Source organism: Nocardia sp. NPDC024068, assembly GCF_040638875.1.
In the GTDB taxonomy this organism is placed as follows: domain Bacteria; phylum Actinomycetota; class Actinomycetes; order Mycobacteriales; family Mycobacteriaceae; genus Nocardia.
On record NZ_JBEZYU010000012.1, the window covers coordinates 56,019 to 113,000 of the forward strand.

General features: G+C 68.5%; 51 protein-coding genes, 2 tRNA genes and 1 riboswitch (1 of these 54 cut by a window edge). Of the genes, 31 read left to right on the top strand and 22 right to left on the bottom strand.

Annotation, left to right across the window (positions count from 1 at the left end; genetic code table 11):
• The 8 genes in view from atzF to urtA are tightly spaced (at most 50 nt apart) and all read right to left on the bottom strand, a layout consistent with a single transcriptional unit that may run on beyond the window.
• A protein-coding gene (atzF, locus tag AB0F41_RS13430; RefSeq protein WP_357423357.1) for an allophanate hydrolase crosses the window boundary here: on the bottom strand, nt 1-1,244 show its 5' portion. 499 nt of this gene lie to the left of the window's left edge; the window shows 1,244 of its 1,743 coding nt (coding positions 1-1,244); its start codon is at nt 1,242-1,244; its stop codon lies beyond the left edge, outside the window.
• Nucleotides 1,241-4,900 (bottom strand): urea carboxylase, encoded by a 3,660-nt coding sequence (gene uca / locus AB0F41_RS13435; RefSeq protein WP_357423359.1) that lies wholly within the window; start codon nt 4,898-4,900, stop codon nt 1,241-1,243. The genes atzF and uca overlap by 4 nt, the downstream gene beginning before the upstream one ends.
• Before the next feature lie 50 nt (nt 4,901-4,950).
• Nucleotides 4,951-5,652 (bottom strand): GntR family transcriptional regulator, encoded by a 702-nt coding sequence (locus tag AB0F41_RS13440; protein ID WP_357423361.1) that lies wholly within the window; start codon nt 5,650-5,652, stop codon nt 4,951-4,953.
• Nucleotides 5,653-5,662: 10 nt separating this feature from the next.
• Complete coding sequence (urtE, locus tag AB0F41_RS13445) at nt 5,663-6,355, bottom strand: urea ABC transporter ATP-binding subunit UrtE (protein WP_357423363.1); 693 nt, start codon at nt 6,353-6,355, stop codon at nt 5,663-5,665.
• A gap of 3 nt (nt 6,356-6,358) precedes the next feature.
• Nucleotides 6,359-7,231 carry an urea ABC transporter ATP-binding protein UrtD gene (urtD, locus tag AB0F41_RS13450; protein WP_357423365.1) on the bottom strand — a complete coding sequence of 291 codons (873 nt, stop codon included), beginning with the start codon at nt 7,229-7,231 and terminating at the stop codon, nt 6,359-6,361.
• Complete coding sequence (gene urtC / locus AB0F41_RS13455; protein ID WP_357423367.1) at nt 7,228-8,343, bottom strand: urea ABC transporter permease subunit UrtC; 1,116 nt, start codon at nt 8,341-8,343, stop codon at nt 7,228-7,230. Before urtC ends, urtD begins: the two co-directional genes overlap by 4 nt.
• Nucleotides 8,340-9,227, bottom strand: coding sequence for an urea ABC transporter permease subunit UrtB (gene urtB, locus AB0F41_RS13460; protein WP_357423369.1), 888 nt, complete (start codon nt 9,225-9,227; stop codon nt 8,340-8,342). The genes urtC and urtB overlap by 4 nt, the downstream gene beginning before the upstream one ends.
• Before the next feature lie 4 nt (nt 9,228-9,231).
• Nucleotides 9,232-10,533: an urea ABC transporter substrate-binding protein gene (gene urtA, locus AB0F41_RS13465; RefSeq protein ID WP_357423371.1), complete on the bottom strand. Its 1,302-nt coding sequence runs from the start codon at nt 10,531-10,533 to the stop codon at nt 9,232-9,234.
• 233 nt (nt 10,534-10,766) lie between these two features.
• On the opposite strand from urtA, the gene AB0F41_RS13470 reads away from it, so the two are divergent.
• Both AB0F41_RS13470 and AB0F41_RS13475 read left to right on the top strand, forming a co-directional pair.
• On the top strand, nt 10,767-11,372 hold the full coding sequence (locus tag AB0F41_RS13470) for an ATP-dependent Clp protease proteolytic subunit (RefSeq protein WP_357423373.1): 606 nt from the start codon (nt 10,767-10,769) through the stop codon (nt 11,370-11,372).
• Nucleotides 11,373-11,480: 108 nt separating this feature from the next.
• Nucleotides 11,481-12,071, top strand: a complete 591-nt coding sequence (locus AB0F41_RS13475; RefSeq protein ID WP_357423375.1) for an ATP-dependent Clp protease proteolytic subunit — start codon at nt 11,481-11,483, stop codon at nt 12,069-12,071.
• A gap of 116 nt (nt 12,072-12,187) precedes the next feature.
• Here the strand turns inward: AB0F41_RS13475 and AB0F41_RS13480 are convergent, their stop codons facing one another.
• Together AB0F41_RS13480 and AB0F41_RS13485 are read right to left on the bottom strand one after the other, a co-directional pair.
• Nucleotides 12,188-12,565, bottom strand: coding sequence for a helix-turn-helix transcriptional regulator (locus AB0F41_RS13480; protein ID WP_357423377.1), 378 nt, complete (start codon nt 12,563-12,565; stop codon nt 12,188-12,190).
• Nucleotides 12,566-12,772: 207 nt separating this feature from the next.
• Nucleotides 12,773-13,084 (bottom strand): hypothetical protein, encoded by a 312-nt coding sequence (locus AB0F41_RS13485; protein ID WP_357423379.1) that lies wholly within the window; start codon nt 13,082-13,084, stop codon nt 12,773-12,775.
• Nucleotides 13,085-13,446: 362 nt separating this feature from the next.
• Between AB0F41_RS13485 and AB0F41_RS13490 the strand changes: the two genes are divergently transcribed.
• From AB0F41_RS13490 to AB0F41_RS13505, 4 genes are all read left to right on the top strand, one after another.
• Nucleotides 13,447-13,650, top strand: a complete 204-nt coding sequence (locus AB0F41_RS13490; RefSeq protein ID WP_030521844.1) for a cold-shock protein — start codon at nt 13,447-13,449, stop codon at nt 13,648-13,650.
• A 710-nt stretch (nt 13,651-14,360) separates the two neighbouring features.
• The gene (serA, locus tag AB0F41_RS13495) at nt 14,361-15,959 is read left to right on the top strand and encodes a phosphoglycerate dehydrogenase (protein WP_357423381.1); all 1,599 of its coding nucleotides are present in this window, start codon (nt 14,361-14,363) and stop codon (nt 15,957-15,959) included.
• 193 nt (nt 15,960-16,152) lie between these two features.
• A complete protein-coding gene (locus AB0F41_RS13500) occupies nt 16,153-17,160 on the top strand; it encodes a 3-isopropylmalate dehydrogenase (RefSeq protein ID WP_357423465.1) in 1,008 nt (335 codons plus the stop codon).
• Nucleotides 17,161-17,268: 108 nt separating this feature from the next.
• Nucleotides 17,269-17,871, top strand: a complete 603-nt coding sequence (locus AB0F41_RS13505) for a Uma2 family endonuclease (RefSeq protein WP_357423383.1) — start codon at nt 17,269-17,271, stop codon at nt 17,869-17,871.
• Nucleotides 17,872-18,003: 132 nt separating this feature from the next.
• On the opposite strand, the gene AB0F41_RS13510 is transcribed toward AB0F41_RS13505, so the two are convergent.
• Entirely contained in the window at nt 18,004-19,212 is a 1,209-nt protein-coding gene (locus AB0F41_RS13510) for an MFS transporter (protein WP_357423385.1), read from the bottom strand.
• A gap of 183 nt (nt 19,213-19,395) precedes the next feature.
• On the opposite strand from AB0F41_RS13510, the gene AB0F41_RS13515 reads away from it, so the two are divergent.
• The 4 genes from AB0F41_RS13515 (at nt 19,396) to AB0F41_RS13530 (ending at nt 22,171) form a co-directional block, all read left to right on the top strand.
• Nucleotides 19,396-20,157 carry a fumarylacetoacetate hydrolase family protein gene (locus AB0F41_RS13515; protein WP_357423387.1) on the top strand — a complete coding sequence of 254 codons (762 nt, stop codon included), beginning with the start codon at nt 19,396-19,398 and terminating at the stop codon, nt 20,155-20,157.
• 13 nt (nt 20,158-20,170) lie between these two features.
• Entirely contained in the window at nt 20,171-21,658 is a 1,488-nt protein-coding gene (gene gltX, locus AB0F41_RS13520) for a glutamate--tRNA ligase (RefSeq protein WP_357423389.1), read from the top strand.
• 220 nt (nt 21,659-21,878) lie between these two features.
• Nucleotides 21,879-21,950 (top strand) — tRNA-Gln (locus AB0F41_RS13525).
• Between the two features lie 148 nt (nt 21,951-22,098).
• Nucleotides 22,099-22,171, top strand: a tRNA-Glu gene (locus AB0F41_RS13530).
• 606 nt (nt 22,172-22,777) lie between these two features.
• On the opposite strand, the gene AB0F41_RS13535 is transcribed toward AB0F41_RS13530, so the two are convergent.
• Both AB0F41_RS13535 and AB0F41_RS13540 read right to left on the bottom strand, forming a co-directional pair.
• Nucleotides 22,778-23,305 (bottom strand): PPOX class F420-dependent oxidoreductase, encoded by a 528-nt coding sequence (locus AB0F41_RS13535; protein ID WP_357423391.1) that lies wholly within the window; start codon nt 23,303-23,305, stop codon nt 22,778-22,780.
• A 202-nt stretch (nt 23,306-23,507) separates the two neighbouring features.
• Nucleotides 23,508-24,209, bottom strand: a complete 702-nt coding sequence (locus AB0F41_RS13540; RefSeq protein WP_357423393.1) for an IclR family transcriptional regulator — start codon at nt 24,207-24,209, stop codon at nt 23,508-23,510.
• A 146-nt stretch (nt 24,210-24,355) separates the two neighbouring features.
• Between AB0F41_RS13540 and leuC the strand changes: the two genes are divergently transcribed.
• The 3 genes from leuC to AB0F41_RS13555 all read left to right on the top strand — a co-directional run bounded on the left by leuC (nt 24,356) and on the right by AB0F41_RS13555 (nt 27,226).
• The gene (leuC, locus tag AB0F41_RS13545) at nt 24,356-25,771 is read left to right on the top strand and encodes a 3-isopropylmalate dehydratase large subunit (protein ID WP_357423395.1); all 1,416 of its coding nucleotides are present in this window, start codon (nt 24,356-24,358) and stop codon (nt 25,769-25,771) included.
• Nucleotides 25,772-25,822: 51 nt separating this feature from the next.
• Nucleotides 25,823-26,431 (top strand): 3-isopropylmalate dehydratase small subunit, encoded by a 609-nt coding sequence (gene leuD, locus AB0F41_RS13550; RefSeq protein WP_357423397.1) that lies wholly within the window; start codon nt 25,823-25,825, stop codon nt 26,429-26,431.
• 156 nt (nt 26,432-26,587) lie between these two features.
• Entirely contained in the window at nt 26,588-27,226 is a 639-nt protein-coding gene (locus AB0F41_RS13555) for an HU family DNA-binding protein (RefSeq protein ID WP_357423399.1), read from the top strand.
• A 205-nt stretch (nt 27,227-27,431) separates the two neighbouring features.
• Here AB0F41_RS13555 and AB0F41_RS13560 read toward each other — a convergent pair whose 3' ends face one another.
• The 3 genes from AB0F41_RS13560 to cofC form a co-directional block, all read right to left on the bottom strand.
• Nucleotides 27,432-28,400 carry a bifunctional NUDIX hydrolase/histidine phosphatase family protein gene (locus tag AB0F41_RS13560; protein WP_357423401.1) on the bottom strand — a complete coding sequence of 323 codons (969 nt, stop codon included), beginning with the start codon at nt 28,398-28,400 and terminating at the stop codon, nt 27,432-27,434.
• Nucleotides 28,397-30,589, bottom strand: a complete 2,193-nt coding sequence (locus AB0F41_RS13565) for an RNA degradosome polyphosphate kinase (protein ID WP_357423403.1) — start codon at nt 30,587-30,589, stop codon at nt 28,397-28,399. The genes AB0F41_RS13560 and AB0F41_RS13565 overlap by 4 nt, the downstream gene beginning before the upstream one ends.
• A 70-nt stretch (nt 30,590-30,659) precedes the next feature.
• The gene (cofC, locus tag AB0F41_RS13570; RefSeq protein ID WP_357423405.1) at nt 30,660-31,340 is read right to left on the bottom strand and encodes a 2-phospho-L-lactate guanylyltransferase; all 681 of its coding nucleotides are present in this window, start codon (nt 31,338-31,340) and stop codon (nt 30,660-30,662) included.
• A 30-nt stretch (nt 31,341-31,370) separates the two neighbouring features.
• Between cofC and AB0F41_RS13575 the strand changes: the two genes are divergently transcribed.
• Together AB0F41_RS13575 and AB0F41_RS13580 are read left to right on the top strand one after the other, a co-directional pair.
• The gene (locus AB0F41_RS13575; protein WP_357423407.1) at nt 31,371-32,366 is read left to right on the top strand and encodes an NAD(P)H-dependent glycerol-3-phosphate dehydrogenase; all 996 of its coding nucleotides are present in this window, start codon (nt 31,371-31,373) and stop codon (nt 32,364-32,366) included.
• Between the two features lie 56 nt (nt 32,367-32,422).
• Nucleotides 32,423-33,538 (top strand): D-alanine--D-alanine ligase family protein, encoded by a 1,116-nt coding sequence (locus tag AB0F41_RS13580; RefSeq protein WP_357423409.1) that lies wholly within the window; start codon nt 32,423-32,425, stop codon nt 33,536-33,538.
• Between the two features lie 61 nt (nt 33,539-33,599).
• On the opposite strand, the gene AB0F41_RS13585 is transcribed toward AB0F41_RS13580, so the two are convergent.
• Nucleotides 33,600-34,418, bottom strand: a complete 819-nt coding sequence (locus tag AB0F41_RS13585) for a DUF3515 family protein (RefSeq protein WP_357423411.1) — start codon at nt 34,416-34,418, stop codon at nt 33,600-33,602.
• Between the two features lie 152 nt (nt 34,419-34,570).
• Here AB0F41_RS13585 and AB0F41_RS13590 point away from each other — a divergent pair, with 152 nt between their 5' ends.
• Genes AB0F41_RS13590 through AB0F41_RS13605 form a run of 4 tightly spaced genes read left to right on the top strand, consistent with a single transcriptional unit; the run spans nt 34,571 to nt 37,448 of the window.
• The gene (locus AB0F41_RS13590; protein ID WP_357423467.1) at nt 34,571-35,569 is read left to right on the top strand and encodes a thiamine-phosphate kinase; all 999 of its coding nucleotides are present in this window, start codon (nt 34,571-34,573) and stop codon (nt 35,567-35,569) included.
• Nucleotides 35,570-35,580: 11 nt separating this feature from the next.
• Complete coding sequence (locus tag AB0F41_RS13595; RefSeq protein ID WP_357423413.1) at nt 35,581-36,264, top strand: uracil-DNA glycosylase; 684 nt, start codon at nt 35,581-35,583, stop codon at nt 36,262-36,264.
• A gap of 36 nt (nt 36,265-36,300) precedes the next feature.
• Entirely contained in the window at nt 36,301-36,534 is a 234-nt protein-coding gene (locus tag AB0F41_RS13600) for a hypothetical protein (protein ID WP_357423415.1), read from the top strand.
• A gap of 50 nt (nt 36,535-36,584) precedes the next feature.
• Nucleotides 36,585-37,448, top strand: a complete 864-nt coding sequence (locus tag AB0F41_RS13605) for an alpha/beta hydrolase (RefSeq protein ID WP_357423417.1) — start codon at nt 36,585-36,587, stop codon at nt 37,446-37,448.
• Nucleotides 37,449-37,455: 7 nt separating this feature from the next.
• On the opposite strand, the gene AB0F41_RS13610 is transcribed toward AB0F41_RS13605, so the two are convergent.
• From AB0F41_RS13610 to rpmB, 3 genes are all read right to left on the bottom strand, one after another.
• Nucleotides 37,456-38,241, bottom strand: coding sequence for an enoyl-CoA hydratase-related protein (locus AB0F41_RS13610; protein ID WP_357423419.1), 786 nt, complete (start codon nt 38,239-38,241; stop codon nt 37,456-37,458).
• On the bottom strand, nt 38,238-38,798 hold the full coding sequence (locus AB0F41_RS13615; RefSeq protein ID WP_357423421.1) for a GNAT family N-acetyltransferase: 561 nt from the start codon (nt 38,796-38,798) through the stop codon (nt 38,238-38,240). Before AB0F41_RS13615 ends, AB0F41_RS13610 begins: the two co-directional genes overlap by 4 nt.
• Nucleotides 38,799-38,888: 90 nt before the next feature.
• Nucleotides 38,889-39,080: a 50S ribosomal protein L28 gene (rpmB, locus tag AB0F41_RS13620; RefSeq protein ID WP_357423423.1), complete on the bottom strand. Its 192-nt coding sequence runs from the start codon at nt 39,078-39,080 to the stop codon at nt 38,889-38,891.
• Nucleotides 39,081-39,455: 375 nt separating this feature from the next.
• Here rpmB and AB0F41_RS13625 point away from each other — a divergent pair, with 375 nt between their 5' ends.
• The gene (locus AB0F41_RS13625; protein WP_357423469.1) at nt 39,456-41,120 is read left to right on the top strand and encodes a DAK2 domain-containing protein; all 1,665 of its coding nucleotides are present in this window, start codon (nt 39,456-39,458) and stop codon (nt 41,118-41,120) included.
• Nucleotides 41,121-41,163: 43 nt separating this feature from the next.
• Nucleotides 41,164-43,437 carry an ATP-dependent DNA helicase RecG gene (gene recG / locus AB0F41_RS13630; RefSeq protein ID WP_357423425.1) on the top strand — a complete coding sequence of 758 codons (2,274 nt, stop codon included), beginning with the start codon at nt 41,164-41,166 and terminating at the stop codon, nt 43,435-43,437.
• A 307-nt stretch (nt 43,438-43,744) separates the two neighbouring features.
• Here recG and metE read toward each other — a convergent pair whose 3' ends face one another.
• Complete coding sequence (metE, locus tag AB0F41_RS13635) at nt 43,745-46,045, bottom strand: 5-methyltetrahydropteroyltriglutamate--homocysteine S-methyltransferase (protein ID WP_357423427.1); 2,301 nt, start codon at nt 46,043-46,045, stop codon at nt 43,745-43,747.
• A gap of 117 nt (nt 46,046-46,162) precedes the next feature.
• A riboswitch (cobalamin riboswitch) is annotated at nt 46,163-46,369 on the bottom strand.
• Nucleotides 46,370-46,647: 278 nt separating this feature from the next.
• Between metE and AB0F41_RS13640 the strand changes: the two genes are divergently transcribed.
• Genes AB0F41_RS13640 through coaD form a run of 3 tightly spaced genes read left to right on the top strand, consistent with a single transcriptional unit; the run spans nt 46,648 to nt 51,125 of the window.
• Entirely contained in the window at nt 46,648-50,046 is a 3,399-nt protein-coding gene (locus AB0F41_RS13640) for a pyruvate carboxylase (RefSeq protein WP_357423429.1), read from the top strand.
• On the top strand, nt 50,043-50,636 hold the full coding sequence (rsmD, locus tag AB0F41_RS13645; RefSeq protein WP_357423431.1) for a 16S rRNA (guanine(966)-N(2))-methyltransferase RsmD: 594 nt from the start codon (nt 50,043-50,045) through the stop codon (nt 50,634-50,636). The genes AB0F41_RS13640 and rsmD overlap by 4 nt, the downstream gene beginning before the upstream one ends.
• Nucleotides 50,637-50,639: 3 nt before the next feature.
• On the top strand, nt 50,640-51,125 hold the full coding sequence (gene coaD, locus AB0F41_RS13650) for a pantetheine-phosphate adenylyltransferase (protein WP_357423433.1): 486 nt from the start codon (nt 50,640-50,642) through the stop codon (nt 51,123-51,125).
• On the opposite strand, the gene AB0F41_RS13655 is transcribed toward coaD, so the two are convergent.
• Nucleotides 51,093-51,572 (bottom strand): GtrA family protein, encoded by a 480-nt coding sequence (locus AB0F41_RS13655; RefSeq protein ID WP_357423471.1) that lies wholly within the window; start codon nt 51,570-51,572, stop codon nt 51,093-51,095. The genes coaD and AB0F41_RS13655 overlap by 33 nt on opposite strands.
• 325 nt (nt 51,573-51,897) lie before the next feature.
• Between AB0F41_RS13655 and AB0F41_RS13660 the strand changes: the two genes are divergently transcribed.
• From AB0F41_RS13660 to AB0F41_RS13690, 7 genes are all read left to right on the top strand, one after another.
• The gene (locus AB0F41_RS13660) at nt 51,898-52,644 is read left to right on the top strand and encodes a DivIVA domain-containing protein (protein ID WP_357423473.1); all 747 of its coding nucleotides are present in this window, start codon (nt 51,898-51,900) and stop codon (nt 52,642-52,644) included.
• 108 nt (nt 52,645-52,752) lie between these two features.
• Nucleotides 52,753-53,412, top strand: a complete 660-nt coding sequence (locus tag AB0F41_RS13665; protein ID WP_357423435.1) for a DUF177 domain-containing protein — start codon at nt 52,753-52,755, stop codon at nt 53,410-53,412.
• A 2-nt stretch (nt 53,413-53,414) separates the two neighbouring features.
• A complete protein-coding gene (gene rpmF / locus AB0F41_RS13670) occupies nt 53,415-53,597 on the top strand; it encodes a 50S ribosomal protein L32 (RefSeq protein ID WP_039825884.1) in 183 nt (60 codons plus the stop codon).
• A 14-nt stretch (nt 53,598-53,611) separates the two neighbouring features.
• On the top strand, nt 53,612-54,334 hold the full coding sequence (gene rnc, locus AB0F41_RS13675; RefSeq protein ID WP_357423437.1) for a ribonuclease III: 723 nt from the start codon (nt 53,612-53,614) through the stop codon (nt 54,332-54,334).
• Nucleotides 54,335-55,210 carry a bifunctional DNA-formamidopyrimidine glycosylase/DNA-(apurinic or apyrimidinic site) lyase gene (gene mutM, locus AB0F41_RS13680; RefSeq protein ID WP_357423439.1) on the top strand — a complete coding sequence of 292 codons (876 nt, stop codon included), beginning with the start codon at nt 54,335-54,337 and terminating at the stop codon, nt 55,208-55,210.
• A gap of 100 nt (nt 55,211-55,310) precedes the next feature.
• Nucleotides 55,311-55,892 carry a dihydrofolate reductase family protein gene (locus tag AB0F41_RS13685; RefSeq protein ID WP_357423441.1) on the top strand — a complete coding sequence of 194 codons (582 nt, stop codon included), beginning with the start codon at nt 55,311-55,313 and terminating at the stop codon, nt 55,890-55,892.
• A 3-nt stretch (nt 55,893-55,895) separates the two neighbouring features.
• Complete coding sequence (locus tag AB0F41_RS13690; RefSeq protein WP_357423443.1) at nt 55,896-56,954, top strand: PHP domain-containing protein; 1,059 nt, start codon at nt 55,896-55,898, stop codon at nt 56,952-56,954.
• The last annotated feature ends 28 nt before the right edge of the window (nt 56,955-56,982 follow it).

The window sequence follows — 56,982 nt, forward strand, 5'->3', positions numbered from 1 at the left end:
GCGGTCTCCGCGCCGGGGACGGCGATCCCGGCCAGATCGAGGAGATTGCAGAAGTTGGTGAAGGTGCCCATCCGGCTGTTGATCGCCACCGGCTCCGCCGCCACCGCGTCGAGGGTGGGGTGCTCGGTGGTGGTGGGGAGCAGCAGGGCGGGATGGTCGGCGAACAGTTCGCGGGCCGCGGCCGCCGCGTGGGCGAGGCGGCCGAGGTCGGCGACGTAGGAATGGGCGGCCGGGACCTCGCCGCCGCCGATGATCGCCGCGACGACGGGGTCGGCGCCCTCGGGTGCGCCGCTGAGGAATTCGCCCACCGCGGCATACCGCTGGGCCACGATGGCACCGTCGTAGAGGAGCCGGGCGGCGTCGAGGAGTTCGGTGATATCGACGGTCGCCACCGCACCGCCGCTCGCCCGCCAGCGGTCGACGGTGGCGTCGAAGGCGGCCCGGTAGGCGGGGGTGAGGGAGGTCAGGTTGTGGTCGGCGGGAACGGCGAGGGTCGCCCGGGCCGGGGCGCCGAGCGGCGTGTCGGCGGGCCAGGCGCGGGAACGGGAGTCCTCGGAGTCGGGGCCGATCATGGCCCGGGTGACCTCGGTGGCGAGGGTGAGGTCGCGGGCGAACACGGTGACCGCGTCGTAATCCGGGCAGGCCGGGACCACACCGGTGGTGGGCACCAGGCCGAGGGTGGGTTTGATGCCCACGAGGCCGTTGAGGGCGGCGGGCACCCGTCCGGAGCCGGCGGTATCGGTGCCGAGCGAGGCGTCGGCGATACCGAGGGCCACCGCGACCGCGGAACCGGAGCTGCTGCCGCCCGAGACGCGATCGGGGAACAGGGCATTGCGGACCGGACCGTAGGGGCTGCGGGTGCCGACGAGACCGGTGGCGAACTGGTCCAGATTGGTTTTGCCGAGCACGAGGGCGCCCTGCTCTACCAGGCGTGCCACAGCGGGGGCCGTGCGCTCTGGTGTGGTGGCGAAACCGGGGCAGGCACAGGTGGTGGGGATACCGGCGATATCGATATTGTCCTTGACGGCCAGCAGCACGCCGGCCAGCGGCAACCGCTCGCCCCGGGCGAGCCGGGCTTCGAGGGCGGCGGCCTCGGCCAGTAGGTCGGCCTCGGCGCGCAGGGTGATCCAGATCTCGGGCCGGTCGGTCTCCCGGATACGGCGGTAGGCCCGCGCGACCTTCTCGGTCGGGCCGGCCGGCGCATCCGCCGCCGGGTCCGCTAGCGGTAGTTGCTCCATGGTCATGCCGCTCCTTCGGTTTCGATGGCCACCAGGGGTGCGCCGGTTGTGACTTGATCGCCTGCCGCGACGGTGATCGTGCGGACGGTGCCGGAGACCTCCGCGACCACCGGCAGCTCCATTTTCATCGCCTCGAGGACGAGCAGCGTGGCGCCGGCCTCGACCCGGTCGCCCTCGGCGACCTCCACCCGCCAGACGTTGGCCATCATGGGGGCGGCGGCGAGGTGGGCGCCTTCGGGCAGGTCGAGATCGTCGGCGGCGTCGGGTTCGACCAGGTGGTCGTCCTGGGTGTCGAATTCGCCGTCGGCCTCCCAGCGCTGCCGTTCGGCGGTGAACGCGGCCTGCCGGTGTTCGTCGGTGGCGGCGATATCGGCGGCGTGGGAGTTCAGGAATTCGAGGTGTTCGGCGAAAGCGAACTCACCGGTGGTACTCCGCATCTCGAAACGACCGGCCGACATATCGGCGCGCAGGTCCAGCAGTTCCTCGGCCGATACCGGATACCAGCTGATCTGGTCGAAGAACCGGAACAGCCACGGTTTACCGGATTCGAAGGGGGCACGCTGGCGGTAGCCCGACCAGATGGGGATCGTCCGGCCCACCAGCTGGTAGCCGCCGGGGGATTCCATCCCGTAGACGCACAGGTATTTGCCGCCGATCCCGACCGCGTCGGACGGGGTCCAGGTGCGGGCGGGGTTGTATTTGGTGGTCACCAGGCGGTGGCGGGGGTCGAGCGGGACGGCCAGGGGTGCGCCCAGGTAGACGTCGCCCAGGCCGAGCACCATGTACGTGGCGTCGAAGACGATGCGGCGCACATCCTCGATACTCTCCAGGCCGTTGATGCGGCGGATGAACTCGATATTCGACGGCAGCCAGGGGGCCTTCGGGCGGACACCGTGGCCGTAGCGTTCGATGGCCGCCACGATGGTGGGGTCGTCGAAGGAGAGCGGCAGTTCGATATGGCGGCTGGGGACCCGCAGGTCGGCGGTATCGGGGATATCGTCCTCGAGTTCGCCCAGCAGGCGGACGACCGAGCGCTGGTCGATCACGGCGGGGTCGAAATGCAGATGCAGGGACCGCACACCGGGGGTGATATCGATCAGGCCGGGGATGGAGGCCTGTTCGAGGCGTTCGCTCAGCGCGTGCACCCGCATCCGCAGACCCAGATCGAGTTCCATCGGGCCGTATTCGATGAGCACGTTGTCGTCGGCGCCGCGCAGATATTTGACCTCGGGGGTGCCGGTTCCGGCGTCGCGCCTACCTAGGACACCGTCGTCGTCTTCGCGGGCGCCGAGGAGTTCGGGGCTGCCGGTATTGCGGCCGCGGGCGGCGGGGGAGGAGCGCAGTCCGCCGGTGCGTTCGTCGGCGACCGGCACGAAGCGGACCTGGTCGCCGGGCCGCATCTGACCGAGTTTCCAGCGGTGCGCGGACACCACGGTCAACGGGCAGGCGAAACCGCCGAGGCTGGGACCGTCGGGGCCGAGCAGGATGGGGGTGTCGCCGGAGAGGTTGAGCGCGCCCACGCTGTAGGGGCAGTCGTGCAGATTGGACGGGTGCAGTCCGGCATCGCCGCCGTCGGTGCGCGACCAGGTCGGTTTCGGGCCCGCGAGCCGCAGGCCGGTGCGGTTGGCGTGGGCCTGCACCTGCCAGGTGGACTCGTAGAACTGCGCGATATCGGCGGGAGTGAAGTAGTCGGGGGCGGGCTGCGGGCCCTCACCGACGCCGACGTACCAGGTGTGGCCGAATTCGGGACGCTCGTCGGCGGGAATCGGTGCGGGGGCGAGCAGACCGCCGGCGTCGGGTTTGATGCCGAGGATATCGCCGGTGGCGACGGCGCGGCCGGTGATACCGCCGAACCCGCCGAGGGTGAACGTCGAGGCGCTGCCGTGGTAGTCGGGGGCGAGGATGCCGCCACGCACGGCGAGGTAGGTGCGCAGACCGGTATCGGTGGGGGCGCCGATATCCAGTACCGACCCGGCGGGCACGGTGACCGGCTCCCACATCGGGACCGGCTCGTCGTCCACGGTGACCGGGGCCTCGGCGCCGGTCACGCAGATGACGGTGGTATCGGTGCAGCGCAACCGCGGACCCAGCAGGGTCGCCTCGAGGCCGTTCTCACCCAGCGAATTCCCGACGGCATGGTTGGCCAGCTGGAAGGACAGATCGTCGAACGCGCCCGACGGCGGGATGCCGACACTCCACAATCCGAGCCGCCCCGGGAAATCCTGGATGGTGGTGGACACTCCGGCGCGCAGCACCTCGAGGCGGGGCCGGATGGTGGCCAGACTGCCGAGGGTCGCGGTGGTGTGGCGGGCGTCGAGCATGGGGGAGCTGGTCGCGGCGGCCCGCAGCTGCGGGAGGTTGGTGGTGATACCGAACATGCGGGTCTCGTCGAGCGCCGCGCGCAGCCGGTGCAGGGCTTCGGGGCGGCTCTCGCCGGAGGTGATGATCTTGGCGATCAGCGGGTCGTAGTAGGGGCTGATCTCGGTGCCGGTCTCGACCCAGGTCTCTACCCGGGCGGTGGTGTCCGGGATCACCACCCCGGTGAGCGTGCCGGCGCCGGGACGGTAGTCGTTACCGGGATCCTCGGCGTAGACGCGGGCCTCTACCGCGAAACCGCTGATCGGCGGGCCCGCGTCGGGAATCGCGTCGAGGAACGCCGTTTCGCCGCCGGCCAGCCGCAGCATCCATTCGACCAGGTCGACGCCGGTGACGGCTTCGGTGACCGGGTGTTCCACCTGCAAACGGGTGTTCACCTCGAGGAACGACGCCTCACCGCGGTCCACGTCGTAGATGAACTCGACCGTGCCCGCCGACCGGTAACCGACCTCGCCGAGCAGCCGCCGGCTCGATTCGAGCAGCCGTTCGCTCACCGCGTAGGGCAGACCGGGCGCGGGCGCCTCCTCGATGACCTTCTGGTTGCGGCGTTGCAGACTGCAATCGCGGGTGCCGAGTGAGACCGCACGCCCCCGGCCGTCGCCGAAGATCTGCACCTCCACATGGCGGGCGCGGGCCACGAAACGCTCCAGATACACCGCCGAGGATCCGAAGTTGTTCTGCGCCAGCCGGATCACCCGCTGATAGGCCTCGGTGAGTTCGGCCGCGCTGTCGCATGCGGCCATCCCGATCCCGCCGCCGCCTCCGGCGGCCTTGAGCATCACCGGGTAGCCGATACGCTCGGCCTCGGCCAGGGCCTCGTCGAGCCCGGTGAGCAGCCCGCTGCCCGCGACCAGCGGCACACCGGCCTGCGCGGCGGCCTTGCGGGCGCTGTGTTTATCGCCGAAAAGCCGCAGATGTTCGGCGGCCGGGCCGACGAACGCGATCCCGGCGGCCTCCACCTCCGCCGCGAAATCGGCGTTCTCGGAGAGGAATCCGTATCCCGGATGGATCGCGGTGGCGCCGGTGGACAGCGCCGCCTCGATCACCGCCTCGGCCCGCAGATACGACTCCGCGGCGGGCGCCGGGCCGAGCCGGACCGCGCGATCGGCCATCCGCACATGCCGCGAGCCCTCGTCGGCGTCGGAGAACACCGCGACCGTTTCGATCCCCAGCCGCCGGGCGGTCCCCAGGATGCGGCAGGCGATCTCACCGCGGTTGGCGATCAGCAGGCTTTCGGGCAAGGGTGTATGCAGTGGCGTATACAGCTGCGGGGCGGTCTCGGTCACGGTCGGTCCTCTCGGCGTGGACAGTGCGGCTACCGGAGTAGCCGGGGGTTTCAGGTCTTGGTCGCGCGGGCCATACGGGTCAGCTGGAGTACCTGACCGGCGCGGTCGGCCACCACGCGGCGGGATTGGTCGATATGGGCCAGGAGCTGCTCACGGGCGCCGGTGAGGTCGCGGTCGAGGACGGCCTCGCCGATGGCGATATGTTCCTCGACGGTCGCGAGCATGCGGTCGGGGGTGAGGTAGTCGAACATCCGGACCGGGCGGATCCGGGCGTTCACGGTTTTCAGGGCGTCGGTGAGGGCGTGGTTGCCGGAGGAGTCCAGCAGGACGGAATGGAACTGTTCGTCGGCGATGACGAAACCGGCGTCCGGGTCGGGAGGCGCGGTACGGAAGGCGCGCCAGCGGTCGATCTCCGGACCCAGGACCGCGCGGTCGTGGCCCAGGTCCGGATCGTCGAGCACCCGGGCGATGCCCTGGACTTCCAGCGTGATCCGCAACTCGTAGTAATCGCCCAGGGTGTCCAGGCGCGGCCGATAGGGAAACAGTCCGGTGTCGTGGCGGTCGACCAGGCCGTCGGCCTGCAACCGGGCCAGCGCCTCGCGCACCGGAGTGCGCGAGACACCGTAGCGTTCGGCCAGCCGCTCTTCGCCGAGCCGCTCATCCGGTGCCAGGGCACCGGCCATGAGTTCGTCGCGCAACGCCTTGTACACGGTGTCGCTGCGTGATTCGCGTTTGCTTCGGGGTTCGGTCACGACGCGCAGCCTAGAGAGTCATGGCGGCGCGAACCGTGTCGACGGCAGCGGCACCGCCTTCCCCGGTCGAGGTCACGCGGCCGCTTTCCAGGACGTAGTAGCGGCTCGCCGCCCGCAGTGCGAAACCGATGTGCTGTTCCACCAGCAGCACCCCGAGCCCGCCGCGTTTCACGAGTTCGGTGATGGTGTTCTCGATTTCGGCGACCACCGACGGCTGGATGCCCTCGGTGGGTTCGTCGAGGATGAGCATCCGCGGTTCGGTGATGAGGGCCCGGGCGATGGCCAGCTGCTGGCGCTGGCCGCCCGACAGCAGGCCGGCTCGGCGATTCAGCAGTTCCTTCAACGCGGGAAACAGATCCAGCTGTTCGTCGACGAGCGCCGCGCCGCGTTTACGGCCGTCGGCCACGACCCGCAGATTCTCGGCGGTGGTGAGGTGTCCGAAGCATTGCTGCCCCTGCGGAACATATGCCAGCCCGCGTTTGACCCGCGCGCTCGGCCGCAGCGAGGTGATATCGGCGCCGTCGAACCGGATCCGGCCGCGGCCGGTTTTCACCAGCCCTACCGCCGCCCGCAGCAGAGTGGTCTTCCCGGCGCCGTTATGGCCCATTATCGCGGCGACCCCGTCGGCCGGGACCTCGATACCGACCCCGTGCACCACCTCGGTGCGGCCGTAGCCGGCGTGGACGTCGATGAGTTCCAGCATCGCCTACCCTCCCTGTCCGTTGGTCTGCGCGCGCTGCGCCGCCGTGTCCGGCCCCGGCTCACCCGCGGTGTCGGGTTCGGCGGCGGTACCCAGATACGCCTCCTGCACGGCCGGATCGGCCTGGACCTCGGCCACCGACCCGTCGGCCAGTACCGCGCCGCGCGCCAGCACCGTCACCGAGGTGGCGAAGTTGCGCATGAAGTCCATATCGTGTTCGACGACCACGACGGTGCGTTCGCCGCCGATACGCCGCAGCAGGTTTCCGGTCTCCTCGCGCTCCTCCTGGCTCATCCCGGCGACCGGTTCGTCCAGCAGCAGCACCGAGGCGTTCTGCACGAGCAGCATGCCGATCTCCAGCCACTGCTTCTGACCGTGCGCCAGCGTGCCGGCGGGTTTGTCCCGCAACTTCGTGAGCCCGATGGTTTCCAGCGCCTGCTCGATCGATTCGGAGACCTCGGCCGGGCGGCGGCGCAGCATGGTCCACACCGACCGGCCCGCCCCCGCGGCGATATCGAGGTTCTGCAGTACCGAGAGTTCCTCGAACACACTCGCGGTCTGGAAGGTGCGGCCCACGCCGAGGCGGGCGATCTGGTGCACCTTCTTGCCGAGCAACTCCACCCCCGATTTGGTGACCGACCCGGTGGCCGGCACCAGACCGGTAATGGCGTCGATCATGGTGGTCTTACCCGCGCCGTTGGGGCCGATGAGGAACCGCAGATCGCCCTGGAACAGGGTCAGGTCCACATTCGACACCGCCTTGAAGCCGTCGAATTCGACGCTCAGCCCGCGGACTTCGAGGTAGTCGCTGTGCATTCCGGCGTTCCCGCCGGCGACCGGTCCGGTCACCGTGGGCGCGCTGCTCGCCTGCTCGGTCATGACACTCCTACCGGGGTAGCGGGTGCGGGTTCCTTCGCCGGATCGGCCGGTGGTGCGGGGTCGTTGTCCGGCCGTCGTTTCCGGCGCACCAGCGAGACCAGACCGGCCAGACCCGCCGGGAAGAAACCGACCACGACGATGAAGAGCACGCCCTGGGCGTAGACCCAGCCGGAGGGGAAATTCTCGGAGAGGCCGGTCTGTGCCCAGGCCACCGCGATCGCGCCGAGTACCGGGCCCAGCAAGGTGGTGCGGCCGCCGATGGCGACACCGGTCAGGAAGGCGATGGACGGCACGATCCCGATATCGGCGGGAGAGATGATCCCGACGATCGGTACGAACAGCGCCCCGGCGATCCCGGCGAACAGCGCCGCCACCGCATAGGCGACCACCTTCACATTGGCCGGGTCGTAGCCGAGGAACCGGACCCGCTCCTCCTGATCACGCACCGCGACCAGCAGTTCGCCGTACCGGCTGTACATCAGCTGGCGGGTCAGCGCGACGATCACCAGCAGGGTGGCGGCCGCGATGAAGAACAGCAGCCGCCGGTTGACCGGATCGTTGAGAGCCAGCCCGAAGAAACTGCGGAACCTGTTGAGCCCGTTGCTACCGCCGGTGGACTGCTGACCCACCAGCAGGATCGCGAACGCCGCGGCCAGCGCCTGCGACAGGATCGCGAAATAGGCGCCCTTGACCTTGCGTTTGAAGACGCCGAGCCCCAGCAGCACCGCCACCAGCGGCGGGATGATCAGGATGCCCAGAATCGTCACCAGCGGTGAGGCGAACGGCGCCCAATATCCGGGCAGTTCGCGAATACCCGCGATCTGCATGAAATCCGGGACATCGTCACCGCGCAGCTCGGCGTCGGAGATCTTCAGATGCATGGCCATGATGTAGGCGCCGAGCCCGAAGAACACGCCCTGCCCCAGGGTGAGCATGCCGCCCCGGCCCCACGCCAGCCCGATACCGACGGCGACGATTCCGAAGCACAGGAACTTACCGAGCAGATTGAGCCGGAAATCCGAGAGCACGGCGGGCGCCACCGCGAACAGCAGGACAGCGGCGATCGCGAAACCCGAATAGGCCTTCCAGCGGGTCGTCAAGAATCCCCTCATACCAGACTCCTCGACCGGATCATGAACAGTCCCTGCGGGCGAACCTGCAGGAAGATCACGATGATGACGAATACGATCACCTTCGCCACCGAGGCGGTGGTGCTGTATTCGATGAACGAGTTCAACAGGCCCAGCGCCACCGCGGCGATCACCGCGCCCCGGATCTGGCCGAGCCCGCCGATGACCACCACCAGGAAGGCATCGACCAGGTAGGCGGCGCCGGTATTGGAACTGGTGGAGCCGATCAGCGTCAGCGCCACCCCGGCCACCCCGGCCAGGCCGGACCCGATGAAGAACGTGGTGATATCCGTGCCGCGGCTGGAGATCCCGCTGGTCTCCGCCAGATCGCGATGCTGGACCACGGCCCGGATACGCCGGCCCATCGCGGTGTACTTCATGGTCACCGCGATGGCCGTGACGCACAGCACCGCGAGCAGCATGATGAAGATCCGGGTCTTGGGGACCACGGCCCCCAGGATCTCCACCCCGCCACCGAGCCATTCCGGAGTCACCACGCGAACCGCGGGTGCGCCGAAGATGTCCCGGGCCGCCTGCTGCAGGATCAAGCCGACGCCGAAGGTCACCAGCAGGGTGTCCAGCGGTCTGTCGTACATCCGCTTGATCAGCGTCACCTCGAGGGCCACACCCATGAGACCGCCGACCAGGAATCCGATGAGCAACGAGACGATCAGCGAGACCTCGGCGTTGGAGACCAGGTATTCCTGCACCGTGTACGCGGTGTAGGAGCCGGCCATGATGAACGCGCCGTGGGCCATGTTGATGACGCCCATCTGACCGAAGGTCAGCGACAGCCCCAGGGCCGCCAGCAGCAGGATGGAGCCCAGGCTCAGGCCGGTGAACAACTGCCCGATCAGTGCTTCCACGGAATCAGCCCCCGAGTCCCTCGGCCCACGAGTAGCCCGCCAGGTACGGATCGGGTTCGATGGCCTCGCCGGAATCCCACACGCTGTAGATCAGGCCGTCGGGACGGATCTCGCCGATACGGGCGGTTTTGGTGATGTGGTTGTTCTCGCCGTTGATGGTCACCAGGCCCTCGGGACCCTCGAACGTGACTCCGCCCGCGGCCTTCTGCACATCCGGCACCGTGAACGACTGCGCCTTCTCGACGGAGTTCTTCCACAGGTAGACCGAGACGTAGGCGGCTTCCATCGGATCCGAGGTCGGCTTGTTCGCGCCGTACTTCGCCTTGTACGCCTTCACGAAAGCGTCATTGGCCGGGCTCTTCACGGTCTGGTAGTAGTTCCAGGCGGTGAGCTGGCCGGCGATGTTCTGCACGCCGATACCGCCGACCTCTTCTTCGGCGATCGACACCGAGACAACGGGCATGTCCTGCGGGGTCAGTCCGACGTTCTTGTACTCGCGGAAGAACGCGACATTGGAATCGCCGTTGAGAGTGTTGAACACGGCGTCGGCGTCGGCCGAACGCACCTTGTTGACGATGGTGGAGAAATCGGTGGACCCGAGCGGGGTGTAGTCCTCGCCCTTGATCTCCATCCCGTTCGCCTCGGCGTAGGCCTTGATGATGCGGTTGGCGGTCTGCGGGAACACGTAGTCGCTGCCGACCAGGTACAGCGATTTCACGCCGCGACCTTTGAGGTAGTCGAGGGCGGGCACGATCTGCTGGTTGGTGGTGGCGCCGGTATAGAAGATGTTCTTCGACGATTCCAGGCCCTCGTACTGGACCGGGTAGTAGAGCAGCGCGTTGCGGTCCTCGAACACCGGCAGCATGGCTTTACGGCTGGAGGAGGTCCAGCCACCGAATACCGCGGCGACACAGTCGCTGCTGATCAGCTTCTCCGCCTTCTCGGCGAACACCGTGGGCTCGGAGGCCCCGTCCTCGCCGACCAGTTGAATCTGCTTACCCAGGACGCCGCCCGCGGCGTTGATCTCGTCGACCGCGAGTTTGATCGAATCGCGGACGGTGACCTCGGAGATCGCCATCGTGCCCGAGAGGGAGTTCAGGGAGCCGACCTTGATCGCGGGGCCCGCGGTGTCGACACAGGACGTGGCATTGGAGCCGGCCTGGTCGGTGGCGGAACTGCCGCACGCGGTGACCGCCAGCGCGGTCGCGCATACGGCGGCCGGCAGGGCGAGCAGGGTGCGTGCCCGCCTGCGCGGCCGGCGGTTCGCCGCAGCTGTTGTAGGTGCTTCTGATCTGGCTGCATTCATGACCGTAAGGCCTCCACTCAGGAAAGGTCAGCCCGCTGACTGCACTGCATTCGTCGTTGTATACAGCGGCGTATACGAGGAATTACGGTAAAGACGCCGTGTTTCGCCCACGTATCGCAGCGTGAATGCCGGGTATCGATCGGCCGAGCGGTCGCGGGGGCGCTGCTGAGAGCAGATCCGCTCACAGCAGCGCGGTCTCCCGTTCACCCGTCCGGTCCGGCAGCGTGGGAAACATGGCTCACGACGACAAATCCCCGCTGTTCGGCTGGCGCGCCCGCGAACAACTGCTCGCCCGTCGCATCCTGGTGCTCGACGGTCCGCTCGACGACGACAACGGCACCCTGCTGGCCACCCAGCTGCTCACGCTCGCCGCCGAGGACGGCGAGGCCGGCGTCTCACTGTGGATTCATTCCCCCGGCGGATCGGTGCCGGCGATGCTCGCCATCCGCGATGTGATGCGGCTGGTGCCGTGCCCGGTTTCCACGCTGGCCCTCGGGCTGGCCTGTAGCGCCGGGCAATTCCTGCTCTCCTCGGGCACGCGCGGCAGACGTTTCGCGCTACCGCACGCCCGGATCCTCATGCATCAGGGTTCGGCGGGGATCGGTGGTTCCACGGTCGATGTCGAGGTGCAGGCCGATGATCTGCGGTACACGGTGGAAACGGTTCTCGGACTGATCGCCGAGGACACCGGGCAGCCCTACGACCGGGTCTACGAGGACTCCCTGCACGACCGCTGGTTCAGCGCCACCCAGGCGAAGGACTACGGCTTCATCGACCATATCGTCGGCGAATTCGGCCAGGTGGTGCCGCAACGGCAGCGCGTGGGGATCTCGGCATGAGCGGGGGCCGGTCATGCCCGGGAGGCACGGCATGAGCGGGCGGCGCCCGGAGGCGGCAGCCTGCGTAACCACGGAGGGCGGGGCCCGGTCATGCCCAGGAGGTACAGCATGAGCAGCTACACGATTCCCAATGTGATCGCCCAGCATCCGCGTGGTGAGCGGATCACCGATATCTACTCGCATCTGCTCGCCGAGCGGATCGTGTACCTGGGCACACCCATCGACTCCGGGGTGGCCAACGCGCTCATCGCCCAGCTGCTGCATCTGGAATCGGAGAGCCCGGGCCAGCAGATCGAGTTCTATATCAACTGCGAGGGCGGCGATCTGTCGTCGATGCTCGCGGTCTACGACACCATCCAGCACATCGGCGCGCCGGTGCACACCACGTGCGTGGGGCAGGCGATCGCGGTGGGGGCGGTGCTGCTGGCCGGGGGCGCGTCCGGGCATCGCGCGATGCTCCCGCATGCCCGCGTGGTGCTGCACCAGCCGGCGGCGCGCGGGCAGGGTGCGATTCCGGATCTGATCCTGCAGGCCGACGAGCTGGTGCGGATGCGGGCGGAGATCGAAACCATCCTGTCCCGGCATACCGGCCGGACCCCGCAGCAGCTACGCCACGACACCGATCGCGACCGGGTGTTCACCGCCGCGGCGGCCGTCGAGTACGGGCTCGCGGACACCGTGCTGGCACCGCGGACCTGAACCCACCTCCGGCTGCGCGACGAGCGCGGCCCGGCCGGGTGCCGCGTGTTCCGGGAATGCCCGAACCCGGGGCACGCGGTCCGGGTGGATACCCGGGCCGCGCGGCGTGGGGTGGCTCAGGCCGCGCGCAGCATCGGCGACCGCGCGCCGGTGGGTCGTGGGGCAGGGGCCACCACGGGCCGCCGGCGGGTACGGAGTTCGTCGGCGACCTGCCGGGTGAGTTCGAACAGGGAGGTGCCGAGAGCCCCGGCCAGCGCGGCGATCATCTCGCTGGACGGTTCCTTGCGGCCGCGTTCGACCTCCGACAGGTACTGCGGTGAGATTCCGGCGCGCTCGGCGGTCTCGGCCAGGGTTTCGCGCTGGTCGCCGCGCAGGGCGCGTAGTCGTTCGCCGAGGAGTTCCCGCCAGAGCGGCTCGGGCGGTGTCACCGGCTGCCGGTGCGGACCGTCGGTCTTGCCGCCCGGGATCGCCTGGAGTCTGCGGGACTCGGTCATGGATAGAGCTTAGATTCCGTCCCGCCGGGGGGATACGAATTACGCTACGGGCGGACAACCGCGTGGGCCGGTATTCGCGAAGGGGAAGCGATGGGGGACAGGCGGTTCGCGCGATTCCGGGCCCATCGCGTCTCTGGACGGACACGGCGCCCGCGCCTCTGGACGGACACGGGGCCCGCGCCTCTCGAGGGACGCGGGCCCCGGCCGTCAGCTGCTGCCGAACAGGCCGCGCAGCATATGCCGGTACCACTTCGCCGGATCGTCCCGGCCGTGGTCCCGGTGCCGGTCGTGGTTCCAGTGGTCGTCCCGGTCCCAGTGCCGGTCGCGATCACGATGCCGGTCCCTGTCGCGGTCGTGGTGCCGGTCCCGGTCGGCCTGGGTGTAGCCGGGAGCCGGAGCCTCCGGTCCGGCGGCGGCGGGTGCGGCGAGCGCTGCCAACGGCAGCAGGGTGATCGCACCCGCGACCGCCGTGCGGGCCGCGGCCCGGCGGATCGCGGGTACTGATGTCGTGCGGAACACGTCGAATCCTCTCGTACTGCCCCGGCGCGGCGGCGAAATCCGCGTCGGGGGCGATAGGAATTCACCATCGCGCATTCGAGTGTGAAATGTCACCGTCACGGAAGGATCTCGTGTGGAATCATCCTCGAGTACTAAGGGATCGCCCCGGGATGCCCCCCGTGTGGGCGGGGAGCCGCCCGGACCGGCGGTGGCGGTCACACCCGGTACGGGGTCATATCCCGTGGTCGGCGGGGGCGTTCTGTCTCACAATCGAGACTTCCCGAGGTGGAGGAACTTTCTGGAACGTGGCATCGTTGTCAGAGAGATCAGGTGGATCGACCGAGATCCGTCTGGCTCGCAACAGAAAGTATGAAGTAAGTATCATGGCTCAAGGCAGCGTGAAGTGGTTCAACAGCGAGAAGGGCTTCGGCTTCATCGCGCAAGACGGGGGCGGACCTGACGTCTTCGTGCATTACTCGGCAGTATCCGGCAGCGGTTTCCGTACCCTCGAAGAGGGTCAGCGGGTGGAGTTCGAGATCGGGCAGGGCCAGAAGGGTCCTCAGGCTCAGGACGTCCGCGCCATCTGAGTGGTGTGACGAAGTAGCGGGGCCCTGTACCGGAAGGTACGGGGCCCCGCCTCGTATCCGGGGGATTTTCCGAAAAACGCGTGGGAAGTTGTTCTCGATCAGCGCATATCCATATGTGTCATGTCCCCTCGAATATGCCGTCGGTGGGTCGATCATAGAATTTCCTGATAATCGGGTGCGGGATCATGTGATCCCGTTCCGGGCACTTCGTGGCCTGCCGAAACTGCTCTGCACCGGACAGGTTCCGGTCATATTTACGGTGTATGCCCTGGTGGAGCCGGTGTCGATTACTGAATCAGGCATATCTCGATACTATTACGTGTGACTCGAGGCACTTATCCGGCGAATTTGCTAATGCCTGATCCGCGGGGGTCGATGTATCGCGTGACAGTCGATTTCGGCTGGTACGTATCGGAAAGGAAAAACCATGATCCCCGTTATCATCGACACCGGTTCCGCCGCCGTCAGCGGTCTTTTCGAGACCCTGTGGACCCTGCTCTTCGGCTGAGCCACGGTATGAATGCCCCGGTCTCCGACTGCGCTGGAGACCGGGGCATTCGTGATTCCGGCCACCCGGCGCCGCGGTCGGCGCAGGTGGCGGGATATGTGACGGCGGCCGACCACGAGGGGGAGGGTCAACGCCGGGATCGGGCCGAACTAAGCTTGGCCGCGTCAACCGGCTGTCCCCCGTCACCCAGGAGTAACCCACTGTGAGCCAAGCAGGCCGTCCTGTAGTTCTGATCGCCGACAAGCTCGCCCAGTCGACCGTCGATGCGCTCGGTGACGGTGTCGAGGTCCGCTGGGTCGACGGCCCGGATCGGCCGGCCCTGCTGGCCGCGGTACCGGAGGCCGACGCGATCCTGGTGCGCTCGGCGACCACCGTCGATGCCGAAGTACTCGAGGCCGGCAAGAACCTGAAGATCGTGGCCCGGGCCGGGGTCGGCCTGGACAACGTCGATGTCCCCGCCGCCACCGAACGTGGCGTCATGGTGGTGAACGCGCCCACCTCCAATATCCACACCGCCGCCGAGCACGCCGTCACTCTCATGCTCAGTGCGGCCCGCCAGATCCCCGCCGCCGACGCGACCCTGCGTGAGCGCACCTGGAAGCGCAGCAGCTTCAACGGCGTGGAGATCTTCGGCAAAACCGTCGGCGTGATCGGCCTCGGCCGGATCGGGCAGCTGTTCGCGGCCCGCCTGGCGGCCTTCGAAACCAAGATCGTCGCCTACGACCCCTACGTCTCGCCGGCGCGCGCCGCCCAGCTCGGTATCGAACTGCTGAGCCTGGACGAGGTGCTCGAACGCGCCGACCTCATCTCGATCCACCTGCCGAAGACCCCGGAGACCAAGGGCCTGCTCGGCACGGAAGCGATCGCCAAGACCAAGCCGGGCGTCATCATCGTCAACGCCGCGCGCGGCGGTCTGGTGGACGAGGCCGCGCTGGCCGACGCCATCCGGTCCGGGCATGTGCGGGCCGCCGGTATCGACGTCTACGCGACCGAGCCGTGCACCGACAGCCCGCTGTTCGAGCTGCCGCAGGTCGTGGTGACCCCGCATCTGGGCGCTTCCACCACCGAGGCGCAGGACCGGGCCGGTACCGATGTCGCCAAATCCGTCCTGCTGGCGCTGGCCGGTGAGTTCGTGCCGGGCGCGGTCAACGTGACCGGCGGCGTGGTCGGTGACGAGGTCGCCCCCTGGCTGGATCTGGTCCGCAAACAGGGCGCGCTGCTGGGGGCGCTGGCCGACGAACTGCCGGTGAGCCTCGAGGTGCAGGTGCGTGGCGAACTGGCCTCCTCCCAGGTCGAGGTGCTGCAGCTGGCCGCGTTGCGCGGTGTCTTCTCCGCTCATGTCGACGACCAGGTCACCTTCGTCAACGCCCCCGCGCTGGCCCAGGACCGGGGTATCAGTGCCGAGGTCACCACGGTGACCGAGAGCCCGAGCCACCGCAGCCTGGTGGATCTGCGGGCGGTGTTCGGCGACGGCCGCACCCTCAATGTCGCCGGTACCCTGACCGAACCGCGGCAGGTCGAGAAGATCGTCAACATCAACGGCCGCAACTACGATATGCGCGCCGAGGGCATCAACCTGGCCGTTCTCAACTACGACGACCGGCCGGGCGCGCTGGGCAAGGTCGGCACCGCGCTGGGCGCCGCCGAGATCGATATCCTCGCCGCGCAGCTCACCCAGGACGCCAACAAGGAAGGCGCCACCGTGGTGCTGCGCGTCAACAAGGAGGTGCCCGAAGCGGTGCGCTCCGAGATCGCCGATGCGGTGGGCGCCGCCAAGGTCGCGCTGGTCGACCTGTTCTGAGGTAGCCGAGCGCGGTGCCTGCCCAGGGCCGGGGCACCGCCGAGGCAGCCGCGGGTGGGTCCGGGCGCGGCCCGGCCCACCCGGCATCGAACCGTCCGCGCGGGCCGGTCCGGCCCGATGCCGTGTCCGGCCCTGGCCCGATGGCCGCGTTCGCCCTGTTCGCGGCCGGTCGTACAGAGAAAGCGTGGTTGTCATGAAGCTCGCCGTGATCCCCGGTGACGGTATCGGCCCCGAGGTCATCGCCGAAGCCCTCAAGGTGCTCGACGTGGTGCTGCCGGGTGTCGAACGGACCGAATACGACCTCGGCGCCAAGCGCTACCACGCCACCGGCGAGGTCCTGCCGGATTCGGTGCTGCCCGAACTGAAACAGCACGACGCCATCCTGCTCGGCGCGATCGGCGACCCGTCGGTACCCAGCGGTCTACTCGAACGCGGACTGCTGCTGCGCACCCGGTTCGCCCTGGACCACCATGTGAACCTGCGGCCGTCCAAGCTGTACCCGGGCGTCGGCAGCCCGCTGGCCGGCACCCCCGAAATCGACTTCGTCGTGGTGCGCGAAGGTACCGAGGGCCCGTACACGGGCACCGGCGGCGCGATCCGCGTGGATACCCCGCACGAGGTCGCCACCGAGGTCAGTACCAACACCAGGTTCGGTGTGGAGCGGGTGGTCCGGTACGCCTTCGCCAAGGCGCAGACCCGCCGCAAGCACCTCACCCTGGTGCACAAGACCAATGTGCTGGCCTTCGCCGGTTCGCTGTGGCAGCGGACGGTGGACGTGGTCGGCGCCGAATTCCCGGAGGTCGAGGTCGCCTACCAGCACATCGACGCCGCCACCATCCATATGGTCAACGATCCGGGCCGGTTCGATGTGATCGTCACCGACAACCTGTTCGGCGATATCATCACCGACCTCGCCGCCGCCGTCAGCGGCGGTATCGGCCTGGCGGCCTCCGGCAATATCGATGCCACCGGCACCAACCCCAGCATGTTCGAGCCGGTCCACGGTAGTGCTCCGGATATCGCCGGCCAGTCGAAGGCGGACCCGACCGCGGCGATCCTCTCGGTCTCGCTGCTGCTCGAGCACAAGGGCGAAGCCGAGGCCGCCACCCGCATCCAGGACGCGGTCGCCAAGGACCTGTCCGCCCGCACCGGCACGTCCTCGACCACCCAGGTCGGCGATCGGATCGCCGCCGCCGTCTGACCGCGCGGCAGTCGGGTTCGGCGGCGATGATCTGGCGCCGAACCCGATATCATCGGGACTATCCGAGCGGTATCCCCCGAGGGGCGGGTCCGAGTACTGGGAGGCAGCATGACCGCGTGGCACGCCACCGGTGATACCGGTTTCGGCCCGTATACGGTTCTGGATCTGTATGACCTGCCGGACGACGGCAAGGGCTTCGAACTCGAGGACGGGTGGCTGGTCGAGGTGGCAGCGGGGGCTCGGCACAACTGGATCGCACGGACACTGGCCCGGAAAATAGAAGCGGCGCTCGACGGTGCGGGAGTGATCGTCTGCGACGGCGGGGAGTGGGAGGTCAGTACACCGGCAGGCGTACGCAAGCCGGATATCGCACTGGTGCCGTACTCCGTAGCGCGATCTGTCATCGCCGAGGGATCCCCGAAGCTGATTCCCGGGATCGACCTGCTACTGGTGGTGGAAGTCGTATCACCGGGCAGCGGAAGTGAGCGAACCGACAGGGTCCGAAAAGTGCGAGAGTACGCCGGGTTGGGTGTTCCGCAGTACTGGATCGTCGAGCATCAACCGGGTCTCCGAATCCGCCGCGGGATCCTCGACGGGGGCACTTACCGATGGGAACCCGAAGTCGCTGCAGGGCAGCAGTTCACCGCTGAGATCGAGGCGGACAGCACGATCTCGGTGGCGTTCGATCCCGCAGTACTCATCGATATCTGACGATCACCGGTTCCGGGCAGTCGCTGCAGCGCACTGCCGAAAGCACTCCATCCGCCCCGTGCGGTCGGCTCACACCGGCCATCGGCGGCGGGTTGGCACGGGGTCCGGGCGGCATCGCCCGGACCCCGTCGCTCACTCCAGGGGTTTTTCCGAATCCACCGGGACCAGGGGGATCGCCGCGGCCGCCAGGGCCGCCGCGGCGAGGTAGGCGGCGGGGAAGCCGGTCGCGGTGATCAGCGCGCCGAACACCGGAGGAACCGCCGCGATCGCCAGATTCTGGCCGGTGTTCTGGATGCCCAGGCCGCGACCGCTCCAGAACGGCCCGGCCCGCTCGGCGATGGCGGTGAACGCCAGCCCGTTGTCGGAGACCGTCACCACCGACGCGATCACCAGGAGTGGGACGGCCGCCCACCACCAGTGCGTCCAGGCGGTCAGGGCCAGCAGGAACATGGTGGTCACCGCAGCGATGGCGACCTGGCGCAGCGGGCCCATCCGGCTCCCGACCCGGTCCGACCAGGCGCCTGCGCCGATCCGGCCCAGCGCGCCCAGGATCTGGGTGCCGGTCACCAGCGCGCCGGAGGCCGCCAGCGACCAGCCCAGGTCGCGGTGCAGCCAGAGCAGAGCGAAGGTCCACACGGTGCCCTGCGGAACCACCAGCAGGATGGATACGCCGTGGATCCGCCACAGCGTCCCACTGCCGCGATAGGGATTGGCGCCGACCGCTTCGGCACGCGGCGGCCGAGGCGGGTCGATGATGCCGATCAGGCAGCCGATGGCGGCGACTCCCGCGAGCACCGCGGGTACCGCGATCGCCGGCGCGACGCCGAAACCGTCGGCCACCAGCGGAATGGTCATGGCACCGATACCGACACCCAGTGGCTGCCCGGTCTGTCGGATACCCATGGCCAGCCCGCGGCGGTCGGGCGGGAACCAGCCGACGATCACCCGCCCGCTGGCGCCGTTGGTACTGGCCGCGCCCATCCCGCCGAGGAACAGCAGCACTCCGAGCAGGGGGTAGCTGGTGGTGAAGGCCGCCGCGCCGCCCGCGACGCACATGATCGCCGGGCCCGCGACCAGCGCCAGGCGTTCACCGAGCCGGTCGACGAGGTAACCCCAGGCGATGAGGGTGCAGCACAGTCCGACGGTGGGCATGGCCACCAGCAGCCCGGCCGTGGGTAGCGGCATACCGCCCGCGGTGAGCGCGGGCAACAGGAACGGGACGCCGTGCACGAAGATCGCGCTCGAGGTCTGCGCGAATACGCCGAGGCCCAGCATGAGCCAGCGATGAATCGGGGACACCGTGGGTTTTCCGGGCGCTGTGGCCGGTGAGCTGTACGCCATCGTTCCTCGTCTCAGCCTGATATCTCAATATATGAGAAGCAAGTCTCATTCTATGAACTAACGTGCCTACCGTACACCTCTGGAACCACCGCACTCCACACGGTGTAGCGGTTCTCACCGCCCGGCCACGCCCACCTGTCGGGCACATTCGGGCTGGTGGAACCGGCTGGATAGACTCCGACCATGCGTCTAGGTCGAGTAGCCAGCCCCGACGGGGTCGCGTTCGTCGCCATCGAGGGCGAGACCGCCAAGGAAATAGCCGAGCATCCGTTCGGTACGCCGACGTTCACCGGCCGCAGCTGGCCGCTGGCCGATATCCGGCTGCTCGCCCCCATCCTGGCGAGCAAGGTGATCTGCGTGGGTAAGAACTACGCGGCCCATGCCGCGGAAATGGGCGGCGAGGCACCGGAGGATCCGGTGATCTTCATGAAGCCGAGTACCTCCATCGTCGGCCCGAACGTCCCTATCGTCATGCCGCCCAGCTCCTCCCGGGTCGACTACGAGGGCGAACTGGCAGTCGTCATCGGCCGGCCCTGTAAAGATGTACCCGCCGCGCGCGCCAAGGACGTCATCCTCGGATACACCGTCGCCAACGATGTCACCGCCCGCGATCAGCAGGCGCAGGACGGTCAGTGGACCCGGGCCAAGGGTTACGACACCTTCTGCCCGCTCGGCCCCTGGATCGAAACCGATTTCGACCCGGCCGACCGCGAGATCACCACCGAACTCGACGGCGAGATCCGCCAGCGCAGCACCACATCGCTACTGCTGCACGATATTCCGGAAATTATCGAATGGGTCACCCGAGTGATGACGCTACTGCCCGGCGACGTGATCCTCACCGGAACCCCCGAAGGTGTCGGACCGATGAAAGACGGACAGACCGTATCGGTAACCGTCGCCGGAATCGGAACCCTCACCAATCCTGTTGCCGCAAAACGCTGAACGAAAGAGAGACATGACAAACGTACGGGTCCGTTTCTGCCCGTCGCCGACCGGAACGCCGCATGTCGGACTCATCCGGACGGCGCTGTTCAACTGGGCCCATGCCCGGCATCACGGCGGCACCTTCGTCTTCCGAATCGAAGACACCGATGCCGCAAGGGATTCCGAAGAATCCTATTCGGCGCTACTGGACGCATTGCGATGGCTCGGCCTCGAATGGGACGAGGGACCGGAAATCGGCGGGCCCTACGCGCCGTATAGGCAGTCGCAGCGGCGCGAAATCCACAGCGAGGTGGTGCAAAAACTCCTCGACGCCGGCGAAGCCTACGAATCCTTTTCCACGCCGGCCGAAGTCGAAGAACGCCACCGGGCCGCCGGACGGGACCCGAAACTCGGCTACGATAATTTCGATCGTGATCTCACACCCGAGCGGATCGCCGAGTACAAGGCCGCCGGTCGTGGCCCCGTCGTACGCCTCCGGATGCCCGATACCGATATCACCTGGCACGATCTGGTGCGCGGGGAAACCACCTTCAAGGCCGGCACGGTCCCGGACTACGCGCTCACCCGTGGCACCGGCGACCCGCTGTACACGCTGGTGAACCCGGTCGACGACGCCACCATGCGGATCACCCACGTACTGCGCGGCGAAGATCTGCTGTCCTCCACCCCGCGCCAGATCGCCCTGTATCAGGCATTGCAGCGGATCGGCGTCACGGATTTCACCCCCGAATTCGGCCACCTGCCGTTCGTGATGGGGCAGGGAAACAAGAAGCTCTCCAAACGTGACCCCGAGGCCGATCTGTTCCTGCATCGTGAACGCGGATTCATCCCCGAGGGTTTGCTGAACTACCTCGCGTTGCTCGGCTGGAGCATCGCCGACGACCACGATGTGTTCTCGATGACCGAGATGATCGCGGCCTTCGACGTATCGAAAGTGAATTCGAATCCGGCCCGATTCGACCAGAAGAAGGCCGACGCGATCAACGCCGAGCATATCCGTATGCTGGATCCGGCTGATTTCGCTGGACGGTTGCGAGAATTCTTTGCCCACCGCGGATATATCGATGGAGAAACCGGCGTAAAGGTCGACGAAAAAGTATTCGCGGCCGCCGCGGATCTGGTCCAGACCCGTATTGTCGTACTCGACGACGCGTGGGGACTTCTGCGATTCCTGTTCGCCCCGGCCGACGGGTTCGCCATCGATCCGGCCGCCGGAAAGAAGAATTTGGGGCCGGACGCCGTTCCGGTTCTGGACGCCGCTGTTTCCGCGCTCGAACCATTGACAGTATGGTCCACCGCCGAGATCGAGAACGCGCTCAAAACGGCGCTCATCGACCGTATGGAATTGAAGCCGAGAAAAGCGTTCGCGCCGGTGCGGGTCGCGGCCACCGGATCGCATATCAGCCCGCCGCTCTACGAATCCCTGGAACTGCTCGGCCGCGAGGAGACCATGCGGCGGCTGCGCGCCGGCCGCGACTGGGTCGCGCCGGTCGAATGACCACGCGCCGGGCGGTCGCTACGGCCGCCCGGCGCCGGTCCCGGCAGGGACTCCCGGGTGGGATCCGTGGTCGGCAGTGGCGCAACTCGACCGATCCGCACCGCGCTTCGCCCATTTGACCAGGCGATTTGTAGTTTCCCCCGAGCAGTTTGGTACTCTCTTTCTCGGCCGGAACGACGGTGCCACCGCAGCCAGCGGTGCAGCCGAAAGCCCTGGTCATTGGGGTATGGTGTAATTGGCAACACAGCTGATTCTGGTTCAGCCATTCTAGGTTCGAGTCCTGGTACCCCAGCGGAAATCGCTCTCAGCTTCATCGTCCAGATGCGGTGTACAACGATTATCCAGGCGATTTGGTCGCCGCCGCCCGGTCGGTTACGCTGATCGAGCTTCGGATCGAGAGATCCACGATCCACTCCAGCCAGGAGTTGATCACAAGTCCTGGCCCCGTCGTCTAGCGGCCTAGGACGCCGCCCTCTCAAGGCGGTAGCGCGGGTTCAAATCCCGTCGGGGCTACTCAGCTGACAGGCTCATGCTCATGGAGAGCATGAGCCTTTGCTGATTCGTGGTGTTTTGCGGGGGTTCAACCCCCGCACCCCGACCAGGGGGCTCGGCGCCCCCTGGACCCCCCTCTGCGGAGTGCTGGCAGTCCGGATGTTCGCCGGGGCTGCGCCCCTGGGCCCTTCGCGGTTGCCGGCATTCGGGAATGCCGGGGTTGCGTCGTTTCGCCACGCCGGATGGGCGACGCGCGGACTTCCTGCGATGACATTCGCGAACCCACTAGGGGGCGTCGACGAGGTTGGTACGGCGAAGGTCTTTCGGTGTGTCGTCGCGGTGGATGTTGTCCTGATCCAGTGGACGGTATGCCGGTGTCTCGTCTCCCGAAGCCTGCACCCGAACCGGGCTTCGGTAGCCGTAGCGGCAAGGCCCGCCGCCGTGGCCCAGCCGGTACCGAAGGTGGCGGTGACCTCGCGGATAGATTCCTGTTCCCTCGTGCCGAGTTCAGCGAGGCCCTGAAAGGTTTCGGCCCGTCCCTGCTTTCCGCCCTCGAAGCGAAGCGGCGCAGCCGCCAGTCTCGAGGGCGGAAAGCAGGGACCCCAGGGGGCCGAAACCCCGCGCGCGTCAGCGCGCCAAATATGCAGCCGTGGAACCGCCCAGGGGCATGGCGGGTAGGCCCAGTTTGCGGTGGTCCCAGCTGCGGATGCGGTCGGGGACCACGCGGACCGCGACGCGTTTGTGCAGCATGCCCTCGACGTATTCACGCATATCGTCGGTGTAGGGGCCGGTGTAGCGTTCCCAGACGCTGACGCCGACGGCGAACAGTTTCTCGGGGTCGTCGATGATTTCGGCGCGGCCCTCGAGGGCGACGCCGCGCAGGGTGTCGTAGGTGTCGCCGGCCTCGACCATGCAGGTGATGGTGGGGTCGCGGCGCAGGTTGACGGCCTTCTGGGATTTGCCCTTCGTCTCGAACCAGAGTTCGGGGATGGCGCCGGGGTTGTCCGGATCGGCGATCAGCGCGTACCACATGGCGGTCAGATGCGGTTTTCCGTTCGCACCGAGCGAGGCCAGGGTGGCGACGCGGCTGCGGCTGAGGAAATCGGCGATCTCGGTGTCGGTCATCACGATCTGTGACCGTTGGTTCACTCCCATGGGGTCACCATAAGTGACGGCGCCCGCCCGCCGCTCCGGGTCGTCGATGCAGGGTTCTCGCGGAGCCCGCGGCGCGCGGCATTCTCGGATCCGCCGCTGCGGGCGTCCGAGAGTCGCCGACGTGGGCGTCCGAGAGTCGCCGACGTGGGCGTCCGAGAGTCGCCGACGCGGGGCGTCCGAGAGGCTCCGCTGCGGGGCATCCTCACAGTCGTCGGTGCAGGGCGTCGGCGGCCGCGACGAGGTCGGCGGCCCAGCGGGCGCCCGGTCGGCGGCCCATTCGATCGATGGGTCCTGAGACCGAGATCGCGGCGACCACGGCGCCCTGCTGGTCGCGGACCGGGGCGGACACACTGGCGACCCCCGCCGCGCGTTCGCCCGCGCTCTGCGCCCAACCGCGTTTGCGCACTTCGGCGAGGGTGCGGTCGGTGTACGCCGCGTCGGCGAGTATTGCGCGCTGGAGATCGGAATCCCCCCATGCCACCAGTACCTTGGCGGCCGAACCGGCGGTCAGTGGTAGGCGGGAGCCGATGGGGACGGTGTCGCGTAACCCGGCGGGCGGTTCGAGGGCGGCGACGCAGACCCGCTCCTTACCCTCGCGGCAGTACAGCTGCACACTTTCCCCGGTGATCTCACGCAGCCGCGGCAGTATGGCGGTGGCGGCCTCGAGCAGGGGATCGGCGGCGCCGGCCGCGAGTTCGGCGAGTGCGGGCCCGGGCCGCCAGGCCCCGGATCCGTCCCGGGCCAGCAGCCGGTGTGTTTCCAGTCCCACGGCCAGCCGGTGCGCGGTGGCGCGCGGCAATCCGGTGCGCTCGCAGAGCTCGTTGAGACCGCAGGGCCGTTCGGCGACCGCGTATAACACTGCCACCGCTTTGTCCAGGACGCCGATACCGCTATGCTGTCTCATACAACGATATTAGCGTTCCGCATTCTGAGATGCTATTCCAAACAGCCCAGGTGACGTCCTGGAGTGCGGGCGCCTGATTCCAGCTATTGCGTATCCGTGTGGGGTCTCCCCCGGAGCGGATGCCGGGCCCGAAAGGTGATCGCACAATGCCACGTACGCTGGCCGAGAAGGTATGGGAAGAGCATGTCGTCTTTCGCGGTGAAGGCGAGGGCGAGGGTCGCGAACCCGATCTGATCTACATCGATCTGCATCTGGTGCACGAGGTCACCAGCCCGCAGGCGTTCGACGGCCTGCGCGCGGCCGGCCGGCCGGTGCGCCGGCCCGATCTCACCATCGCGACCGAGGACCACAACGTCCCCACGATCGATATCGACAAACCGATCGCGGACCCGATTTCGCGGACCCAGGTGGAAACGCTGCGCCGTAACTGCGCGGAATTCGGTATCCGGCTGCATCCGATGGGCGATCTCGAACAGGGCATCGTGCACGTGGTGGGACCGCAGCTGGGGCTGACCCAGCCGGGAACCACCGTGGTGTGCGGGGACAGCCACACCTCCACCCACGGCGCGTTCGGCGCGCTGGCCATGGGAATCGGCACGAGCGAGGTCGAGCATGTGCTGGCCACTCAAACGTTGTCGCTGCGGCCGTTCAAGACGATGGCGATCACCGTGGACGGTGCGCTGCCGCCCGGCGTGACCAGTAAAGACCTCATTCTGGCGGTGATCGCCGAAATTGGTACCGGCGGCGGCCAGGGATATGTCCTCGAGTATCGCGGTGAGGCCATTCGCAATATGTCGATGGAAGCGCGGATGACGATCTGCAATATGTCCATCGAAGCGGGCGCCCGGGCCGGAATGATTGCGCCGGACCAAACCACCTACGAGTTCCTGAAAGGCCGCCCGCACGCCCCGCAGGGCGCCGAGTGGGATGCCGCGGTGGCGGCGTGGGACGCGCTGAAGACCGATGAGGGTGCCGTTTTCGACCGGGAAGTGCATATCGATGCGAGCGCACTGACGCCGTTCGTCACCTGGGGTACCAACCCGGGCCAGGGTCTGCCGCTGGGGGCGAATATCCCGGATCCGGCGCAGATCGCCGACGAAAACGCCCGCGACTCCGCGGAGAAGGCCCTGCGCTACATGGACCTGACCCCGGGTATGCCGCTGCGGGACGTCGTGGTGGACACGGTGTTCGTCGGATCCTGCACCAACGGCCGGATCGAGGATCTGCGGGCCGTGGCCGGGGTCCTGAAGGGCCGCAAGGTCGCCGACGGGGTCCGGATGCTGGTGGTACCGGGGTCGATGCGGGTGCGCGCGCAGGCGGAGGAGGAGGGTCTGGGCGAGATCTTCACCGCCGCCGGGGCCGAATGGCGGCAGGCCGGATGCTCGATGTGCCTGGGGATGAACCCGGATCAGCTCGAGCCGGGCCAGCGGTGCGCGTCCACCTCGAATCGCAATTTCGAGGGCCGGCAGGGCAAAGGTGGCCGTACCCATCTGGTATCGCCGCTCGTGGCCGCCGCGACCGCTGTCCGGGGCACGCTCTCGGCGCCCGCCGATCTCAACTGAGCCCCCGGTCGCATTCCGAAACGTACTTATAGCCGAAACAGGAGAAATACGATGGAAGCCTTCAGTGTGCACAAGGGGATCGGCGTCCCGTTGCGCCGGTCCAATGTCGACACCGACCAGATCATCCCCGCCGTCTATCTGAAGCGCGTCACTCGAACGGGATTCGAAGACGGCCTGTTCGCGGCCTGGCGCGGGGACGAGGACTTCATTCTGAACACGGAGCCGTACAAGCACGGCACAGTGCTGGTGGCGGGACCGGATTTCGGTACCGGATCATCGCGTGAGCACGCTGTCTGGGCGCTCATGGACTATGGCTTTCGGGTAGTTATCTCTTCACGTTTCGCCGACATCTTCCGCGGTAATGCGGGCAAGGGCGGTCTGGTGGCCGCGCGAATGTCACAGAATGATGTCGAATTGCTCTGGAAGTTGCTCGAGGAACAACCCGGACTGGAATTGGTTGTGGACCTCGCCGCGCGCACGGTGACGGCAGGAACCATCGTGTTGCCGTTCGATATTGACGACTACACCAGGTGGCGCCTCCTGGAGGGTTTGGACGACATCGGCCTGACGCTGCGACGTAGTGATGTGATCGCCGAGTTCGAAAAGGCAAGGCCAGGTTGGAAACCAAAGACCCTGCCGGAACCTATTTCGCAGGCGTAATGTTCTCGGCCTCTTAGAGGCCGCTCAGATGTCGTGGTAGCTGGGCGTGTGCTAGACCACATGAATTTTGGCGTGGCACATAGACTCTTGCCCAATGTGGGTTTACCGTGGTACCTAGTCGGTCCGACGACGGGCCATTAGTCTGCGGAGGATTCAATGAACAAGGCGGAACTGATCGACGTTCTGACCGAAAAGTTGGGTACTGACAGGCGCACGGCCACCGCGGCAGTCGAGCATGTGGTCGATACGATCGTGCGTGCGGTACACAAAGGGCAGAGCGTCACCATCACCGGATTCGGTGTGTTCGAACAGCGTAAGAGGGCTGCCCGGGTGGCGCGGAATCCGCGTACCGGGGAAACCGTCAAGGTGAAGCCCACTTCGGTGCCGGCGTTCCGGCCCGGCGCTCAGTTCAAGGCGGTAATCGCGGGTAAACAGAAGCTCGCGGCGACCGGACCCGCGGTGAAACGCGGTGTCAATGCTCCTGTGGCGGCCAAGAAATCCACAGCGAAGAAGACAACGGCAAAGAAAACCACTGCCAAGAAGACCGCCACCAAGGCCCCCGCCAAATCGACGGCCCGTAAGACGGCCACGAAGGCACCGGCCAAGAGCACCGCCGCGAAGAAGGCGGCGACCAAGAAGGCCACGGCCAAGAAGACCACGGCCAAGAAGGTCACCGCCAAGGCCACGGCGAAGAAAACCGCCGCCAAGGCCACCGCCAAGAAGACCACGGCGGCCAAGAAGGCCACGACCGCGAAGCGGACCCCGGCCAAGAAGACCGCGAAAAGGGCTCGCTGACCCGCGAGCCGGAGCCACCGAAGGCTTTCCGACCAGCGCACGGTGCTGGTCGCCGGGTGGGTCGGGCCTCATCTGGGCCCGGCGGCACACGACAACCGACAACCGAAACGCCGGACGGACAAGCCCCCGGGCGATCCCCGGGGGCGTGACCGTGTCTTCTGGGCCCTACGGGCCCACTACACCCGCCCTGCCCAGGGGTTCTCCGCTACAGAGCCACCGCGGGCGCGGTATCGACCGAGAGCGATCGGTCCAGATGGTCGGCCGCCACGAGGCGTTCGCCCGCGAACGACAGCACCCATACCGAACCCTTCCGGGTTCGCGCGGGTGACAGGCGCATCCCATCGCGCTCGGCCCACCAGCGGACCAGATCCGGAATGGCATCGCCCTGGCTGCAGAATACGGGCACATTCCGGGCCGTCAGCGCCAGCGACCGGATCCGCTCACGCGCTTTCTCGGTGTCCCCGGCGTAGCCGATATCGCCCAGTAGCGGTTCCACCGCCACTTTCACCCCGAGGTCCTCGGCCAGGGGGGTCACCGTCTGCACACAGCGCAGCGGTTCGGCGGAGAAGACCTCCCCGACGCCGAAGGCCTGCAGATTCGGGACCAGCGCCAGAGCCTGCTGGTACCCGGCCAACTCGAGTGGGCGTTGCTCGTCGGGGCCTTTGAAACGGTCGCGGCGGCCCGCTTTCGCATGCCGGACCACCAGCGCGGTCCGGGTATCGGGCGGTAGCCGGGTGAAAGCCCGCACGATCTGACGATCCATCGGATACGACAGCGCCGACATCACCGTATCCAGCGGACACCAGGTGAGTGCGTCGACTTCGTTGTTGGCGGTGAATTCCCCGCTCAGGACTTCCGCGGCCCAGTAGTCGACCCGTTTCATCTTGCGGTGACCGGTGATCGGATAGGTGACCTTGCCCAGATAGCGACCCAGCCGCGGCCGCAATCCGGTTTCCTCCTCGGTTTCGCGGGCGGCGGCGAGCACCGGTGTCTCACCGGGATCGAGCTTTCCCTTCGGCAGCGACCAATCCTGGTATTTGGGCCGCCGGATCACGGCGATATCGATACCGCCGGAGGAGAGCAGCGAATGCCGCCACAGCACAGTGCCGGCCGCGTAGATATTGGGGCCGGTGCGCGGATCGGGATACGACGGTGGTGTATGCCCGCGGTTCACTGCTGATCCGGGCGGCGCAGGCGCATCAGCGCGACCTGGTGGTCGCGGACCTCGATACCGTTGCCGTCGGGGCCGGTGCCCGCCTGATCGGGACTGGATCTCCAATTGCCGTCGGGGTCCAGGACCCAGCAGCGGGTCATCGGATGCAGCGCGGATTCGAATATCGAATCCAGCCGCTCGCACAGCTTCGGATCCTTCACCTGGGCCATCACCTCGACACGGCGATCCAGATTGCGGTGCATCATATCGGCGCTGCCGATCCAGAACTCGTCCTGAGCCCGGAAGTTCAGGATGCGGGAATGCTCGAGCACCCGGCCGAGGATGGAACGCACCTCGATGTTCTCGCTCATACCCTCCACGCCCGCGCGCAGCCCGCAGATACTGCGCACCACAATGCGCACCGGTACGCCCGCCTGGGACGCGCGGTAGAGGGCGTCGATCACCTGTTCGTCGACGAGCGCGTTGGCCTTCAACCGGATCCCGGCCTCCGCGCCGGAGCGGGCCAGCTCGATCTCCTTGTCGATCCGGGAGATGATCCCGGCCCGGATTCCGTGCGGGGCGACGAGGATATTGCGGTAGTCGGACTTACGGGAATAGCCGGTGAGCGAATTGAACAGATCGGTGAGATCCGCACCGATCTCCGGTGCGGCGGTGAGCAGGCCGACGTCCTCGTAGAGCCGAGCGGTTTTCGGGTTGTAGTTGCCGGTGCCGATATGGCAGTACCGGCGGATGGTCGAACCCTCCCGGCGCACCACCAGACAGGTCTTGCAGTGCGTTTTCAGCCCGACGAGACCGTAGACCACGTGCACGCCCGCCTGTTCCAGGGTGCGTGCCCATTTGATGTTGGCCTGCTCGTCGAATCGGGCCTTGATCTCGACCAGTGCCACCACCTGTTTACCGGCCTCGGCCGCATCGATGAGCGCGTTCACGATCGGCGAATCACCGGAGGTCCGGTACAGGGTCTGTTTGATGGCCAGCACCTGGGGATCGGCCGCGGCCTGTTCGATGAACCGCTGCACGCTGGTGGAGAACGAATCGTAGGGGTGGTGCACCAGTACATCGCCCTCGCGCAGCGCCGCGAACACATTGCGCGGTGTCTCCCGCTCGCCGAACGCCGGCGGGGTGGCCGGGACGTAGGGGGCGTCCTTCAGATTCGGGCGGTCCACACCGTAGACCTGCCACAGGCACGACAGGTCGAGCAGCCCGGGCACCTGGATGACATCGCCCGGATCCACCTCGAGCTCGCGCAGCAGCAGGTCGAGCATATGCTCGGTCATATCGTCGGAGACCTCGAGCCGCACCGGCGAACCGAAGCGGCGGCGGGCCAGTTCGCGTTCGAGAGCCTGCAGCAGATCCTCGTCGCGATCCTCGTCGACCTCGAAATCGGCGTTACGGGTGATCCGGAACGAATGGTGCTCCACCACCGTCATCCCGGGGAACAGCTGATCCAGATGCGCCGCGATCAGCGCTTCCATCGGCAGGAAGGCCGCGATCGAGCCGCCGTTGCCGGAGTTCGGACGGCGCACCCGGACGAACCGGTCCACATTGTCGGGCACCTTCACCCGGGCGAAATGCTCGCCGCCGGTGGTCTCGTCCTGGACCGTCACCGCGAGATTCAGGCTCAGGCCGCTGATATACGGGAACGGATGCGCGGGATCCACGGCCAGGGGTGTGAGCACGGGGAAAACCTGGTCCTGGAAATGCGCGGACAGCCGCTGCCGTTCGGCATCGTGCAGTTCGGCCCAGTCGATGATCTCGATGCCCTCGCCGGTGAGCGCGGGCAGGACCTCCTCGAGGAAGACCTCGGCGTGGCGGACGGCGAGATCCTGGGTGCGGGCCGCGATCAGCGCGAGTTGCTCGTTGGGAGTGAGGCCGTCGGCGGAGCGGACCGAAAGGCCGGTTTCGGCGCGGCGTTTGAGCCCGGCCACGCGGACCATATAGAACTCGTCGAGATTCGACGCGAAGATGGCCAGGAATTTCGCGCGCTCCAGCAACGGCAGCGAACTGTCCTCGGCGAGGGCCAGAACACGGGCGTTGAAATCGAGCCAGCTCAATTCCCGGTTGAGGTAGCGATCGGCCGGCAAACGCGGTCCGTCGCCGTCGAAGGGGATCTGGGTGGCGGCCGGAGGTGGAGTGGGTAGCACCTGTTGCTGCTTGAAGATTTCCGTATCGCTCACCCCTACGATCATTCCCTACGAACCGGTGGGTTCGCATATACGCGAGGTGACTGTTATCTCGAGTTCATGCGGTGGCGACTGCCTAGCACACCTGGGTGACCGTCTCCCGAACGTGACGTGGCCAGCCCGGTTCGTCCAACAGGGCGGCGGTATCGCGGCCGGGGCCCAGGGCGAGGACCGCCGCCAGATCCTCGGGGGTGTCGATATCGCGGCGCAGCCCCGGCCAGTGGCCGTGCAGTTCGTGCGCGCCGTCGTCGCGGTGCCGGTGAGCGGAATCACGGCCGAATCGCGGACGTAGCGCGACTCCCGGCGGTGCCAGCAGGGCGGCGGTGCCGGTGCCGGCGTGGTCGGCGACCAGGGCCCGGCTGTGCGCGGGGGCCGCGGCCAGAACGGCGGACAGCTCGGCCGGGCGCAGCGCGGGAAGATCGGCCTGCAGGGCCAGCAATCCGATCTCCCCGTGGCGGGCCCGCAGCGCCGCCGCCGCATCGGCCAGTGCCGTGTTGAGACCGTCCGCGCCGCCCCCGGCGGGCTCCGGGTGAACCTGCGCGCCGAGCGCACGGACCGTATCGGCGACCGCGGCGTCGGGGGTGACCACCGTGATCGAGGCGACGCCCGGGACCGCGCCCGCCGCCCGCACGGTATCGGCCAGCATGGCCAGTACCAGCCTCGACCGCTGTTCGCGGGCCAGCACCCCGGCCAGCCTGCTCTTGGCGCTCTCCAGGGTTTTCACCGCGATGACGGCGTGCACGGTGTGCGGGCACATGGCCCCATCCTGTCATGGCATATTGGGCTGATGACGAGGGCGGCGGTACTGGGTGCGGGATCGTGGGGAACGGCATTCGCGAAGGTGTTGGCGGACGCGGGAACCGAGGTCACCGTCTGGGCCCGCCGGCCCGAGGTCGCCGAGGCGCTGGCGACCGATCATCGCAACCCGTACTACCTGCCGGGAGTGCAGCTCCCGCCCGTTTCCGCCACCGACGACCACACGCGGGCCCTGGACGGCGCCGAGATCGTGGTGCTCGCCGTGCCGTCGCAATCGCTGCGCGCGAACCTGAAACTGTGGTCGCCGGCCATCGGAACCGACGCGACGCTGCTGAGCCTGGCCAAGGGGATCGAAAGCGGCACCCTGCTGCGGATGAGCGAGGTCATCGCCGAAGTCAGTGGGGCGGATCCGAGCCGGATCGCGGTGCTGTCGGGACCCAACCTCGCCAAGGAGATCGCGGCCGGGCAACCGGCGGCCACCGTGGTGGGCTGTCCCGACGCCGCCCGCGCCGTGGCGGTGCAGCAGGCCTGCGTCACCGGCTACTTCCGGCCCTACACCAACACCGATGTGATCGGCTGCGAAATCGGCGGGGCCTGCAAGAACGTCATCGCGCTGGCCTGCGGGATCGCCTCGGGTATGGGGTACGGCGACAACTCGCTGGCCGGTCTGATGACCCGGGGGCTGGCCGAGATCATCCGGCTCGGTGTCGCGCTCGGCGCGGAGCCGGTGACCCTGGCGGGCCTGGCCGGTATCGGCGATCTGATCGCCACCTGCACCTCACCGCTGTCGCGCAACCGCTCGTTCGGGCAGGTGCTCGGCAGCGGGGGATCCATGCAGGCGGCGCAGGAGGCCACGCACGGGCAGGTTGCCGAGGGCGTGAAATCCTGCTCCTCGGTGCGGTCGCTGGCCGCCGCGCACGGGGTGGAAATGCCGCTCACCGAGGCGGTACACGGGGTGTGCCACGAGGGGCTGGCGGTGCAGTCGGCGGTGGAGATGCTGCTGGGGCGCCGGATCAAATCCGAATAGCCCCGCCCGGCGGTGCGCGAGGGTTGCCGGAGGTCGCGGCAGGGTACCGTTCGAACATGGATCGGATCAGGGTTGCCGTGGTTTTCGGCGGGCGCAGTAACGAGCACCGGGTGTCGTGCGTATCGGCCGGAGCTGTGCTGCGCAATCTCGATCCGCAGCGGTACGAGGCGGTGCCGATCGGGATCACCACCGAGGGCACCTGGGTGCTCGCCGGCGGCGATACCGCGGCCCTGGCCCGCCACGACCGGACCCTGCCGTCGGTTACCGGCGGCGGCCCCGAACTGGTGCTGGCCGCCGACCCCAGCCGCCCCGGAACGCTGGTGCCGCTCGACGATCCGCAGGCCACCCTCGAAACCGTCGACCTGGTCTTCCCCGTATTGCACGGAGCCTTCGGCGAGGACGGCACGGTCCAGGGCATGCTGGAGCTGGCGGGCATCCCGTACGTGGGCCCCGGCGTATTGGCGAGCGCGGCCGGTATGGACAAGGAATTCACCAAGAAACTGCTCGCCGCCGACGATCTGCCGGTAGGCGTGCAGGTGGTGCTCCGGCCCGGGACCGCGACCCTGGCGCCGGAGGATCGGCAGCGGCTGGGCCTGCCGGTGTTCGTGAAACCGGCGCGCGGCGGATCGTCCATCGGGATAACCAAGGTCACCGACTGGGCCGATCTGGACGCCGCGCTGGCGACAGCCCGCGATCACGATCCGAAGGTGATCGTGGAGGCGGCGATCATCGGCCGCGAGGTCGAATGCGGGGTGCTGGAGTTCCCGGACGGCCGGGTCGAGGCCAGCGTGCTCGCGGAGATCAAGATGCCCGAGGAACCGGCCGAGGCCGCCGCACAGCAGGGCTCGGGGCCCGCTTTCTACGATTTCGACACCAAGTATCTCGACGATGTCTGCGAATTCGATGTGCCGGCCAAACTGGACGACGACGTCGCCGACGAGGTGCGGGCGATGGCGGTCCGCGCGTTCCGCGCGCTGGACTGCCAGGGGCTGGCCCGGGTGGATTTCTTCGTCACCGCGGCCGGCCCGGTGATCAACGAGATCAACACGATGCCCGGTTTCACGCCGATCTCCATGTACCCCCGGATGTGGGAGCACACCGGAATCACCTACAGCGAACTGCTCACCACGCTGATCGATACGGCGCTGGCGCGGGGTATCGGGCTGCGCTGAGCCGGCCGCGCGCGGTTCCGCCGCGGGCCGGGGTTTCGGTTGCGCGGCGGACCGCCACTGCTCAATTCGGTAGTTCACCCGGGTCGATCGGGCGTGCCGGGAGTTGCGCGGTGATCGTGTCCGATACCGCCTGCAACGGTGTGGGGCCGGATCCGTCGGGAACGGTCAGGGCGATATAGGTTTCGCGGTCCACCGCGAACCAGGTGGCGGTGGCCGCGGCGTCGTCGCGGATCTCGAACCACTGCACTCCGTTGACGATCTGCAGCGCGGAGGCCCGGTTGAATTCCAGCGGCCGGTCGAGTCCGCAACGCAGCACGATGGGTTCGCCGCCGTCGGGGCGCTGCCACGCCATGGTCGCCGGAGGCACCGGTTCGACCAGGCTCGCGCGAGTGAAATCACCCATATCGGCTGGGAGGGCGGGCATCAGTGTGGTGCACGCGGGGCCGTCGGCCGCGGGCGCGGGGACCGGACCCAGTGCCACGGGTTCGGGCTCGGCCGGAGCCCGCAGGACCAGCACCGCGGCGACCACGACGCCCACGAGAAGGGCCACCGGCAACGCCACCGCGGTGGCGATCAACGCGGGGGGATAGGGCGTCCGGCCGGATTCGCCGTTATCGGCATCGCCGGCGCCTTCGGTGTCCCCCGTGGCCCCGGTATCGGCGACGTTCTCCGGTTCCCCGGAGACACCGGTGCTCTCCGGTTCGCGCCGGCCTTCCGGGTTCGGCTGCGGGGCGTCCACCGCGGGCGGCTCGGTCTCCGGCGCATCGGGAACACCGGGGCCCTCGGGTTCGCCGGCGGCCCCCGGATTCGGTGGGTTGTCCTGCACCGATCCGTCGGCTTCCGGGGAATCGGCGTCCCGGTCCGGCGATGTCCCCGGCATCCTCGGCGGTCCTTTCGTCGAACGGACTGCGCGGCATCCCGCTGCCGCGCCTGGTCACCGGGCACAGGGTACCGTCGGTCCGGGGTGGGCCGGCGCAGGGCCGGGGAACGGCGGGCAACCGGTCGCGACAGCAAACGAGGAAGGGCCGCACGATCAGTACAGGACCGACGGTCGGGGAGATGGGTGAATTCGCCCTGATCGCCCGGATCAATCAAGGCCGGACACAGGGTCCGGCGGTCCGGCTCGGCCCGGGTGACGACGCCGCGGTGCTGGCGGCAGCGCGCGGCCACTTTGCGGTGAGCACGGATATGTTGATCGAGGACCGCCATTTCCGGCGGGACTGGTCGAGTCCCGAGGACATCGGCCGCAAGGCGATCGCGCAGAATGCCGCCGATATCTATGCCATGGGAGCGGAACCGACCGGCTATGTCATCGGAGTGGGGATTCCACCCGACACCCCGGCCGAAGCGGTGCTGCGGCTGGCCGACGGATTCTGGGATGAGGCCGCGCGGGCGGGCGGTTCCGTCGCCGGCGGCGATATCGTGCGCAGCCCGCACTGGGTGATCTCGGTGACCGCCTTCGGTGACCCGCTGGATGACGCGTATATCCCCCGGTCCGGTGCGCGGGCGGGCGGCACGGTCGCGATCGCGGGCAGCCCGGGATGGTCCGCGGCGGGGTATGCCGTGCTCACGGCACCGGAGGTCGCCGGGAACGCGGAAACGCAACGGGCGCTGGCCGCGCATCGTGCGCCGCGTCCGCCCTACGATCTGGTGCGGTCCGCGATCCGTGACGGCCGCGCACCCGGGGCGCTCACCGATATCTCCGACGGACTGCTGGCCGATCTGGGACATCTGGCGGATGCGTCGGGCGTCGCGATCGACGTCGATTTCGCCGCACTGGCCGACCCGGCGCTGCGGCGCTGCGCCGACGCGCTGGAAGGCGATGCGCGGCAATGGATCCTGACCGGCGGTGAGGACCATGTGTTCGCCGGTGTCTGGCCGCCCGGGTCGGCGCCGCCGTCCGGCTGGACCGCGATCGGGAGTATCGAGGCCGGTCAGGGCGTTACGGTCGGCGGCGTCCGGTACGAGGGTCCCACCGGGTGGGAAGCGTTCGCGGGGACGGAGTCGGCGAAATCGGACCGGTCACGATAGGTTGTGCGGTCATGGGCACGAAACCACTCGCGGACATCATCGATCCGGGCTGGGCGAAAGCGCTGGATCCGGTGGCCGATCGCATTGCGGCGATGGGCGAATTCCTGCGTGCCGAGAACACCGCGGGTCGCGGGTATCTACCCGCCGGGGACAACGTGCTGCGCGCCTTCCGGTACCCGTTCGAGGGCGTGCGGGTGCTGATCGTCGGCCAGGACCCGTACCCGACCCCCGGGCATCCGATGGGGTTGAGCTTCTCGGTAGCGCCCGATGTTTCGCCGGTACCGCGCAGCCTGGCCAATATCTTCGCCGAATACAGCAAGGATCTCGGTCATCCGACGCCCGCGTGCGGCGATCTGAGCCCCTGGTCCGATCAGGGTGTCCTGATGCTGAACCGGGTGCTGACGGTTTCGCCCGGAAAACCCGCCTCGCATCGCGGCAAAGGCTGGGAGCAGGTCACCGAACAGGCGATCCGGGCGCTGGTCGCGCGCGACGAACCGCTGGTGGCCGTTCTGTGGGGTCGTGACGCGGCCTCGTTGAAACCGGTGCTGGCCGAGGCCGAGGTGCCCTGTATCGAATCCGTGCACCCGTCACCGCTGTCGGCGTCGCGGGGATTCTTCGGTTCGCGTCCGTTCTCCCGGGTCAACGAACTCCTGGACGAACTCGGCGCCGAGCCGGTGGACTGGCGCCTGCCCTGACCGGGCGTCGAAAGAGAAACAAGTGAGGAGCACACCATGAAACTGCGCGGCATCACCGCCTCGCTCGCACTGGGCGCCGCCCTGTCGGGCGCGGCCGGGGCTACGGCCGGAGCGGCCCCCCTGCGGCTGGAGCCGTCCCCGATCACCGAGCCCGCGCCGGTCGCCGAGGATTTCACCTCGAACGGATCGTCCACGATTTCGGCATCGGTCAACGCCAAGGGCGCATGCCTGTTCCAGCGGACCCTGAGCGCCATGGACCTGGACTGCTGATTTGTCCGTTCATACGGCGTAACGTCCGCATATTTGCGATGCTGAAAATCGTGAGTAATGCGAACAATCTGCTCGATCCCGTCCGGCTGCGACTTCGCGGCTCGGGCGGGATCGAGCTCGTTGCGGACCAGTACGGCCCACCCGACGGCGCTCCCGTGCTGTTCCTGCACGGCGGCGGCCAGACCCGGCACTCCTGGAAACAGACCGGTGCACAGCTCGGCGCCGCCGGGATCCGGGCGGTCACACTCGACGCCCGGGGCCACGGCGACAGCCAGTGGGCACCCGATCGCGACTACCGCTACGAGGCGATGGTCGGCGATGTGCACGCGATCCTCGAACAGCTCGGCGGCGGACCGGCGGTGGTGGTCGGCGCCAGTATGGGCGGTATCACCGGACTGCTGGCGACCGCCGCGCCGGGCGGGCAGGCCATCTCGGCGCTGGTGCTGGTCGATATCGTGACCCGCCCCGAACCCGAAGGTGTGAACCGGGTCCTCACCTTCCTCAGCAAGAATCCCGACGGTTTCGCGACCCTGGACGAAGCCGCCGACGCGGTCTCCGAATATCTTCCGCACCGGCCGCGCCCCAAATCCAACACCGGACTGTTGCGCAATCTGCGCGAACGCGACGGCCGCTGGTACTGGCACTGGGATCCGGGCATCCTCGGCGACAAATCCGCCGATCCCGACCAGATGGCCCACACTCTGAACGACACCGCCCGGGCGCTGACCATACCGGTACTGCTGGTCCGTGGATTGCAGTCGGATGTGGTCAGCGCCGAGGGCGCGGCCGAATTCCAGGCCCTGGTACCCCATGCCGAGATCGTCGAAATCGGTAATGCGGCGCATACCGCCGCCGGTGACGACAACGACGCCTTCACCGAGGCGGTGACGAAATTCGTCCTGACGTCGCGCTGAACCGGCGTCAGGCCAGCCCGGAATAGTCCGGGGCGCGTTTGGCGAGGAAGGCGTCCACGCCTTCCCTGCCGGTCGGGCTGCCCGCGGCGGCACCCATGGCATCGCGTTCGGCGTCGAGTTGCTCGCTCAGCGTCGCGGTCGCCGATTTGCTCAGCAGGGAGCGGATGGAGGCGTAGCTGGCGCGCGGGCCGCGGGCCAGTGTGCGTGCCAGCTCCCGGGCCGCGCCGAGTACCGATTCGTCGTCCTCGGCGATCCGGGCCAGGATGCCGAGGCCCTGGGCTTCGGCGGCGTCGAGGACCGCGTCGGTGAGCAGGATTTCCCGCGCCTTGGCGGCCCCCACCAATCGCGGCAGGGTCCACGACATCCCGCCGTCCGGGCTCAGGCCGACACCGGGATAGGCGGGCCGCATCCTGGTGCCCGGGCCGCCGATCGCGATATCGGCCGCGCAGACCAGGCTCATTCCGGCACCCGCGGCCCAGCCGTGCACCGCCGCGATCACCGGGACCGGCGCGGAATCGAGGGCGCGCACCAGAATGTGCAGGGTGTCGGCCAGATTGTAGAGATGTGCGGCCCGGTCCTCGGCGGCCGCGAAATCCCGGACGTCACCGCCTGCGCAGAAATTCGGGCCCGCACCGGTCAGCAGTACGGCACCCACCTCCGGTTTCAGCGCCTCCAGCGCGGCGGTGCCCGCCGCTACTCCCGCGAAATCCAGTGAGGTGCCTTTAGCGGCGGTGGACAGGGTGATCTCCAGGACCCCGTCGTCGATTCGGACGTACTCTGCTTCGGTGCTCATGGCCCAGACACTACTGCCGGGCGCACCATCCTGATCTCGGTTGCGGCACCGAATCGTTCGGCCCGCTCGGTGCCGTCGGGGGCGAATCCGTACTTCGCGTAGAAGGCGCGGGCCCGGGGGTTACGGTCGAAAACCCACAGCGAACAGGACCGGCCGGGTTCGAGAACCGCGCCGAGCAGTGCGTGCGCGAGCCCGGTTCCGTACCACCGCGCGCGGACGTACATGGCGGCGAGCTCGCGTTCGGCGACCGCCGGCTGCTCCTGTGGCGGGCCGTAGCGGGTGAATCCGATGATCTCGTCGCCGATCCGCGCGATCAGGATCGTGCCGTCGTTGCGGCGCGCGGCGCGCGCCCAGCTCGCGGCGCTGTGGTCGACATCGAACGCGTCGAGCAGGTGATCGGGTACCAGACCGTGATAGGCCTCACGCCAGCAGGCGATATTGCACACCGCCAGCGCCCGGGCATGGACCGGGGTGGCCGGGAGGATGGTCCAGGGTGGTTCCGGGGCGGTGCTCATCCGCCGGCCCGCCGCGGCCGGATACGGACCGGACGCGGACACGACTTCGCCCCGGCTGCTGCGAAGAAGCCGGGGCGAATCGTATTCGAAGGTCTACGGGGCCCGCCGCGAGGGCGGACCGTCCGACGGCACTCAGCCGCGGACGACTTTGCCCGCCTTCAGGCACGAGGTGCACACATTCATCCGGCGGGTGTTACCCGGGGCGACCTGCGCGCGCACGGTCTGGATATTCGGGTTCCAGCGACGGTTGGTGCGCCGGTGCGAATGCGAGACCGACTTACCGAAGCCGGGGCTCTTGGCGCAGACGTCGCAGACGGCAGCCATAGTCGCGAACTCCTTCATGTCATGGTGGGGATCTGCCACCGGTACAGCGGTCGATCCGAGAACAATGTCGTTCTGCCTGCCGAACAGGGGCTCGGTGAGCGCACACCGTTCAACGGCCGCGCCAGGCAACCCTGCAAGGTTAGCCCGACCCGCATTGATACTCCAAACCGGGGGTTGTCGTGCCCATCGACGCGGAGGCAGCCGCGAGCCGGGGAGTGCCGACAGGCCGAGGTGGGCACCGCTAATCTTGGCGACCGGGGTAGTGCGCAGGCGAGGAACGAGGTGGCGGTGGCCGGAACCCGGCAGGTGAGCGATGGCACGGACGGTGTGTCCGATGGCACCGGGCCGGGTCCGGCCGGACTCGACGGGGCCGGGCTGCTGCGGTGGGGGCATACCTGTGTCGCCGGGCTCGAACGGCGACGCGCGGAGATCGATGCGCTGAATGTCTTCCCGGTGCCCGATTCCGATACCGGGACCAATCTGCTGTCCACCATGCGGGCCGCCGTGGCGGAGGCGGACCGCGCGGGCGAGCCGGTCGCGGCGGACCGGACCGCCGCGGCGCTGGCGCGCGGCGCGGTATCCGGCGCGCGCGGCAATTCCGGGATCATCGTCGCCCAGGTGCTGCGCGGCCTCGCCGAGGCGACAACCGGTCCGGTCCTGGCCGCCGCCGAGTACCGTGCGGCGCTGCTGCGGGCCGCGGCGCTGGTTCGCGAAAGCCTCAGCGAACCCATCGAGGGCACGATCCTCACCGTCCTCGACCGGGCCGGCGCCGCCGGACGCTCCGGAGACGATCTCGCCGCCGCGGCGCGGGCGGGCGCCGATGCCGCATCGGCGGCGCTGGACGCTACCCGTGACCAGCTCGATGTGCTGCGTGACGCGGGTGTGGTGGATGCCGGTGCCCGGGGACTGCTGGTGCTGCTGGACGCGATGGTCACGGTGGTCACCGGCGAGGCCCCGGCGCGCCCTGAATACAGTGCCCCGGTTCCGGCGTACCCGGGGGCGCGGGACGCGGCGGCGGACCCGCGATACGAGGTGATGTACCGCGTGACCGATACCGGGACGGAGCCGCCCGCGGATCTGCGCGCGCGGCTGGACCGGCTGGGTGATTCCGTGGTGGTCGCGGCCGACGGGCGCGGCGGCTGGTCGGTGCATGTGCACTGCGCCGATGCCGGTGCGGCGGTGGAAGCCGGACTGGCGATGGGCGGGCTGGCGGATATCCGGATCGAATACCTCGTGGAAGCGGACCCGGCGCGGTCCGGTACGGACTCCGATACGCGCGGTGCCCGTGGCCGTCCCGGGGGGACGTGCGGTGTGGACCGGCGGCGGGCCGCCCGCACCGCCGGGGACCGGCCGCGCCGGAGTTCCGGGCGGTCCGCCGAACCGGCCGACCGGGGGGTGCTCGCGATCGCCGCCGGAACCGGCGCCGCCGAATTGTTCGAGGCGGCGGGCGCGGTGGTGCTCGGCGCCGAACCCGCGTTGCGATCCGCCGACTTGCTCGCCGCGATCCGCCGGTTGCCGCACCGCGAGGTTCTCGTCCTGCCCAACGGCGCCCTGCCCGCTCAGGAACTGGTCGCGGTGGGCGCGGCGGCCCGGGACGCGCACCGCGATGTGCTGTTGCTGCCCAGCACCAGCATGGTGCAGGGGCTGGCCGCGCTGGCGGTCCACGACCGGTCCCGGATCGCGGTCGACGATGCCTTCGCGATGTCGGAGGCCGCCGCCGCGACCCGCTGGGGAGCGCTGCGCCGGGCGCGGGGCCGCGCCCTCACCATGGTCGGGACCTGCGGCCCCGGCGACGGTCTCGGCCTGGTCGGGCACGATGTGGTCGTGATCGACGGGGATACCAGGACAGCGGGGGAGACCCTGCTGGACCGCATGCTCGGCCTCGGCGGTGAACTGGTGACCCTGCTGGTCGGCGCGGAGGCGCCGGACGGTCTCGCCGACGGTCTCGCGCACCATATCGGGGAAGAGTTTCCCGGCGTGGAGGTCACGGTGTACACGGGCGGACAGCGCGGTGACCTGATACAGATCGGGGTGGAATGAGCACCCGGCCGGTCCGGGTGCCCACGGTGACGGGAGTATCGCGATGGCGACACTGAGCGACCGGCTCGACCACGTCCTGGGCGCGAAAGCGGCCGGGTCGCTGGCGGATGCCTTCGATATGCGGACCGTGGAGGATCTGCTGCGCCATTATCCGCTGCGCTATGCCACCCAGGGACAGCCGCTCACCGAGGAGGCGCCGGAGGACGGCGCGCATATCACCGTGATCGGCCGGATCACCAAGGCCGAACTGCGTCCGATGCGGCAGCGGCGCGGCTCGCTGCTGAAGGTGGTGCTCGACACCGGTGCGGGCCGGGGCGTGGACGTCACGTTCTTCAACGGGGACAAGGTCAAATACGCGGTCCGTCAGGGCGCGCGGGCGATGATGTCGGGGACGGTGACCTATTGGCGGCCCGGACAATGGAATCTCAGCCATCCGGGTTATCTGATCCTGCCCGAGCCCGGGGACGACGAACCGGCCCTCACCACTGTGCGCGGTGGCGGTGATCTGCGCGGGATCGCGCAGAGCGCCAAGGGTTCCGACGGCGTGGACATGTCGTTCTTCGAACGCGAATACCTGCCCGTCTATCCCGCCACCGCGAAAGTGCAGAGCTGGGAGATCCTGGCCTGCGTCCGGCAGGTGCTCGATCAGCTGGACCCGCTCTCGGACCCGCTGCCGGAAGAGTTGCGGGCCGAACGGGCGCTGATGCCGGTCGGGGAGGCGCTGCGACTCATCCATCTGCCCGAGCACAAGACCGATATCGAACGGGCGCGGGAGCGTTTGCGTTTCGACGAGGCGCTGGCGCTGCAATTGGTGCTCGCCGAACGCCGGCACGAGGTGTCGGCGCGGGTCGCCCCGGCCTGCCCACCCCGTCCGGACGGTATCGCCGCGGCCTTCGAGCGGCGGCTGCCGTTCGACCTCACCGCCGGGCAGCGTCTGGTCATCGACGAGATCGCCGCCGATCTGTCCCGGGAGCAGCCCATGCACCGGCTGCTCCAGGGCGAGGTGGGTTCGGGTAAGACGATCGTCGCGCTGCACGCCATGCTGCAGGTCGTCGATACCGGACGGCAGTGCGCGCTACTGGCGCCCACCGAGGTACTGGCCGCCCAGCACTACCGGTCGCTGCGCGCGATGCTGGGTGATCTGGGACAGGGCGGGGAACTGGGCGCGGCCGAGAACGCCACCCGGATCACGCTGGTCACCGGCTCGATGCCGGTGGCCGCCAAACGGGAGGCCCTGCTCGCCGCGGTGACCGGGGAGGCCGGGATCCTGATCGGCACGCACGCCCTGATCCAGGACGCGGTGGAATTCTTCGATCTCGGGATGGTGGTGGTCGACGAGCAGCACCGTTTCGGCGTCGAGCAGCGTGACGCGCTGCGCGCCAAGGCGAAGGCGGGCAATTCCCCGCATCTGCTGGTGATGACCGCCACCCCGATCCCGCGCACGATCGCCATGACCACCCTCGGTGATCTGGAGACCTCGACCCTCACCGAACTGCCCCGCGGCCGCTCCCCGATCGCGTCGAAAGTGGTGCCGCGCCGAGTGCATCCCAACTGGGTGGACCGGGCGTGGGAGCGGATCACCGAGGAAGTGGGCCAGGGCCGCCAGGCCTATGTCGTGTGTTCACGGATCGGTGACGACGAGGAGGGCGCAGGCCGCTCGCGGGGCGGGAAATCGAAGGGCAGCGGCACCGATAAAGAGCCGCCCAGCACCCAGGCCGTGCTCGATGTCTTCGACCGGCTGCGCGCCGGACCGCTGGCGGCGCTCCGGGTCGGACTCCTGCACGGGCGGTTGCCCTCCGATGAGAAAGACCAGGTGATGCGTGATTTCAACGCCGGTGAGATCGATGTCCTGGTCTGCACGACCGTCGTCGAGGTCGGTGTCGACGTGCCGAACGCGACGGTGATGGTCATCGTGGACGCGGATCGTTTCGGAGTGAGCCAGCTGCATCAGCTGCGCGGCCGGATCGGGCGCGGGAAACATCCCGGGCTGTGCCTGCTGATCACCGACGCCGCCCCCGGCGGTCCGGCGATGACGAGACTGGAAGCGGTGGCCGGGACAACCGACGGTTTCGAACTGTCGGTGCTCGATCTGCGCCAGCGCCGCGAGGGCGATGTGCTGGGTTCCGCGCAGTCGGGGACGGCGCGTTCGCTGCGGCTGCTCTCGCTGCTCGACGACCTGGAGGTCATCTCCACCGCGCAGGAACTCGCCCGCACGCTGGTCGCCGAGGATCCCGGTCTCACCCGGCATCCCGGGCTCGCGGCCATGATGCACGCCGCGGTGGATTCCGAGCGACTGGAGTACCTGGCCAAATCCTGACCGCCCCGTGCCGCGGGTGCCGGAAAAGGCAGCGGCACAGGGGAACCGGTGTGTCGTGCCCGGCGTCAAACCTGGCACACGGTAACGCTGAGGGGAAGGGGTTGGGCAGATGGAATCGGAACAGGGGTGCCGAGCGGTACGACGGCTGTCGACGGCGTCGCAGCCACGGGTCAGGCCGGTGCTGCGGATGACACGGCACTGCCCGGAATGCGCGGCGGAACGCGCCAGACGCCGGGAATCGGAGGCAGGGGAGGGCTGACCGGTCCGGGCCGCACACGGCCCGGACCGGTCGTTGCTCACTGGTCCGTCAGCGCACGGCCCGCGCGGCGGCGACCATATTGCGCAGCGAGGCCTCCACCTCGGCCGTGCCGCGGGTCTTCAGACCGCAGTCCGGGTTCACCCAGAGACGGTCGGCGGGTACGGCTTTCAGCGCGGCCCGCAACAAGGCGGTGATCTCCTCGGTGCCGGGCACGCGCGGCGAGTGGATATCGTAGACACCCGGGCCGACGCCCGCGTCGAACCCGGCCGCGTTGAGGTCGTCGAGAACCTCCATATGCGAACGGGCCGCCTCGATCGAGGTCACATCGGCGTCCAGGCCGGCGATCGCGTCGATCACCTCACCGAATTCCGAATAGCACAGGTGCGTGTGGATCTGGATCGAATCGGCCACCCCGGCGGTGGAGAGCCGGAACGCGTGCACCGACCAGTCCAGATAGGCGGGCTGGTCGGCCTTGCGCAGCGGTAGCAGTTCCCGCAGTGCCGGTTCGTCCACCTGGATGATCCGGATACCCGCGTTCTGCAGATCCACGGTCTCGTCCCGGATCGCCAGTGCGACCTGTTTCGCCGAATCCGCGAGCGGCTGGTCGTCGCGGACGAACGACCAGGCCAGGATGGTCACCGGGCCGGTGAGCATCCCTTTGACCGGCTTATTGGTGAGTGATTGCGCGAAGGTGATCCAGTCGACGGTCATCGGCGCGGGCCGGGTGACATCGCCGAACAGGATCGGCGGGCGTACGCAGCGGGTGCCGTAGGACTGCACCCAGCCCAGTTCGGTGGCGGCGAAACCATCGAGCTGTTCGGCGAAGTACTGGACCATATCGTTGCGTTCGGGTTCACCGTGCACGAGGACATCGATCTCGAGCTTCTCCTGCAGGGCGATCACCTCGGTGATCTCGGCCCGCATCCGCCGCTGGTATTCGGCCCGGTCGATCTCGCCCTTGCGCAGCGCGGCGCGGGCCAGCCGGATCGCCGGGGTCTGCGGGTAGGAGCCGATGGTGGTGGTCGGCAGTGGCGGAAGGTGCAGGCGGTTCTGCTGGAGGATCCGCCGCTCCTCGGCGGGGGCCCGCCGGATGGCGTCCGGACCCAGCGCGCCCAGCCGCGCCCGCACTCCGGCGTTGCCGATCCGCGGATCGGCGCGGCGGCTCGCCGCGGCGGCCCGCGCCTGCCCGAGCTCCGTGGCGACCGCCTCGGTGCCGGAGTTCAGGCCGGTGGCCAGTACCCGCACCTCGGTGACCTTCTCGGCGCCGAACGCCAGCCAGGATCGCAGGGCGTCGTCGAGTTGCGTCTCCACCGCCAGCGAGTACGGCACGTGCAGGAGCGAGCAGGACGTCGATACGGCCACCTCCTTCGCCGAACCCAGCAGCGTCGCGAGGGTCGACAGCGCCTTGTCCAGATCGGTGCGCCAGACATTGCGACCGTCCACGACGCCCGCGACCAGCAGCTTTCCGGCCAATGCGGGAACGGCGGCCACTTCGGCGACATCGGTGCCCGCGACCAGATCGACGGCGATGCCCTCGACCTCGGTGGCGGCCAGCGCGGCCAGCGCCGGACCGGGGTGCCCGAAGTAGGTGGCGACCAGGACCGCCGGCCGGTCGGCCGGCGCGGTCAGCTCGGTGTAGACGCGCCGGACGACCGCCAGTTCGTCGTCGGTGAGGTCGGTGACCAGCGACGGTTCGTCGAGCTGCACCCAGCCCGCACCCGCCTCGGCCAGCAACCGCAGCAGTTCCTGGTACAGCGGGATCAGCTCGTCCACCCGATCCGGTCCGGCGCCGACGGAGGTTTTGGCGAGCTTCAGGAAGGTGACCGGGCCGATGACGACCGGGCGTGCCGGGACACCGAGCTCGATCGCTTCACGCAGCTGGGCGAGTACGGCGTCCGGGTCGAGCGCGAAGGTGGTATCGGGGCCGATCTCCGGGACCAGGTAGTGGTAGTTGGTGTCGAACCATTTGGTCATCTCCAGCGGTTCGACCGAATCGTTGCCGCGCGCTGCCGCGAAATAGCGGTCCAGCGGGTCGGGGATATCGGCGACCCGCGGCGGCAACGCGCCGAGCAGCACCGCCGCGTCGAGCATCTGGTCGTAGTAGGAGAAGGTGCCGACCGGGATGGAATCCAGTCCGGCGGCCTGCAGTGCGGCGTACTGGTCGCGGCGCAGCGTACGCCCGGTCTCGTGCAGCTGATCGGCGTCGATACGCCCCGCCCAATACGATTCGGTGGCGCGTTTGAGTTCCCGGCGGGGGCCCACCCGGGGAAGGCCGAGAACTGTCGCGGTGAACGGGCTGTGCGGAATAGCGGTCACGGTGTTCTCCAGTACTGAAGTGCGGTTTGCCATCGCCTTCCGCGGGCGTGCGGCACCGATGAGACCCCGGATCTCCCGGCCGCGGGGCCGGGACGTGTCAGCACTGGTGGACCGCGACGCCCAATCCACGAGGCGGTGGTCACCGGATACGGCGTACCCGGTACAACCGGCAGGTCTTCGGACTCGCGGGCACCGGCCGATAGGCCGACCTACTGGCCGTCGCTTCCCAGGCCGTGCGCCCAGTGCTCATAACGGCGGTCGTTCCCGCTCACCGCTGCGGGACAGTTCCGGATTTCCACCGGATTCCCTCTCACCCGCTCGGTCGCGGGCTTCGACGCCGGGGCGGACGCTCGGGGCTCCTCATCGTCCGGCCGGCGGACCAGCTGCGTGTTCCACCATAGCCCGCCCGCGCGTTATCGCCGTGGCGCGGGCGGCGGTGCGTGCCGGGAAGTGGTCGCACGCCCCCAATCGGCCGCCATCTCATGCCGGTACCCGGCGTGACCCGACGCCGAGTCGGGCCTGTTTGTGACGTCCCGATGACCAAGACTTCGCAGGCTTGCCATATCCCCTTGTGAAGATTCCGTGAAGTGGACTTCGCTGTCGAAGCTGGATGTGGCGCCGGGTACGTTGGGTCAATGTTCTCGAAAGTCTTGGTTGCCAATCGTGGCGAGATCGCCATTCGAGCCTTCCGCGCGGCGTACGAGCTCGGTATCGGAACGGTTGCGGTTTTCCCGCACGAAGACCGCAATTCGGTGCATCGCCTGAAGGCGGACGAGGCATACGAGATCGGCGAGCAGGGCCATCCGGTCCGGGCGTACCTCTCGGTGGAGGCCATCATCGAGGCCGCGAAGACCGCGGGCGCGGACGCGATCTACCCGGGCTACGGGTTCCTGTCGGAGAACCCGGATCTGGCCGCCGCCTGCGCGCGCGAGGGAATCACCTTCATCGGCCCCGCCTCGGAGGTGCTGGAGCTGGCCGGTAACAAGGCGCGGGCGATCGCGGCGGCGCGCGAGGCCGGGTTACCGGTGCTGGATTCGAGTGCGCCGTCGGCGGATGTCGACGAGTTGCTGGCGGCGTCGGAGTCGATGGAGTTCCCGGTATTCGTGAAGGCCGTCGCGGGGGGCGGCGGCCGGGGCATGCGCCGCGTTCCGGAACCGTCCGGGTTACGGGACGCGATCGAGGCGGCGTCGCGGGAGGCGGAGTCGGCGTTCGGCGATCCGACCGTATTCCTGGAACAGGCGGTGGTGAATCCGCGTCATATCGAGGTGCAGATCCTGGCCGACCAGCACGGCAACGTGATGCATCTGTTCGAACGCGACTGTTCGCTGCAGCGGCGGCATCAGAAGGTGATCGAACTCGCGCCGGCACCGAATCTGGACCCGGAACTGCGGGATCGGATCTGCGCGGACGCGGTCGCGTTCGCCCGGCAGATCGGTTACAGCTGCGCGGGGACGGTGGAGTTCCTGCTGGATGAGCGCGGTAACCATGTCTTCATCGAGATGAACCCGCGGATCCAGGTGGAGCATACGGTGACCGAGGAGATCACCGATGTGGACCTGGTGCAGTCGCAGTTGCGGATCGCGGCGGGGGAGACCCTGGCGGATCTGGGGTTGAGCCAGGAGAAGGTATCGATTCGTGGTGCGGCCATGCAGTGCCGGATCACCACCGAGGACCCCTCCAACGGCTTCCGCCCGGATACCGGCCGGATCACCGCCTACCGCACCCCCGGCGGCGCCGGAATCCGGCTCGACGGCGGCGCGAACCTGGGTGCCGAGATCGGCGCCTATTTCGACTCCATGCTGGTGAAGCTCACCTGCCGCGGCCGGGATTTCCCGACCGCGGTGGCACGGGCGCGGCGTGCGCTGATGGAGTTCCGGATCCGCGGTGTCACCACGAATATCCCGTTCCTGCTGGCGGTGCTCGACGACGACGATTTCACCGCCGGCCGGATCACCACCTCGTTCATCGACGAACGTCCCGAACTGCTCGCCACCCGGGAGCCCGCCGACCGCGGCACCAAGATCCTGAACTATCTGGCCGATGTGACGGTGAACAAGCCGCACGGGGCGCGGCCGACCGCGGTGTATCCGCACGACAAACTGCCGGGGATCGACCTGTCGGTACCGCCGCCGGACGGGTCGCGGCAGAAGCTGCTGACGCTGGGCCCGGAGGGTTTCGCGCGGGCGTTGCGAGAGCAGAAGGCGGTCGGGGTCACGGATACGACCTTCCGCGACGCGCATCAGTCGCTGCTGGCGACCCGGGTGCGGACCAATGGCCTGCTGGATGTGGCGGGGCATGTGGCGCGGTTGACGCCGGAGCTGTTGTCGATCGAGTGCTGGGGTGGGGCGACCTACGATGTGGCGTTGCGGTTCCTGTACGAGGATCCGTGGGAGCGGCTGGCGGCGTTGCGGGAAGCCGTCCCGAATATCTGTCTGCAGATGTTGCTGCGGGGCCGCAACACAGTCGGCTACACGCCGTATCCGGAGCGGGTCACCCGGGCGTTCGTCGCGGAGGCGACCGATACCGGGATCGATATCTTCCGGATCTTCGACGCGCTCAACAACGTGGATCAGATGCGGCCGGCGATCGACGCGGTGCGTGAGACCGGTACCGCGATCGCCGAAGTGGCGCTCAGCTACACCGGTGACCTCGCGAATCCGGACGAGAAGCTCTACACCCTGGATTATTACCTGAAGCTGGCCGAGCAGATCGTGGACGCGGGCGCGCATGTGCTGGCGATCAAGGATATGGCCGGTCTGCTGCGCGCCCCGGCGGCGGCGAAACTCGTGACCGCACTGCGCAGCAATTTCGATCTCCCGGTGCATGTGCATACCCATGACACCCCCGGCGGTCAGCTGGCCACCTACCTCGCCGCGTGGCAGGCGGGCGCGGACGCGGTCGACGGCGCGTCGGCGGCGCTGTCGGGCACCACCAGCCAGCCCGCGCTCTCGGCGATCGTGGCGGCGGCGGCGCACAGTGACCACGACACCGGGCTGGACCTGGCGAATGTCTGTGATCTGGAGCCGTACTGGGAGGCGCTGCGGAAGGTGTACGCGCCGTTCGAGTCGGGGTTGCCGGCGCCGACCGGCCGGGTGTACACGCACGAGATTCCGGGTGGTCAGCTGTCGAATCTGCGGCAGCAGGCGATCGCGCTGGGGTTGGGCGATCGGTTCGAGGAGGTCGAGGCGAAGTACGCGGCGGCGGACCGGCTGCTGGGCCGGTTGATCAAGGTGACTCCGTCGTCGAAGGTCGTCGGGGATCTGGCGTTGTCGCTGGTGGGCTCCGGGATCGAGATCGAGGATTTCGCGGCCGATCCCGGGCGTTACGACATCCCGGATTCGGTGATCGGTTTCCTGCGTGGCGAACTCGGCACCCCGGCCGGTGGCTGGCCGGAACCGTTCCGGGAGAAGGCCCTCGCCGGCCGCAGCGCCGCGAAGCCGGTGACCCCGCTGACCGACGCGGACGAAGCCGGGCTGGCCGGTACCTCCGAACAGCGGCGGGCAACCCTGAACCGCTTGCTGTTCCCCGGTCCGACCGCGGAGTTCCTGGCGCATCGGGAGAAGTACGGCGATACCACCGGATTGTCGGCGAACCAGTTCTTCTACGGACTGCGTCATGGTGAGGAACACCGCGTCCAGCTGGAGAAGGGCGTCATCCTGCTCATCGGGCTCGAGGCGATCGCCGAACCGGACGAACGCGGTATGCGCACCGTGATGTGCATCCTCAACGGCCAGCTGCGGCCGGTATCGGTGCGCGACCGCTCCATCGCCAGTGAAATCCCGGCCGCGGAAAAAGCCGACCGCGCCAACCCCCATCACATCGCCGCACCCTTCGCCGGTGTCGTCACCCTGACGGTCACCGAGGGCGATACCGTCGCCCACGGCGACACCATCGGCACCATCGAGGCCATGAAGATGGAGGCGGCCATCACCGCGCCCCGCGGCGGTGTCATCGGCCGGGTGGCCATCACCCAGGTTCAGCAGGTGGAAGGCGGTGACCTGCTGGTCGAGCTGACCGAGCGCGAATCCGAATGACCCGGATCGTCGCCGGCCGGGCCGGGGGGCGGCGCCTGCGGGTGCCGCCCGCCGGGACCCGGCCGACCTCGGACCGGGTGCGGGAGGCCCTGTTCTCCTCGATCGAATCCCGGATGGACCTCGACGGCGCGCGGGTGCTCGACCTCTACGCCGGATCGGGGGCGCTCGGACTCGAAGCGCTCTCGCGCGGAGCGGCGGCGGCGCTGCTGGTCGAATCCGACCGGCGCGCGGCGGCGGTACTGCGCGGCAATATCGCCGACCTCGGACTCCCGGGCGCCCAGGTGCGCGCCGGCACGGTTACGCAGGTGCTGGCCCACGGCGGTGCGGGGGCCTTCGACCTCGTATTCGCCGATCCGCCCTACGATCTGCTCACCGACGCCGTGCAGGCCGACCTGGTGGCGCTCGCGGCCCACGGCTGGCTCGCCGCCGAGGCGCTGCTACTGGTCGAAAGGTCCGCGCGCTCGGCCGAAATCGTGTGGCCCGCGGGGTTCGAGCGCCGCGCCGCCCGCCGGTACGGGGAGACGCGTATCGAGTCGGCGGTGTACACGGGCGGTGAACCGGCCGTGGACAGCGAACCTGCTAGCGTCTGAACCATGGCAAAAGCTATGTGCCCGGGGTCGTTCGATCCGGTGACCAACGGCCATCTCGACGTGTTCCGGCGGGTTGCCGAACAGTTCGACGAGGTCGTGATCACTGTGCTGATCAACAAGAAGAAACAGGGCATGTTCTCGATCGACGAACGGATCGAACTGCTGCGCGACGCCACCGCGGACCTGTCGAACGTGCGGGTCGCATCCTGGGAGGGGCTGACGGTCGACTTCGCCCGGGAACAGGGCATCACCGCCATCGTCAAGGGTCTGCGCGACGCCGGGGATTTCGGCTACGAACTCCAGATGGCGCAGATGAACAAGAAGCTCGCCGGGGTGGACACCTTCTTCATCGCCACCAATCCGGCGTTCAGCTATCTGTCCAGCTCTCTTGTCAAGGAAGTGGCCGCGTTCGGCGGCGAGGTCACCGATATGCTGCCGCCGCTGGTCCACAAACGGCTACTCGACCGGCTCGCCGAGCGCGCGGGCTGACCCGGCCCGCTCCCGCTGCGCGGTGACCTCCCGCGCCCGGCGCAGCGGGCGGAACACCAGGCCGCGCAGTGCCAGGAATCGCAGGCCGCCGACGGCGGCGCTGATCGCCAGCACGGCCGCCGCCTGTGCCGGTTCGGCCAGGTCCGGTTCGAGAACCTCCAGAGTGGCGAGTGCCGCGGTGCTGATGCCCAGGCCGAGAAGCGCCAGGCCACCGCCCTCCCACTGCGCGGTGAACCAGCCGACCCGTTCGGCCGCGTGGAAGGTGAGCCGGCGATGCAGTTCGTTGGCCAGAATGGTGCTGATCACCGAGCCGACGATATTGGCAAGCAGCGTCCCGGCCCCGGTGAGGCTCAGGAAGAGCAGCACATAGGAGATATTGCTCAGGCCGCCGACCAGGGCGAACCGGATCAACTGAGGGAACGCGCGGTCGCCGCGCAAGTACCGCATCAACCGCTGCCGCCAGGCGCCGCGCGCGAACGGTTCCGGCCATTCGAGATCCAGATCCCCGGCGTCCAGTGCCCGGGAGGAGGGCAACTGCAGGATGGTCATGGGCGGTTCCGATCGGGCAAGGGATGTCTGTCCCGCCGTGGTGCGGCGGGTCTTCTACGAATTTAACACCAAGCGGAGAACACGTCTCCAGTTGATTGTCCGGAATCGCCGAAATCACGTCGAACCGGCGACACACCGAAAGTAGGTTCGGCACAGCCACCGGCCCGGGGCACACTGGGAACGGCGTGATATCTCGCCGATCGTCAGCAGGAGGACAGTGAGCATGTACCGGGTATTCGAGGCGCTCGACGAACTGGTCGCCATCGTCGAGGAAGCACGCGGGATCCCCGCGACGCGCAACTGCATCGTCCCGCGTCCGGACACCCTCGACCTGCTCGACGATGTCCGCGACGCGCTGCCCACCGAGATCGACGACGCCCAGGATGTACTCGACCACCGGGACAAGATCGTCGACGACGCCCGCGGCCTCGCCGAGGAAACCGTGCGGGCAGCCGACGAGCAGGCCGCCGGTACCGTCGCCGACGCCCGCGCCGAAGCCGACCGGATCCTGGCCGAAGCGAAGGCCCACGCCGACCGCATGGTGTCCGAGGCCACCGCCCACGCCGACCGGCTGGTCGATACCGCCACATCCGAGGCCGAACGGCTGGTCGCCGACGCCAAGGCCGAACACGAGGCGGTGACGGGCCGGGCCCGGGTGGAGGCCGACCGGATGGTGGAGGCCGGGAAAGCCGCCTTCGACCGCTCGGTCGCCGACGGGCAGGCCGAACAGCGGCGGCTGGTGGAGGACACCGAGGTGGTCCGCGCCGCGCACGCGGAATCGGCCCGGCTCATCGACACCGCGCACGCCGACGCCGACCGGATGCGGGCCGACTGCGACCACTACGTCGACAGCAAACTCGCCGAATTCGAGGACACCCTCGGCGGCGCGCTGCGCACCGTCGGCCGCGGCCGGCAGCAGCTGCGCAACGGCGGCGGAGTTCCCGACTACGCCTCCGAGTTCCGCAGGTAGAACAGCCGGCGGTTTGGGCCGCAACCCGGGTGTCACGTACTGTGGGGTGGTTGCCTGCCGATTCCGGCACGAACCCAACAATCCGAACGAACCCGAGTGGAGTTTTCGATGTCTGCCGATGCCACCGCGCGCTCGCGCTCCGGTGCACGACGTGCACACGGTGCGGGGTTCGTGCTGGATGTACGCAGCCTCGGTCGCGCCCCGGGATCGATGCGCGAACTGGCGCGGACGGTCACCACGACCGAACGGCTCGGGCTCGATCTGATCGGTGTGCCGGCCGGCTCCGAGGTGGAGCTGGACCTGCGGCTGCAGTCCGTCTCCGAGGGCGTGCTCGTCACCGGCACCCTGACCGCGCCGCTGGAAGGCCAGTGCTCGCGTTGCCTGGAGCAGTTCACCGATTCCGTCGAGCTGTCGCTCACCGAGCTGTTCGCCTATCCGGACAGTGCCACCGATCAGACCTCCGAAGACGACGAGATCTATCGGATGAGCGACGACCTCATCGACCTGGAACCCCTGGTCGTGGATCAGCTCGGCCTGGAGCTGCCACTGCAGCCGCTGTGCACTCCGGATTGTGCGGGACTGTGCCCCGAATGCGGTGTTCGGATGGCGATTGCAGGATCCGATCACGGGCATGAGATACTTGATCCCCGCTGGGCCGGGCTGGCGAAATTCGCCCCCGGATCGCCCGGCAGCGGCAGCCCCGACGAGGGTGCGGCCACCGGAGATCGTTCCACCGAGACAGCACGTAACAGTACAGAGGAGAAGTAGTCGTGGCCGTTCCCAAGCGCCGGATGTCCCGTTCCAACACCCGGTCGCGGCGCAGCCAGTGGAAGGCCGCCGCTCCCACCCTGATCACCTGCCCGAACCGGGCCTGTGGTCAGAAGACCCCGCCGCATATCGCGTGCCCCTCCTGCGGTACCTACAAGGGCCGCCAGGTCGTTTCGGCCGTCTGATCCCCGGTCTACCGTTGACCGCGGGCAAGGACGAATCCGGCGAGCAGAGCGATCATGTGGGCCTGCTCGCCGCACTCGGTGTCGAGATCCGGCCCGATCTGCTGCGCCTGGCACTGACGCATCGCTCGTACGCGTACGAGAACGGCGGCCTGCCGACCAACGAGCGGCTGGAATTCCTCGGGGATTCGGTTCTCGGCCTGAGTATCACCGAGCGGCTCTATCACGAGCACCCGGAGAAATCCGAGGGTGAGCTGGCAAAGTTACGCGCCAGCGTCGTGAACATGCACGCGCTCGCCGAAGTGGCCCGGGATCTGGGCGACGGCGGCCTGGGTGTGCACCTGCTGCTCGGCAAGGGCGAGGAGCTCACCGGCGGCCGCGACAAGCCCAGCATCCTGGCCGACGGGATGGAGTCGCTGCTCGGCGCCGTCCATCTCGAGCACGGGATCGATGTGGCCCGCGAAGTCGTGCTGCGGCTGTTCGCCGATCTGCTCGAGCGTGGACCTCGGATGGGTGCGGGCCTGGACTTCAAGACCAGCCTGCAGGAACTGACCGCCGAACGCGGTCTCGGCGTGCCCAGCTACGAGATCACCTCGACCGGCCCCGATCACGACAAGGAATTCACCGCCACCACGGTGATCGCCGGTGATGCCTACGGCCAGGGTGTCGGGCGCTCGAAGAAGGAAGCCGAACAGAAGGCGGCGGGCGCGGCCTACCGCGCGCTGACCGGCGAATCCTGAATGCCCGAACTTCCCGAGGTCGAGGTGGTACGCCGCGGCCTGACCCAGCACCTGTCCGGGCGGACCGTCGAATCGGTGACCGTCACCCATCCCCGGTCGATACGCCGCCATATCGCGGGCGCCGCGGATATGGCGGCCCGGCTCACCGGATTGTCGGTGGCCGCCGCCGAACGCCGGGGTAAGTATCTGTGGCTCACCTTCGACGAACCGGGCGGTGACCCCGCCGACGACGCGTTGGTCGTGCATCTGGGGATGAGCGGGCAGATGCTGGTGCAACCGGCGGGCGCTCCGGTGGAGAAGCACGCGCATATCCGCGCGACCCTCGACGACGGCCGCGAATTGCGTTTCGTCGATCAGCGCACCTTCGGCGGCTGGGTACTGGCCCCGCTCGTCATGGTGGACGAGACGCCGCTGCCCGATCTGCTGGCGCATATCGCGCGGGACCCGCTGGACCCGCACTTCGACGACGAGGCCGTCGTCACCACCTTGCGGGCCAAACGCACCGAGATCAAACGGGTGCTGCTGGATCAGACGGTCGTCTCCGGGATCGGCAATATCTACGCCGACGAGGCGCTGTGGCGATCCGAGGTCCACGGCAATCGCGTCGCCGCCACGTTGACCAGGCCCAGGCTGCGTCGCGTGCTCGCCGAGGCCCGGGCCGTGATGCGGGATGCGCTGGCCGCGGGCGGGACGTCCTTCGACGCGTTGTATGTCAACGTCAACGGCGAATCCGGCTACTTCGAGCGGGCGCTGGCGGTGTACGGGCGCGGTGACCGGCCGTGCCCGCGCTGCGGGGCGCCCATCGTGCGGGAGAAATTCATGAACCGCTCCTCGTACTCGTGCCCGCGGTGCCAGCCACCGCCACGACGCCGATAGTCCCTCGCTTCTGTGTCTCCGAGGCCCTCGCCTCGGAGCCCGTCGCGCGTTACGGTTTGTTTCGGGGCAAGATCACCCCGGTCCGTCTGGGAGGGACGCCATGCGCAAGCTCACCTACTACGTCGCCGCCACCATCGACGGGTTCATCGCGACCGAGGACGGGTCGGTCGATTTCTTCCCGGTGGGCGGCGATCACGGACCCACGATCACCGCCCAATACCCGGAGACGCTGCCGTCGAAGGTGCGCGAGACGCTCGGTATCGACAGGCCCAACGCGAACTTCGATACGGTGATCATGGGCCGCCGAACCCACGATTTCGGGGTGCGTACCGGCACCGCCAGCCCGTACGCGCATCTGCGGCAGTTCGTGGTGTCGACGACGCTGCCCGCCGCTCCCGATCCGGCCGTGGAACTCATCGCGGCCGATCCGCTGGCCCGGGTCCGGGAACTCAAACGGGAGAAGGGTCTCGGCATCTGGTTGTGCGGCGGCGGGGAACTGGCCCAGGCGCTGCTCCCGGAGATCGACCAGATCTACCTGAAGCTGTATCCGATCGTGCTCGGCCGGGGACGGCCGCTGTTCGGCGCCGGCCCGCGGCTTCCCGAACCCGCGCATTTCCGGACCATCACCAGCCAGGTCTTCGAGGACGGTGTCGCGTTCGTGAAGTACGCCCGGAGCCGCTGACCCGTGGCCGGTGCCGGACCCGACACCACCGCGCAACCCGCGCCCGGGCCGGTCGCGGCCCTGCGCGAGATCGGGTTCTGGCTGGAACGTGCCCGGGAGCAGACCTACCGCGTCAAGGCCTACCGGCGGGCCGCAGACATCCTGGCCGCCCTCGGCGACGACGAACTGGACCGCCGCCGGGCCGCGAACAGCTGGCGGGAACTGGCCGGGATCGGGCCGAAGACCGCGACGGTCATCGAGGAGGCGTACGCGGGCCGGGTGCCACGGTATCTGAGCGAGCTGCGCGCGGCGGCGACGCCGATCGGGCCGGACGGCGCCGCGGTCCGGCAGCGGTTGCGCGGTGATCTGCACACCCATTCCGACTGGTCCGACGGCGGCAGCCCGATCGCGGAGATGATGGGCTGTGCCGCCGCCCTGGGCCACGAGTACTGCGCGCTCACCGATCATTCGCCCCGGCTCACCGTCGCGAACGGATTGTCCGCGCAGCGGTTGCGGCAGCAACTGGAGGTGATCGCCGAGCTCGCCGCCGAGCTGGCGCCGTTCCGGATCCTCACCGGGATCGAGGTCGATATTCTCGACGACGGTTCGCTGGATCAGGACGCCGAACTGCTCGAACAGCTCGATATCGTCGTGGCCAGCGTGCACTCCCGGCTGCGCGACGATCGCGACACGATGACCCGGCGGATGGTGTACGCGGTGGCGAACCCGCACGTGGATGTTCTCGGTCACTGCACCGGACGGCTGGTCGAGGGCGGTCGCGGTACCCGGCCGGAGTCGGATTTCGATGCCGAGATCGTGTTCGAGGCGTGCCGCCGGTACGGGACGGCGGTCGAGATCAACAGCCGGCCGGAACGCCGGGACCCGCCGTCGCGGCTGCTGCGCCTCGCCGACGAGATGGGCTGCGATTTCGCCCTCGACACCGATGCGCACGCCCCCGGCCAGCTGGACTGGCAGGGCTACGGGTGCGCCCGGGCCGCGGCCTGCGGGATCGACCCCGGCCGGATCGTCAATACGCTGCCGGTGGACGAACTCCTGGAGTGGACACACATATCCGGCGGCTGACCGGGCCGATGCCGGCCGGGTGGGAGCG

Coding starts and splice junctions, on each gene's coding strand:
- AB0F41_RS13565 (WP_357423403.1), bottom strand. CDS start 30,589: ATGATCGTAGGGGTGAGCGATACGGAAATCTTCAAGCAGCAACAGGTG.
- AB0F41_RS13475 (WP_357423375.1), top strand. CDS start 11,481: ATGAGCAGCTACACGATTCCCAATGTGATCGCCCAGCATCCGCGTGGT.
- AB0F41_RS13515 (WP_357423387.1), top strand. CDS start 19,396: ATGCGTCTAGGTCGAGTAGCCAGCCCCGACGGGGTCGCGTTCGTCGCC.
- AB0F41_RS13685 (WP_357423441.1), top strand. CDS start 55,311: ATGCGCAAGCTCACCTACTACGTCGCCGCCACCATCGACGGGTTCATC.
- AB0F41_RS13480 (WP_357423377.1), bottom strand. CDS start 12,565: ATGACCGAGTCCCGCAGACTCCAGGCGATCCCGGGCGGCAAGACCGAC.
- urtA (WP_357423371.1), bottom strand. CDS start 10,533: ATGAATGCAGCCAGATCAGAAGCACCTACAACAGCTGCGGCGAACCGC.
- rsmD (WP_357423431.1), top strand. CDS start 50,043: ATGACCCGGATCGTCGCCGGCCGGGCCGGGGGGCGGCGCCTGCGGGTG.
- AB0F41_RS13585 (WP_357423411.1), bottom strand. CDS start 34,418: ATGCCGGGGACATCGCCGGACCGGGACGCCGATTCCCCGGAAGCCGAC.
- rpmB (WP_357423423.1), bottom strand. CDS start 39,080: ATGGCTGCCGTCTGCGACGTCTGCGCCAAGAGCCCCGGCTTCGGTAAG.
- urtE (WP_357423363.1), bottom strand. CDS start 6,355: ATGCTGGAACTCATCGACGTCCACGCCGGCTACGGCCGCACCGAGGTG.
- AB0F41_RS13470 (WP_357423373.1), top strand. CDS start 10,767: ATGGCTCACGACGACAAATCCCCGCTGTTCGGCTGGCGCGCCCGCGAA.
- AB0F41_RS13610 (WP_357423419.1), bottom strand. CDS start 38,241: ATGAGCACCGAAGCAGAGTACGTCCGAATCGACGACGGGGTCCTGGAG.
- AB0F41_RS13555 (WP_357423399.1), top strand. CDS start 26,588: ATGAACAAGGCGGAACTGATCGACGTTCTGACCGAAAAGTTGGGTACT.
- coaD (WP_357423433.1), top strand. CDS start 50,640: ATGGCAAAAGCTATGTGCCCGGGGTCGTTCGATCCGGTGACCAACGGC.
- AB0F41_RS13490 (WP_030521844.1), top strand. CDS start 13,447: ATGGCTCAAGGCAGCGTGAAGTGGTTCAACAGCGAGAAGGGCTTCGGC.
- urtC (WP_357423367.1), bottom strand. CDS start 8,343: ATGAGGGGATTCTTGACGACCCGCTGGAAGGCCTATTCGGGTTTCGCG.
- AB0F41_RS13595 (WP_357423413.1), top strand. CDS start 35,581: ATGGGCACGAAACCACTCGCGGACATCATCGATCCGGGCTGGGCGAAA.
- AB0F41_RS13540 (WP_357423393.1), bottom strand. CDS start 24,209: ATGAGACAGCATAGCGGTATCGGCGTCCTGGACAAAGCGGTGGCAGTG.
- leuC (WP_357423395.1), top strand. CDS start 24,356: ATGCCACGTACGCTGGCCGAGAAGGTATGGGAAGAGCATGTCGTCTTT.
- recG (WP_357423425.1), top strand. CDS start 41,164: ATGGCGACACTGAGCGACCGGCTCGACCACGTCCTGGGCGCGAAAGCG.
- leuD (WP_357423397.1), top strand. CDS start 25,823: ATGGAAGCCTTCAGTGTGCACAAGGGGATCGGCGTCCCGTTGCGCCGG.
- AB0F41_RS13655 (WP_357423471.1), bottom strand. CDS start 51,572: ATGCGGTACTTGCGCGGCGACCGCGCGTTCCCTCAGTTGATCCGGTTC.
- AB0F41_RS13500 (WP_357423465.1), top strand. CDS start 16,153: ATGAAGCTCGCCGTGATCCCCGGTGACGGTATCGGCCCCGAGGTCATC.
- urtD (WP_357423365.1), bottom strand. CDS start 7,231: ATGACCGAGCAGGCGAGCAGCGCGCCCACGGTGACCGGACCGGTCGCC.
- AB0F41_RS13505 (WP_357423383.1), top strand. CDS start 17,269: ATGACCGCGTGGCACGCCACCGGTGATACCGGTTTCGGCCCGTATACG.
- AB0F41_RS13510 (WP_357423385.1), bottom strand. CDS start 19,212: ATGGCGTACAGCTCACCGGCCACAGCGCCCGGAAAACCCACGGTGTCC.
- gltX (WP_357423389.1), top strand. CDS start 20,171: ATGACAAACGTACGGGTCCGTTTCTGCCCGTCGCCGACCGGAACGCCG.
- AB0F41_RS13640 (WP_357423429.1), top strand. CDS start 46,648: ATGTTCTCGAAAGTCTTGGTTGCCAATCGTGGCGAGATCGCCATTCGA.
- AB0F41_RS13535 (WP_357423391.1), bottom strand. CDS start 23,305: ATGGGAGTGAACCAACGGTCACAGATCGTGATGACCGACACCGAGATC.
- metE (WP_357423427.1), bottom strand. CDS start 46,045: ATGGCAAACCGCACTTCAGTACTGGAGAACACCGTGACCGCTATTCCG.
- AB0F41_RS13575 (WP_357423407.1), top strand. CDS start 31,371: ATGACGAGGGCGGCGGTACTGGGTGCGGGATCGTGGGGAACGGCATTC.
- cofC (WP_357423405.1), bottom strand. CDS start 31,340: ATGTGCCCGCACACCGTGCACGCCGTCATCGCGGTGAAAACCCTGGAG.
- AB0F41_RS13660 (WP_357423473.1), top strand. CDS start 51,898: ATGTACCGGGTATTCGAGGCGCTCGACGAACTGGTCGCCATCGTCGAG.
- AB0F41_RS13665 (WP_357423435.1), top strand. CDS start 52,753: ATGTCTGCCGATGCCACCGCGCGCTCGCGCTCCGGTGCACGACGTGCA.
- AB0F41_RS13600 (WP_357423415.1), top strand. CDS start 36,301: ATGAAACTGCGCGGCATCACCGCCTCGCTCGCACTGGGCGCCGCCCTG.
- mutM (WP_357423439.1), top strand. CDS start 54,335: ATGCCCGAACTTCCCGAGGTCGAGGTGGTACGCCGCGGCCTGACCCAG.
- AB0F41_RS13580 (WP_357423409.1), top strand. CDS start 32,423: ATGGATCGGATCAGGGTTGCCGTGGTTTTCGGCGGGCGCAGTAACGAG.